This is a genomic window from Fructobacillus broussonetiae (genome assembly GCF_018437275.1).
Classification (GTDB): Bacteria; Bacillota; Bacilli; order Lactobacillales; family Lactobacillaceae; genus Fructobacillus; species Fructobacillus broussonetiae.
This window is the reverse complement of record NZ_JAAMFK010000011.1, coordinates 1-57671: the sequence shown is the minus strand read 5'-3', so window position 1 is coordinate 57671 and position 57671 is coordinate 1. Positions and strand designations below refer to the sequence as shown.

Annotated in this window: 49 protein-coding genes, 1 pseudogene, 1 riboswitch and 1 other annotated feature (1 of these 52 running past the window's edge); of the genes and pseudogenes, 9 read left to right on the top strand and 41 right to left on the bottom strand. The window is 48.1% G+C overall.

The window, feature by feature from the left end:
• The 3 genes and pseudogenes from guaA to guaB all read right to left on the bottom strand — a co-directional run.
• On the bottom strand, nt 1-1227 hold the 5' portion of the coding sequence (gene guaA, locus G6R29_RS06395) for a glutamine-hydrolyzing GMP synthase (RefSeq protein WP_213809512.1). Its footprint begins 315 nt before the window's first position; 1227 of the gene's 1542 nt are visible here — the first part of the coding sequence; the start codon lies at nt 1225-1227; the stop codon falls past the left edge of the window.
• A gap of 1 nt (nt 1228) precedes the next feature.
• Nucleotides 1229-2119 (bottom strand): IMP dehydrogenase, encoded by an 891-nt coding sequence (locus G6R29_RS06565; RefSeq protein WP_274381055.1) that lies wholly within the window; start codon nt 2117-2119, stop codon nt 1229-1231.
• Between the two features lie 57 nt (nt 2120-2176).
• A pseudogene (guaB, locus tag G6R29_RS06560) lies at nt 2177-3253 on the bottom strand (IMP dehydrogenase); the annotation flags it as partial.
• An 86-nt stretch (nt 3254-3339) separates the two neighbouring features.
• A riboswitch (purine riboswitch) is annotated at nt 3340-3436 on the bottom strand.
• Nucleotides 3437-3582: 146 nt separating this feature from the next.
• Here guaB and G6R29_RS06385 point away from each other — a divergent pair.
• Nucleotides 3583-4086 (top strand): GNAT family N-acetyltransferase, encoded by a 504-nt coding sequence (locus G6R29_RS06385; RefSeq protein ID WP_213809510.1) that lies wholly within the window; start codon nt 3583-3585, stop codon nt 4084-4086.
• Between the two features lie 39 nt (nt 4087-4125).
• On the opposite strand, the gene G6R29_RS06380 is transcribed toward G6R29_RS06385, so the two are convergent.
• The 3 genes from G6R29_RS06380 to leuS all read right to left on the bottom strand — a co-directional run bounded on the left by G6R29_RS06380 (nt 4126) and on the right by leuS (nt 10025).
• Nucleotides 4126-5139: a YitT family protein gene (locus G6R29_RS06380; RefSeq protein ID WP_213809509.1), complete on the bottom strand. Its 1014-nt coding sequence runs from the start codon at nt 5137-5139 to the stop codon at nt 4126-4128.
• Between the two features lie 169 nt (nt 5140-5308).
• Entirely contained in the window at nt 5309-7486 is a 2178-nt protein-coding gene (locus tag G6R29_RS06375) for an oligosaccharide flippase family protein (protein WP_213809508.1), read from the bottom strand.
• Between the two features lie 109 nt (nt 7487-7595).
• On the bottom strand, nt 7596-10025 hold the full coding sequence (gene leuS, locus G6R29_RS06370) for a leucine--tRNA ligase (protein ID WP_213809507.1): 2430 nt from the start codon (nt 10023-10025) through the stop codon (nt 7596-7598).
• 494 nt (nt 10026-10519) lie between these two features.
• Between leuS and G6R29_RS06365 the strand changes: the two genes are divergently transcribed.
• Nucleotides 10520-11044, top strand: a complete 525-nt coding sequence (locus G6R29_RS06365; RefSeq protein WP_213809506.1) for a class I SAM-dependent methyltransferase — start codon at nt 10520-10522, stop codon at nt 11042-11044.
• A 55-nt stretch (nt 11045-11099) separates the two neighbouring features.
• Nucleotides 11100-11231 (top strand): hypothetical protein, encoded by a 132-nt coding sequence (locus G6R29_RS06615; protein WP_274381053.1) that lies wholly within the window; start codon nt 11100-11102, stop codon nt 11229-11231.
• Nucleotides 11232-11433: 202 nt separating this feature from the next.
• Here the strand turns inward: G6R29_RS06615 and G6R29_RS06360 are convergent, their stop codons facing one another.
• The 8 genes from G6R29_RS06360 to G6R29_RS06325 form a co-directional block, all read right to left on the bottom strand.
• A complete protein-coding gene (locus G6R29_RS06360; RefSeq protein ID WP_213809505.1) occupies nt 11434-12501 on the bottom strand; it encodes a collagen binding domain-containing protein in 1068 nt (355 codons plus the stop codon).
• 307 nt (nt 12502-12808) lie between these two features.
• Entirely contained in the window at nt 12809-13996 is a 1188-nt protein-coding gene (gene tuf, locus G6R29_RS06355; RefSeq protein ID WP_213809504.1) for an elongation factor Tu, read from the bottom strand.
• A gap of 233 nt (nt 13997-14229) precedes the next feature.
• Nucleotides 14230-15144, bottom strand: coding sequence for a hypothetical protein (locus G6R29_RS06350; RefSeq protein WP_213809503.1), 915 nt, complete (start codon nt 15142-15144; stop codon nt 14230-14232).
• A gap of 89 nt (nt 15145-15233) precedes the next feature.
• Nucleotides 15234-17066, bottom strand: coding sequence for a ribonuclease J (locus G6R29_RS06345; RefSeq protein ID WP_213809502.1), 1833 nt, complete (start codon nt 17064-17066; stop codon nt 15234-15236).
• Nucleotides 17067-17295: 229 nt separating this feature from the next.
• The gene (rplT, locus tag G6R29_RS06340; RefSeq protein WP_213809501.1) at nt 17296-17715 is read right to left on the bottom strand and encodes a 50S ribosomal protein L20; all 420 of its coding nucleotides are present in this window, start codon (nt 17713-17715) and stop codon (nt 17296-17298) included.
• A gap of 43 nt (nt 17716-17758) precedes the next feature.
• Nucleotides 17759-17956 (bottom strand): 50S ribosomal protein L35, encoded by a 198-nt coding sequence (gene rpmI, locus G6R29_RS06335; RefSeq protein WP_213809500.1) that lies wholly within the window; start codon nt 17954-17956, stop codon nt 17759-17761.
• A 51-nt stretch (nt 17957-18007) separates the two neighbouring features.
• Nucleotides 18008-18547, bottom strand: a complete 540-nt coding sequence (gene infC, locus G6R29_RS06330; RefSeq protein WP_213809516.1) for a translation initiation factor IF-3 — start codon at nt 18545-18547, stop codon at nt 18008-18010.
• A gap of 11 nt (nt 18548-18558) precedes the next feature.
• Nucleotides 18559-18682, bottom strand: a sequence feature (ribosomal protein L20 leader region).
• A 60-nt stretch (nt 18683-18742) separates the two neighbouring features.
• Nucleotides 18743-19405, bottom strand: a complete 663-nt coding sequence (locus G6R29_RS06325) for a DUF1361 domain-containing protein (protein WP_238476990.1) — start codon at nt 19403-19405, stop codon at nt 18743-18745.
• Nucleotides 19406-20097: 692 nt separating this feature from the next.
• Between G6R29_RS06325 and G6R29_RS06320 the strand changes: the two genes are divergently transcribed.
• From G6R29_RS06320 to mscL, 4 genes are all read left to right on the top strand, one after another.
• Nucleotides 20098-20586: a YbaK/EbsC family protein gene (locus tag G6R29_RS06320; RefSeq protein ID WP_213809498.1), complete on the top strand. Its 489-nt coding sequence runs from the start codon at nt 20098-20100 to the stop codon at nt 20584-20586.
• Between the two features lie 125 nt (nt 20587-20711).
• A complete protein-coding gene (gene rpmF, locus G6R29_RS06315) occupies nt 20712-20885 on the top strand; it encodes a 50S ribosomal protein L32 (protein WP_091501350.1) in 174 nt (57 codons plus the stop codon).
• A 148-nt stretch (nt 20886-21033) separates the two neighbouring features.
• Nucleotides 21034-22746, top strand: a complete 1713-nt coding sequence (locus G6R29_RS06310; protein ID WP_213809497.1) for an NFACT RNA binding domain-containing protein — start codon at nt 21034-21036, stop codon at nt 22744-22746.
• A gap of 38 nt (nt 22747-22784) precedes the next feature.
• Nucleotides 22785-23171 carry a large-conductance mechanosensitive channel protein MscL gene (gene mscL, locus G6R29_RS06305; protein ID WP_213809515.1) on the top strand — a complete coding sequence of 129 codons (387 nt, stop codon included), beginning with the start codon at nt 22785-22787 and terminating at the stop codon, nt 23169-23171.
• Nucleotides 23172-23254: 83 nt separating this feature from the next.
• On the opposite strand, the gene G6R29_RS06300 is transcribed toward mscL, so the two are convergent.
• From G6R29_RS06300 to gatC, 22 genes are all read right to left on the bottom strand, one after another.
• On the bottom strand, nt 23255-23887 hold the full coding sequence (locus G6R29_RS06300) for a deoxynucleoside kinase (protein WP_213809496.1): 633 nt from the start codon (nt 23885-23887) through the stop codon (nt 23255-23257).
• A 90-nt stretch (nt 23888-23977) separates the two neighbouring features.
• A complete protein-coding gene (gene ruvA, locus G6R29_RS06295) occupies nt 23978-24589 on the bottom strand; it encodes a Holliday junction branch migration protein RuvA (protein ID WP_213809495.1) in 612 nt (203 codons plus the stop codon).
• Nucleotides 24590-24604: 15 nt separating this feature from the next.
• Nucleotides 24605-25375 carry a class A sortase gene (locus G6R29_RS06290; RefSeq protein WP_213809494.1) on the bottom strand — a complete coding sequence of 257 codons (771 nt, stop codon included), beginning with the start codon at nt 25373-25375 and terminating at the stop codon, nt 24605-24607.
• 67 nt (nt 25376-25442) lie between these two features.
• Nucleotides 25443-26249 carry an HAD-IIB family hydrolase gene (locus G6R29_RS06285; protein ID WP_213809493.1) on the bottom strand — a complete coding sequence of 269 codons (807 nt, stop codon included), beginning with the start codon at nt 26247-26249 and terminating at the stop codon, nt 25443-25445.
• Nucleotides 26250-26309: 60 nt separating this feature from the next.
• Entirely contained in the window at nt 26310-27788 is a 1479-nt protein-coding gene (ffh, locus tag G6R29_RS06280) for a signal recognition particle protein (RefSeq protein WP_213809492.1), read from the bottom strand.
• Nucleotides 27789-27824: 36 nt separating this feature from the next.
• Nucleotides 27825-28166 (bottom strand): YlxM family DNA-binding protein, encoded by a 342-nt coding sequence (gene ylxM / locus G6R29_RS06275; protein WP_213809491.1) that lies wholly within the window; start codon nt 28164-28166, stop codon nt 27825-27827.
• Entirely contained in the window at nt 28166-29584 is a 1419-nt protein-coding gene (gene ftsY, locus G6R29_RS06270) for a signal recognition particle-docking protein FtsY (protein ID WP_213809490.1), read from the bottom strand. Before ftsY ends, ylxM begins: the two co-directional genes overlap by 1 nt.
• Before the next feature lie 26 nt (nt 29585-29610).
• Nucleotides 29611-33171 carry a chromosome segregation protein SMC gene (gene smc / locus G6R29_RS06265; RefSeq protein ID WP_213809489.1) on the bottom strand — a complete coding sequence of 1187 codons (3561 nt, stop codon included), beginning with the start codon at nt 33169-33171 and terminating at the stop codon, nt 29611-29613.
• Nucleotides 33172-33189: 18 nt separating this feature from the next.
• Nucleotides 33190-33885: a ribonuclease III gene (gene rnc, locus G6R29_RS06260; RefSeq protein WP_213809488.1), complete on the bottom strand. Its 696-nt coding sequence runs from the start codon at nt 33883-33885 to the stop codon at nt 33190-33192.
• A gap of 123 nt (nt 33886-34008) precedes the next feature.
• Nucleotides 34009-35376 carry a phosphoglucosamine mutase gene (gene glmM, locus G6R29_RS06255; protein ID WP_213809487.1) on the bottom strand — a complete coding sequence of 456 codons (1368 nt, stop codon included), beginning with the start codon at nt 35374-35376 and terminating at the stop codon, nt 34009-34011.
• A 55-nt stretch (nt 35377-35431) separates the two neighbouring features.
• Nucleotides 35432-36379: a CdaR family protein gene (locus G6R29_RS06250; RefSeq protein ID WP_213809486.1), complete on the bottom strand. Its 948-nt coding sequence runs from the start codon at nt 36377-36379 to the stop codon at nt 35432-35434.
• Nucleotides 36379-37203, bottom strand: a complete 825-nt coding sequence (gene cdaA, locus G6R29_RS06245; RefSeq protein ID WP_213809485.1) for a diadenylate cyclase CdaA — start codon at nt 37201-37203, stop codon at nt 36379-36381. The genes G6R29_RS06250 and cdaA overlap by 1 nt, the downstream gene beginning before the upstream one ends.
• Nucleotides 37204-37206: 3 nt before the next feature.
• Nucleotides 37207-39303, bottom strand: a complete 2097-nt coding sequence (locus tag G6R29_RS06240) for a cation:proton antiporter (protein WP_213809484.1) — start codon at nt 39301-39303, stop codon at nt 37207-37209.
• Between the two features lie 4 nt (nt 39304-39307).
• Nucleotides 39308-40186, bottom strand: a complete 879-nt coding sequence (murB, locus tag G6R29_RS06235; protein WP_213809483.1) for a UDP-N-acetylmuramate dehydrogenase — start codon at nt 40184-40186, stop codon at nt 39308-39310.
• Between the two features lie 336 nt (nt 40187-40522).
• On the bottom strand, nt 40523-41011 hold the full coding sequence (locus G6R29_RS06230) for a YehS family protein (protein ID WP_213809514.1): 489 nt from the start codon (nt 41009-41011) through the stop codon (nt 40523-40525).
• Nucleotides 41012-41103: 92 nt separating this feature from the next.
• The gene (gene mutL / locus G6R29_RS06555) at nt 41104-43413 is read right to left on the bottom strand and encodes a DNA mismatch repair endonuclease MutL (RefSeq protein WP_238476963.1); all 2310 of its coding nucleotides are present in this window, start codon (nt 43411-43413) and stop codon (nt 41104-41106) included.
• Nucleotides 43406-46198, bottom strand: coding sequence for a DNA mismatch repair protein MutS (mutS, locus tag G6R29_RS06215; protein ID WP_213809482.1), 2793 nt, complete (start codon nt 46196-46198; stop codon nt 43406-43408). The genes mutL and mutS overlap by 8 nt, the downstream gene beginning before the upstream one ends.
• Before the next feature lie 145 nt (nt 46199-46343).
• Entirely contained in the window at nt 46344-47735 is a 1392-nt protein-coding gene (rlmD, locus tag G6R29_RS06210) for a 23S rRNA (uracil(1939)-C(5))-methyltransferase RlmD (protein ID WP_213809481.1), read from the bottom strand.
• A 125-nt stretch (nt 47736-47860) separates the two neighbouring features.
• Nucleotides 47861-48910: a diacylglycerol kinase family lipid kinase gene (locus G6R29_RS06205; RefSeq protein ID WP_213809480.1), complete on the bottom strand. Its 1050-nt coding sequence runs from the start codon at nt 48908-48910 to the stop codon at nt 47861-47863.
• Nucleotides 48911-49094: 184 nt separating this feature from the next.
• Nucleotides 49095-50552, bottom strand: coding sequence for an Asp-tRNA(Asn)/Glu-tRNA(Gln) amidotransferase subunit GatB (gene gatB, locus G6R29_RS06200; RefSeq protein ID WP_213809479.1), 1458 nt, complete (start codon nt 50550-50552; stop codon nt 49095-49097).
• 12 nt (nt 50553-50564) lie between these two features.
• Nucleotides 50565-52031 carry an Asp-tRNA(Asn)/Glu-tRNA(Gln) amidotransferase subunit GatA gene (gene gatA / locus G6R29_RS06195; protein WP_213809478.1) on the bottom strand — a complete coding sequence of 489 codons (1467 nt, stop codon included), beginning with the start codon at nt 52029-52031 and terminating at the stop codon, nt 50565-50567.
• Nucleotides 52031-52339, bottom strand: a complete 309-nt coding sequence (gatC, locus tag G6R29_RS06190) for an Asp-tRNA(Asn)/Glu-tRNA(Gln) amidotransferase subunit GatC (protein WP_213809477.1) — start codon at nt 52337-52339, stop codon at nt 52031-52033. Before gatC ends, gatA begins: the two co-directional genes overlap by 1 nt.
• Before the next feature lie 223 nt (nt 52340-52562).
• On the opposite strand from gatC, the gene rpsO reads away from it, so the two are divergent.
• Complete coding sequence (gene rpsO, locus G6R29_RS06185; protein WP_213809476.1) at nt 52563-52832, top strand: 30S ribosomal protein S15; 270 nt, start codon at nt 52563-52565, stop codon at nt 52830-52832.
• A 49-nt stretch (nt 52833-52881) separates the two neighbouring features.
• Complete coding sequence (gene rpsT, locus G6R29_RS06180) at nt 52882-53133, top strand: 30S ribosomal protein S20 (RefSeq protein ID WP_213809475.1); 252 nt, start codon at nt 52882-52884, stop codon at nt 53131-53133.
• Between the two features lie 103 nt (nt 53134-53236).
• Here the strand turns inward: rpsT and G6R29_RS06175 are convergent, their stop codons facing one another.
• The 5 genes from G6R29_RS06175 to G6R29_RS06155 form a co-directional block, all read right to left on the bottom strand.
• Nucleotides 53237-53890: a hypothetical protein gene (locus G6R29_RS06175; RefSeq protein ID WP_213809474.1), complete on the bottom strand. Its 654-nt coding sequence runs from the start codon at nt 53888-53890 to the stop codon at nt 53237-53239.
• Between the two features lie 184 nt (nt 53891-54074).
• Complete coding sequence (locus G6R29_RS06170) at nt 54075-54494, bottom strand: GtrA family protein (RefSeq protein WP_213809473.1); 420 nt, start codon at nt 54492-54494, stop codon at nt 54075-54077.
• Nucleotides 54495-54598: 104 nt separating this feature from the next.
• A complete protein-coding gene (locus tag G6R29_RS06165) occupies nt 54599-56137 on the bottom strand; it encodes a glycoside hydrolase family 68 protein (protein WP_213809472.1) in 1539 nt (512 codons plus the stop codon).
• 2 nt (nt 56138-56139) lie between these two features.
• Nucleotides 56140-57402: a hypothetical protein gene (locus G6R29_RS06160; RefSeq protein ID WP_213809471.1), complete on the bottom strand. Its 1263-nt coding sequence runs from the start codon at nt 57400-57402 to the stop codon at nt 56140-56142.
• A 40-nt stretch (nt 57403-57442) separates the two neighbouring features.
• A partial coding sequence (locus G6R29_RS06155) for an integrase core domain-containing protein (RefSeq protein WP_213809470.1) occupies nt 57443-57671 on the bottom strand: 229 nt, incomplete at its 5' end.

Sequence of the window (57671 nt, the reverse complement as noted above, 5' to 3'; positions counted from 1 at the left end):
CAAGCGGTCTTCGGTGATGGCCCCCATCACACGGATTCCAAGACCAGGTCCTGGGAATGGCTGACGCCATACCAATTCGTGGTCCATGTTGAGCTGTTCACCCAACTCACGAACTTCATCCTTGAAGAGTGTGTTCAATGGTTCAATCAACTTGAACTGCATGTCTTCAGGCAACCCACCAACGTTGTGGTGAGACTTAATCGTCTGAGCCGTTTCCGTACCAGATTCGATTACATCTGTATAAAGCGTTCCCTGGGCCAAGTAGTCCATTCCGTCCAACTTCGTGGCTTCGTCGTTGAAGACTTCCACGAATTCGTTACCGATGATCTTACGCTTCTGTTCAGGGTCCGTGATACCGTCCAACTTTGACAAGAAACGGTCCTGGACATCAACCTTGATGATGTTCAAACCGAACTTACCACCAAGCATTTCCATCACTTGAGCTGCTTCGTTCTTACGGAGCAAACCGTGATCAACGAAGATACAAGTAAGCTGGTCACCGATGGCCTTTTGCAAGAGAACACCAACAACGGATGAATCAACACCACCAGACAGACCAAGAAGGACCTTCTTGTCCCCTACTTCCTTACGGATATCAGCAATTTGTTCGTCGATGAATTCGGCCATTGACCATGTTGGCTTTGCGCCAGCAACATTCATCACGAAGTTCTTGATGATTTCCTTACCGTGTTCAGAAAGCGTTGTTTCGGAGTGGAACTGTACACCGTACAATCCTGCTTCATCGTTTGCGATGGCAGCAATTGGTGTCTTTTCAGAACCGGCCGCGACCTTAAAGCCTTCAGGAAAAACCGTTACGTTGTCTGAGTGAGACATCAAAACAATTTGCTTTTCCGGCGTTCCTTCAAATAGTTTTGAAGGAGCCGTTTGCGTAATTTCGGTTTGACCGAATTCTCCGTTTCCTGGGTTGGCTTCGACTTTGCCACCCAAGTGCCGGGCAATTAATTGCATCCCGTAACAAACACCAAGAATCGGGATTCCCAATTCAAAGATTTCAGGGTCAATCTTAAAGGCGTCTTCGTCGTAAACGGACTTCGGACCACCTGACAAGATGATTCCCTTTGGGTTGTATTCCTTCACTTCAGCAGCTGTCATCTTGTTGGACTTCAACTCTGAGTAAACACCCATTTCGCGGACACGGCGCGTGATCAATTGGTTGTACTGTGAACCGTAGTCCAGTACTAAGATTTTGTCATTTGCTTCTACCATATTAGTCTCTTTCTTGTTCGACGTAGTTAGGGGCTTTCTTGGTAATTTCAACATCGTGCGGGTGTGATTCCTTCAAACCATTATCGGTGATTTGAACGAACTGTGCGTCCATGCGGAGCGCTTCCACGTTCTGTGATCCCGTGTAACCCATTCCGGCACGGAGACCACCATCCATCTGGAAGACAGCGTCTTCAACGACGTCTTCCTTCGTCAAGTAGTCAGAAATCATCACAACGTCTGCTCCACCAGCAATGGCCTTCACCACGTCACCGGAGTAGTGGATACCACCCTGGGCGATAACTGCTGTGTCTTGACCAGCCATTGCCTCAACGACCGTCATCACCGTTGTCAAGAATGGGTAGTGCGCATCGTCTTCCCACTTTGAGTTCACGGAGCGGCCAGCAATGACGGCGTCGACACCAACCTCAGCAAGCTTTTCTGCATCCGCAGCTTCTTCGATTGTTCCAACGATCAACGTGGCGTCCACCAAAGCAGCCTTTAGGTCTGAAACGGCCGTCAACGTCATCTCATCCAATGCCTTTGGCAAGTACAAAACGATGGCAGACGCACCTGCCGTTACCAGTTCGGCAACCCGCATTTGGCTGTCTTCTGCCAACCAGACTTCGACGGCGATGGCCCCCTTGTCGTTTGAAGCCTTTGCGGCTTCTTGTACCATTTTAACTTGGTCTTCAATCTTTTCTTGTGCGGGAACGATTCCCAAGGCACCGGCTTCTGCCATGTCCTTAGCCAATTCGGCTTCGCGCTTGTCAGTCAAGTCCGCGGCTGCCAATGGATTGGCCAAAGTCAACTGACCGACCTTGGTTTCCAATGAAACCGTGTGAGGCAAAACGTTTGAGGCAGCAGGTACCAAAAGCGTTTCGTCGTAACCCAAACCGTGTCCCTCGTCTTTGTGTTCGACCAAGGCTGCTTGGTAATCAAAGGCGGGCGTCGTCTTCTTAATGGACTTGCTATGCTTGATGGCTTCAAGAACCGTCTTGGCACCCATTTCCGCAAAACCGTCCTTCAAGTGATCCAAGATTGGCATCAAGACGTCCTTTAATTCACCCTTGTAAGCAACTCGGGCTTCGATTCCTTCCGGAACCATCTTCTTGGCTTCGTTCACTTCACCTTGGAAGTAACGGTCCTTTGAACCGTTTTCCATGGCCGCGATTGAACCCATTCCACGGTAAAACTTAAACTTCTTTCCGTTGTCTTCAAAGACCTCACCTGGCGTTTCCTTCGTTCCGGAGAACATGGAACCAAGCATAACAGCGTTACCGCCCGTTGAGATGGCCTTCAAGATGTCGTCTGGTGTTTTGGCACCACCATCGGCGATGATTGCCTTGCCACGCTTTGAGGCTTCCTTAGCAGCATCGCGAATGGCTGACAACTGTGGCACACCAATTCCGGCAACAACACGGGTCGTACAGATTGAACCAGGTCCGATTCCAATCTTAACGACGTCGGCACCAGCATCGTAAAGGGCTGCTGCACCAGATTCAGTCGCGATGTTTCCGGCGATGATGTTCAACTTAGGAAAGGCCTTTCGAACTTCCGTCACCTTACGCAAAACACCTTCTGAGTGACCGTGTGCTGAATCCAAGATAACAGCGTCAACACCCGCTTCAACCAAAGCGGTTGCGCGGTCAACCGTGTCATTCGTTACCCCGAGCGCTCCAGCAACAATCAACCGTCCTTGGTCGTCCGTTGCAGCGTTTGGCGTCTTTTCCAAATCAACCGGTGTGTTCTTAACCTTTTCAACTTCAGCTGCTTGGTCGGCGATGGTCATGTTCTTGTGGATAACACCCATTCCACCGAATTCAGCAAGCGCCGTTGCAAAGCGAGCTTCCGTCACCGTATCCATGGCGGCAGACAAGAGTGGAATGTTCAATCGAAGTGACGGTGTTAAGACCGTCTTCAATGAAACGTCTGATTTTGAAATGCTTGAAGAGTGGTTCTCCATCGCCATGTCATCAAAGGTCAAGCCCATTGGCACGAACTTGTTTTTCTTTTGAAATGCTGCCATGATTCTCCTTTAAGCAGACACATCGCAAACAAAAAGACACCCTGCAGTCTTCTTACCAGATCCGCAGAGTGTCTTCTAAAAGTCTTTATCAAAAAACACTCACGGATAGTCACGACTTTTGGGGCGCGGTAGAGACTGCTGGCCATTTTCCAGCGATATATCTGTTCGTTTTTACTTGAATTGTTAAATTTAATTATACATATTTACCCCTTACATAGCAAGTGAAAACTTTATCAGGCCGGGCTTTCTTCGCCCTTGCACTTTTTCTCATTTTATTCTAATATTAAATTAACAAAACAGTTTTAAGAGCACCGAATGAGGTAAGCAAAATGAAAACCTTTGATTCGCCTGCCGGCTTGGTTCAAATCAAACCCGTTCAGGTTAAATACGCTGCGCCCCTATTTCAAGCGATTGTGGATAGCCGAAAAGAATTATCTGAATTTCTGCCCTGGGCCAAGGAACAAACCCTCCAGGATACAAAAGACTACTTGTACCAGTGCAAGAGCACCGTCTACAGGAAACAGCCACTAACCTTTGCCATCATCATCGCTGGTCGTCCTTCCGGCATCGTCAACTTGGACGGTGTCGACCCAGACGAATCGAGCGTGGAAATCGGCTACTGGCTCGGATCAGACTTTTATAACCTTGGCATTATGACGCAGGTTGTTGAGCAAATGAAGGACTACGTCTTTTCAAAGCTTGGCCTTGAGTGGATCACGCTGAAGGCAAAACACGAAAATATCGCCAGCCAGCGGGTGGCCGAAAAGACCGGTTTCAAAGAGATTGCGCACGACGACGTCTTCATCACCTACGAATTCGAACAACTCAAATAAAAAAGGATGTCTCCTTTAAGAGGCATCCTTTTCTTTTGCTTATTTATCAGAACCGTCTTTGTTTGTTTCCAAACCAGCGTTGTTTTGCTCTTCCAGCTGGGCGAGCTGCTCTTCCAACTGCTGCTCCGCTTCGAGCTGTGCGTCGATGGTAACCGCCTTTGGTCCCATGGACTTCTTCATCTGCAACTGACGATCCGCATCCCAGAATTCTCCGGCAACAGAAACCGTTGAAAGCAAGTTGATGAAAGCCTTTGGATCAACGGAACGAACCGCTTCTTGCATTTCGAAGAGTTCGAAACGGGACAAAACCGTCATCAAGGTCGTTGATTCACGCTTCGTGTAGGCACCGGATGATGGCAAAATTGTAATTCCACGAATCAAATCACGGTGCAACACGTCGATCACTTCTTCGCCCTTTGACGTGACAATCAAGGCCGTCAACTTACGGTAACCCGTGTAGAGTGCATCAACCACTTGACCGGTCGCATAGATTCCAATCAACGTGAACATGGCGTTTTGCCAACCAATAAAGAATCCGGCGAAGACGACAATCACACCGTTTGCGATGTTCATGAAGGCTCCGATGGACTTACCGGTACGCTTTTGAACAATCATGGCGATGATGTCAAAGCCACCCGTTGAGAATCCGTAACGCATGGCCACACCGATGGCTGCTCCGACGAAGAGACCACCGAACAACGTTGCCAAAAGTGGTTCCGTCGTAAAGGCGTGCGTTGGCAACAGAATCAAGAGGATGGAAACGACCACGGCGTTCAAGAAGGAAAGCACCGTAAATTGACCACCAATCATCTTCCAACCAACAATTCCGATTGGAATGTTGAAGAGCAAGAAGAACACACCGGTCTGAATGTTCAAGTTAAAGAATGCTGCTGAAGACAATGAGAACAACTGGGCGATTCCGTTCAAACCAACAGAGAAGATGTTGTTTGGAATCAAGAAGTAGTTCAATCCCGTCACTTGCAAACCAACTGACATGCAGAAAAAGACGATTGTTAAGGCGACTTTACGCCATTTCTTTTGTGCTTTTCCCATCGTACTTTCCCCCTTTTAATCGTTTTAAATCACTCTTTCAATCATATCACAGACAAGCCCGTCTGAAGAAGCATTACAGCGCATTTCGTTACGATTATTTCATCCGTCGTTTCGAGAACAAATAAAAAGTCACCCTCAGGGGTGACTTAAATAGTTATTTCTTAATCGCTTAACGGCGACGGTTTAGAATTTGTGACAGCAAACCGAAACGCTTGTATAGGTAGAGCAACAAGGCCCCTCCCGCTGCCATTCCAAGGAAGGTGGCCAATCCGGCCCCGAACTTCGTGTTATCTGCGACAAGGAAGTTCGCAGAGAATTCAGACACTAAGAAAGCCACGATGGCCATCGCAGCCGAAGCGAGATACCCGTACAAAAGCGTCTGCTTGATGCTACCAAGCGATACCTTGTACTTGGTCTTCAAGAACCCAAGCATCATGAGCAAGGCCCATCCGAAACCAAAGGCAGAAGCAATGAGCGCCCCCATCCCCTGGAACAAATAAATCATTGGCACCTGGAATACGACCTTCACGAGGATTCCCCAGAAGAAGGCACGCACGACAACCGGTCCGGCTGACAACGCCTGTAAGACGAAGGCCAACAACATGAAGACGGCCATGATGATTGTCAGGATACTTGAGAACTGCAAGAGGTAGATACCTGCTTGCGCCGTTCCATCAATTGGGTAGAAGAACTTGTAGAGCACGTCTGAGATCGCGTACATCCCCAATGCCGATGGCATCAACACCAAGGCCGTCAACTTGAAGGTGTTTTGCACTTGTTCCTGGATTCCCTTGAGAGAACCTTCGGCCTTCTTTGCCGCCAAGATTGGCAGCGCCGTTGCGGCAATTGACGTCGCAAAGGAAATCACGATCATAACGAGCTTGTTTGGGTTCGCAGAAAAGAGCGCGAATTCCACTTGAAGCTGTTCGGCTCCCGTGTGGAAGAAGGCCTTCATCAGCGGGAAGAAGGAGTACTGGTCGACAAACAAGAAGAGGTTCGTCGACGCCCCAATGATGATAAATGGCCATGACTCCTTCAAAATCTCCAAGACCTTTGACTGCGTCTTGTCTGGTTTCAAGAAGGAAAGCACGTTAGCTTTAGCCTTGGCCTTCTTCTTGTAAACGAGTGAACCGCCCTCTTCCACCTCTTCAACGGGGTGTAAGAGATCCTTGTAGTAAACCCATCCCCATGCCAAGACGGCAATGGCGAAGAGTGCCCCGATAAAGGCAGCAAAGGTGGCTTGCACGACGGCGCCCGTCCAGTTTGCTGGGTTAGCACCCAAGACAATCCAGGTCGCAATCAAGAGGTAGATGATTCGTCCAATCTGTTCGACAATCTCAGACAAGGCTGAGATATGCATCAACTGGTGGCCCTGGAAGATTCCACGAACCATGGACATGGCCGGAAAGACCAAGACGGCCGGTGCAAGCGAGTGCAAGACTGGCACCACGTTTGCGTTACCGTTTGATAACAACGGTGCAGCCACGTAAAGCAGAACGGCGAAGATGATTCCCAGCAGTGTTCCGATTTGAAGGGACTGCTTGGTCAAAGACCAGAGGCCATCTTCATCCTCTTTTGCAATCAACTGGGCCATCACCTTTGAGATGGCGGATGGGAATCCGAATGTCGCAACCGACAACAGGATACCGTAAATGTTATATCCCTGTGAGAATAAGGCGTTCGCTTGGTTCGCCGCCGCGCCCAGCATGGCTAACCATGGCAGGATGAAGGCTGCTCCGAGCAAGCGGGAAACGATGTTACCAACGGACAGCCAGAAGGATCCACGCACGAGCGCTTGGCTGTCGTTTTGGTTCTGTCGCTTGTATGCTTTTTTTCCTGGCTTCAGCTTTGAAAGGCCGTTCTTAGCCTTATCCGTCACGTTGCGGATTGACTGTGTCGTCATCGCCTGAGCGGCGTTGGCCGCATCGTGTGCGAAATGCTGGGCTTGACTGGCAAAGTCAGAATGGCGGGAAGACTCAGCGTGATGTTCAGGCTCGGCGTGGCGTTCAACTTGTTGCTGTGGTCGATCCGGGCGCTGAGGTGCCTGCTGTTGTGATGCTTTTTCTGTAGCTTTGGCGGGCGCCTGACTTTTCTGCTGAGTGGCTTGGTGTTGCGTATTCTTCTTTGCACGGCGCTCTTCTGCTTCCGCCTCTTTTCCGAGCTTCTGGAAAAGTTGGTAACGTTCTTCTGGACTGCGGGCAGACAACGCGTTTTCGTCACGCTTCTCGCGGTTCCAAAAGGCCCACTTTGAACTGTGGCTTGGCTGGAGATTCTTCTCAAGCTTAGCTAGCAGCTCATCGGCGCTTAGGTATTCATTTTGATCATTTCGTGGATTATTTTCTGTCATGATCACGTTTCCTTCTTTTGATGCTTAGAAAGCGCCCGAGGCACTAACTTTTAATATGTACCCAGAACCGGACTGGTCCGGTTCTGACTTTGTCATTTTTCAAGAAAAATTACTTAGCAACGATGTTGACGAACTTACCTGGGATCGCGATAACCTTTTTCACGTCAGCGCCTTCCAAGTACTTTTGAATCTTGTCATCCGCCATGGCAGCAGCTTCCATGTCTTCCTTTGAAACGTCTGCAGGAAGCACTTGCTTTGAGCGAACCTTACCGTTCACCTGGAAGATGATTTCCTTTTGGTCATCGACCAAAGCCTTTTCGTCATACGTTGGCCATGCCACGTAGGCGATGGATTCCGTTGCTCCCGTCAACTTTGACCAGAGTTCTTCGGCCAAGTGTGGCGCAAACGGTGCCAACAATTGAACAAATCCTTCCATGTAGTTTTGAGGCAACTTATCCTGCTTGTAGGCTTCGTTTACAAAGACCATCAACTGTGAAATGGCCGTGTTGAAACGGAGTTCTTCCAAGTCTTCCGTCACCTTCTTGACCGTTTCGTTGTAAACCTTCTTCATGGCGTCTTCGCCCTGGTCTGACAACTTGTCTGAAAGGCTGCCATCGTCTTGGACGAGCAAACGCCAAACACGGTCCAACCAACGGCGTGATCCCGTCACACCTTCTTCAGACCATGGCTTGTTTTGCGTCAAAGGTCCCATGAACATTTCGTAAATCCGAAGCGTGTCTGCCCCGTATTCGTTCACGATGTCATCAGGGTTCACGACGTTTCCCTTAGACTTGGACATCTTTTCGTGGTTTTCACCAAGAATCATTCCCTGGTTCACCAACTTGTGGAATGGTTCCTTGTTAGGCACAACCCCGAGGTCGTAGAGCACCTTGTTCCAGAAACGTGCGTAGAGCAAGTGCAAGACAGCGTGTTCGGCCCCTCCAACGTAGAGGTCGACGTTTTGCCAGTAGTCCAACTTGTCCTTTGCCGCCAAAGCGTCTAGGTTTGTTGGATCGATGTAGCGGAGGAAGTACCATGATGAACCAGCCCACTGTGGCATCGTGTTCGTTTCGCGACGACCCTTAACGCCGTCTTCACGGGTTACTTCCAACCAGTCCTTGGCGTTGGCGAGTGGTGATTCACCCGTACCTGATGGCTTCATCTCATCTTGAGACAATTCAGGCAAACGGAGTGGCAATTCTTCTTCTGGGACGAGTGACATCGTGCCGTCTTCCCAGTGAATAACAGGAATTGGTTCACCCCAGTAACGCTGGCGTGAGAAGATCCAGTCACGGAGACGGTAGTTCACCTTCTTCTCCCCGGCCTTGTGTTCTTCCAACCAGTCGATCATCGTCTTGATGGCTTCGTCCTTGTCCATGCCGTCCAAGAAGCCAGAGTTGATGTGCTTACCCTCACCGGCGTAAGCTTCTTCTTCCACGTTTCCACCTTCGATGACGGGTGTAATCGTGAGGTCGAACTTCTTAGCAAAGTCGTAGTCGCGCTGGTCGTGCGCTGGCACGCCCATCACGGCTCCGGTTCCGTATGATGCCAACACGTAGTCCGCAATCCAGATTGGCAACTTTTCGCCGTTAACTGGGTTAATGGCGTAAGCACCAGTGAACACACCGGACTTATCCTTGTTCAAGTCCGTTCGCTCCAAATCAGACTTCAATGAAATCTGCTTCTGGTATTCGGCAACGGCTGCCTTTTGGTCAGGCGTTACGATTTGGTCCACGAGGTCGTGTTCAGGTGCCAAGACGATGTATGAGGCACCGAAGAGCGTGTCGGCACGCGTTGAGAACACTTCGATTTGGTCGTCGTGGTTTTCCACGTTGAAACGGATTGAAGCACCGATTGAGCGACCAATCCAGTTACGTTGCTGTTCCTTGATGGCTTCTGGCCAGTCCAAGTCATCCAAATCATCGATCAAGCGGTCAGCGTAGGCCGTAATCTTCAAGACCCACTGCTTCATTGGCTTACGGTAGACGGGGTAACCACCACGTTCCGTCTTACCATCAACCACTTCTTCGTTTGCGACAACTAATCCACCACCTGGAAAGTCAGGTGCCCAGTTAACCATCATTTCATCTTCGTATGCCAAGCCCTTCTTGTAGAGCTGTTCGAAGATCCATTGGGTCCACTTGTAGTAGTTTGGATCCGTGGTCTTTACTTCACGGTCCCAATCATATGAGAATCCAAGTGATTGCACCTGATTCTTAAAGGTCTGGATGTTTTCATCCGTAAACGTCGCCGGGTTGTTTCCCGTCTTCAATGCGTATTGTTCCGCTGGCAAACCAAAGGCGTCCCAACCCATTGGGTGCAAGACGTTAAAGCCTTGTGCACGCTTGTAGCGAGACACGATATCCGTTGCCGTATACCCTTCTGGGTGACCAACGTGAAGCCCTTGTCCTGATGGATATGGGAACATATCCAAGACGTAGTACTTATCCTTGTCTGAGCCATCAACGGCCTTAAAAGTCTTGTTATCCTGCCAGAAGTGCTGCCACTTCTTTTCAATATTCTGGTGATCGTATCCCATGTTTTTCTCCTTTACCTAACAAAAAAAGCCCTACGTCAGCAGAAAAAAGCCAACGTAGGGCGGTTGAAACCGCGGTCCCACCTACATTTCACTAAGAGATTATTCTCCTAGCCTCAGTACCTTAACGCGGTAAAACGGACTGACTACTCGAAGTTCACCAATCGCGCTTTCAACCGAGTTCGTAGTGTTGGTTGGTAAGCTTCCAGCCCCGCTTACTTTCTGATGCTCCGCTGCTACTACTAGTGTTGAAAAGTAACCTAATTATAACACAAGAAAGGAAAAATTCGCTATACTAGGCAATGGATTGGAAATGAAGGAATGGAATAAATTCTTTTATTTTTATAGCGGAACGTCTTTTAATTGATGTGCGCAAAAATAGGCACGCAACTTTCAATTCAATGAGAGAGGCGCGCCAAAATTTTGAAGCGCCTCCTTTAGCCTGGATGCGCCTAATCTGGATGCGCCGCAAAAAAACTTTTACAAAGGAGGCCACCATGGCATACACCAACCGGCACTTTATCAAAAACTTTTTGGAGCAACACGTTTCAACCGGGCAAATTGTCATCGACGGTTTTGCCAAGGAAGGACAAAACACACGTTTTCTCGCCTCACGCGTTGGAAAAGATGGCCAGGTCCTCTCCTTCCACGATACGAAGGAAGAAGCAAACAAGACGGCCGCCTCATTGTTCATGGTGGGCCTTCAGGACCGTGCCACGATTCTGAATGGTGGTCTGTCCGATGCTTCTCTTAAACAAGAACTGGGACATCTGACAAAGGTCGATCTCATCGTCTTTGACTATATGGACGACACCGTCGATGAAGACACCATTGAGGAGGCTGTGAGCGCTGCCTGGCCTTACTTACGTGCTGGGGGAACCTTGCTGCTCACGGTCGGTGCTGCAAGCAAGGCTGCCGGCTCGGCTGTTGGAGAAGCGTTAGACGGCGTGGGTTCGGAGGCGACTTTTACAGCCGTAGACGGACAATCGGTGTTGCTTGAAAAGGAAGCAAGCGAAGATTAAGCATCGCGCTTACCCGTGGTATAATAACAGCAGTTCATTCATTAAGGAGTACAGTATGGGACGCATTACGAACCAAGAAGAAAAGCTCAACAACCCTTTGGAAGACTTCATCTCCTTCCCTGATCCAATTTCAGAAGAAGAAAAGAAGGACCGTGAAAAGGCTCTCGGTCAAGATAAAAAAGACTAATTAAAGAAAAAGCGCTCGGCTGAACAATACAGTCGGCGCTTTTTGCATGCATAAAGGTATCAGTTATCGATTAATTTTCTTCATGAAGGCAATGGCCGAAACAAAGCTTAACGTTGTTAGCGTAGCTAAGAACAGTAATGTCTTTTTGTTATCAGACACTTTTCCGGTCATTGGTAACATAGGCACTTGCTTTTCATTCGATTCAGCCCCCCTTGTTGTCTACCCCACCCGAGGTGTTTGGTAAGACGAAATCAGGGTGCTTTGGTGCAGGAGTAGGCGTAGGTGTAGGGGTTGGATTAGGTGTTGGGGTTGGGGTTGGATTTACCGGATTTCCACCATCGTGCTTAGGTACGTGTCCACCAGGGCGTTTCTTTCCCATGATGAACTCATATATAAACACTTTATCGGCTGTATGAACATTATAAGCTGTTGCTTTTTTAAATTGAATACCATTTAAGTCAGCATCATTGGTATATTCAGTTCCGTCTGGGGTTGTTTCAGGATCATATTTCGAATAATAAAACACTTCATAACCAGTATTAGAATCAATATCGCCAAAGTGAATTTGAAAATGAGTACTACCATTTGCTGACAAGCCCGGGGTAACTGAAATTCCATTCTTTTCATAGTCACCAGAACTAATGAAAGTACGCTTGTTCATATCCCATCCAGTTGAAAGATCATATTTCCATATTTGAAAACCCTTATTAGGATACAAGGTCTGTCCGTTGCTTAATTGATCATTTAAGACGGCATTATTAATATTCATTTTTCGTGCATTTAAACGAACAGACCAGTAGATATAACCTGCTTCTGTCTTTGGATTCCCATAGTTACCCGACTTGTTAATGATGAAATCATCTTTTCCGACTGGTGTCGCAGGAGTCGGATCAGGGGCGGGTGTCGGACCAACAGTTGGCGTGCTAGGAACGGAATGAGTATTCACGCCCCAATTTATCGGAACAGTACGAGACGTCTTACTATTAACTACATTCCAACCTGCGTAGGCCACAAGTATATTGTCTAATAATCCGTTTTCTTTAAAATACTTCTCAGCATAGTCGTTCCAACTAATTACAACGTATCGATCACCTTCAGTCGACGTAGTTCCTAAAACATTGCCGTCGGCATCAGTAAGTGGTGAAACCTTATCCACACTTTCCATAATATCTGGATTAAACTGAAAGTTTATAGGTAAATAAAACTTTAAATGATCACCAGACTTAATGGGGGAATTTTTAGGTAAGTCGAAATGCCAAGTGATTTTCATTAAGTCATCAACTTGATATTACTTTGCTTGATTACCTTGTGATAAATCGTCTAAGTCAATTGATTTTACGTAGGGATTTAAATTTGGCTGCTCGTCCGCAAATCCAACAATATTAGTAATTCCGGACATAAAAAAATTGATAAAATTATTATCAAACGCTTTAACATAAATACCCTCTCTCAATGCACATCTATTCGATTTGCAATTTCATCATGTTTATTATAGACCAATCATGCCTTTAATAACAAGATTGTATTCTCATAAATAAAAAAAGCCTGCCTAAGCAGACTTTTTTTGAAAGTTGTAATTAACCTTCGATTTCAGTAACCGTTCCGGCACCAACAGTGTGGCCACCTTCACGAACAGTAAACTTCAAACCTTGTTCAATGGCAACTGGGGCGATCAATTCAACGTCGAACGTTACTTGGTCTCCAGGCATAACCATTTCAACACCGGCTGGCAATTCTACGACACCAGTAACATCAGTCGTGTGGAAGTAGAATTGTGGGCGGTAGTTAGTGAAGAATGGAGTGTGACGTCCTCCTTCTTCCTTAGTCAAGACATAAACTTCGGCCTTGAACTTCTTGTGAGTCTTGATTGAGCCAGGGGCTGCCAAAACTTGTCCACGTTCGATTTGGTCACGGTCAACACCACGGAGCAATGCACCGATGTTGTCACCAGCTTGTGCTTCGTCCAAAGTACGACGGAACATTTCGATACCAGTAACAGTAGTCTTTTGAACTTCGTCCTTCAAACCAACGATTTCAACTTCAGTACCAGTAGTCAAAACACCACGGTCAACACGACCAGAAGCAACAGTACCACGACCAGTGATCGTAAATACGTCTTCGACAGGCATCAAGAATGGCTTGTCAGCTTCACGGTCTGGAGTTGGGATGTATGAGTCAACTGCATCCATCAATTCCATGATAACCTTAGCTTGTTCTTCATCACCTTCAAGGGCCTTCAAAGCTGATCCCTTGATTACAGGAATGTCATCGCCTGGGAAGTCATATTCTGACAACAATTCGCGAACTTCCATTTCAACCAAGTCAACCAATTCTTCGTCGTCAACAAGGTCAGTCTTGTTCAAGAAGACAACCAAGTATTCAACACCAACCTGGCGGGCAAGCAAGATGTGTTCACGCGTCTGTGGCATAGGACCATCAGTAGCGGCAACAACCAAGATAGCACCGTCCATTTGTGCGGCACCAGTGATCATGTTCTTAACGTAATCCGCGTGACCAGGGGCATCGATGTGGGCGTAGTGACGAGCTTCCGTTTCGTATTCGATGTGGGAAGTGTTGATCGTGATTCCACGATCCTTTTCTTCAGGCGCGTTATCGATTTCGGCGAAATCAGTAGCAGTCTTACCTTCCTTTTCAGCCAATACCTTTGAGATAGCGGCAGTCAAAGTAGTCTTTCCGTGATCGACGTGCCCAATCGTTCCAATGTTAACGTGGGGCTTGTTACGTACATATGTTTCTTTAGCCAATGTAGTTTCCTCCAAATTTTATTTTCTCAGTTTATCCAAGAAAAATCGTATGTTTACATTTTACAACGATTACCCGATAAAAACAACCGGATGAACCGTTTTTCTGGCCTATGAGCCGGAATTAATTATACTAATATATAATTTTTTTGTAAACAATTTTTTCACTTCTTTTTAGTCTAGCAAAAAAGGCCTCGCAAGGCCTTTTTTAGCGTTTTCATTCAAATAACAGTTTTTTATGATGCACCCATCTCTTCCAAGGAACGGTGAACCAAAAGATGTAAGTTCTTTTGTTCTTCACTCTCCTCTTCAAAGCTTTGATCATCACGGTCGTTGAAAAGGGTCATGTCACTCTGAACCCAGGCAATTGGATTCTCAATCCGGTCAATCTGCGGGAAGAGCACATGCATCTCCAACTTCAACTGTTCCATTAACATTTCAAAGGCCACCGGATCTTCTTGCCCCACCGTTTCGATGAGGTAATTTCTGGCTGCCTCAAAATTTGGATCGCGGAGTGGGCGAGGATGTTCACAAAAAACCGTTGTGTACTCTTTTCCATCAAGGAAGCAGTAGGTGAAGTTCTGGTGCAAAATCAGGCACTGAATATCCGACAAGATGCTTGCCTGAACCAAAGGCAACGTGTAAGGATCCTTCAAAATAGTGCGAGCCGCATCGACGTAGTCTTCAATTGGAAGCGACATTGCATCTTGATAAATTTGCTGTTGTTCCAAGGCGTCGTAACCCGAGATATGGTGAAAACGTCGAGCAATTTTCTTCAAGGCATCGCCGTGTTCTTCCTTCGCCTTTTTCTCAGCTTCTTCCACTTCCTTTATCCGACGGTTTTTGTCTCTTTCTTCAATTGACTCCATCGCCATTCGACGGGCCATGATGAAGTATGAGGCGTTCAAACAAAGATCAAAATAGAACTGGTAGTCCTTTTTTTGCCCTAGGTATTCGCCGACATACTCCTTTGCGACCGTCAACGCCGCCTGGGGTTGTCCACTTCGTGACAGCGCACGAGCAAACAGTTGATTATTTTCAAAGGTTCGGTCACTGTCATACAAATCTGACCACTTTTGCACGGCCAGTTCGTAGTCCCCATTATCAAAGGCTTCTTGCCCTTCTTGTCGTAAGTTGTTTACCGGAGTCATGTACTCTCCTCTTTGTTGCTTCTTCAAAAGTCAAACCCGTACGTGATTGCAAAAAGCGAAAAAGACCCGAGGGGGTCTTTTTTTCATCACTATTCAGCGTTCTTTGAAGCGTTTTGCTTGTTTGCTGGCTTCTTTGCTGACTGGTTTTGCTTCTTGCCCTTAGCAGAATTCTTTTGCTTTTTACCGTTAGCAGGCTTCTTGCCCTTCTTGTCGCCTTCTTGTCCCTTGTGGTGCGGGCGGCGGTTTTGGTTAACTTCCATCACAACCGGCATCACCATTGGGCGACGACGCGTTTCGTTAAAGAGGAAGCGGGCTAACTTTTCGCGAACACCGTTCTTGAGTTCGTTCCAGTCGAACGCCTTGGCGTTCTTCAAATAGTCTTCGATGGCCTCAATGGTAATCTTTCCAGCTTCCTTCATGAGGTCCCGGTTCGCCTTCACATAGACAAAACCGCGAGACGTCATCTTAGGCTTTGAGACAACCTTGCGCTTCTTTCGATCAATCGTCACGACCGTCACGAAGACACCGTCTTCTGACAAAATGCGACGATCACGCAAGACAACGTTTCCGATATCCTTCAATGAATCACCGTCGATCATCGTTTCAGCGATTGAAACGGCACCAGTCTTTACAAAGCCTTCGTCAGTGAGCGTAATCTGATCACCGCGCTTAGCAAGAATGATGTTTTCAGGATTCATACCGATTTCTTCGGCTGCTTCCTTCGCTGTCACCATCACGCGGAATTCCGCTGAAACTGGCATCAACATTTGTGGCTTAAAGATGTTCATCAACAATTGCAAGTCACCCTTTGAGGCGTGACCTGAAGAACGCAAATCAGCAGAAATCTGCTTAACGTTTGCGCCCTTCTTAAAAAGCATGTTACGCGTTTGGGCAACGTATGATTCAACAGCAAATGCTGGTGTCGTGGTAATGAAGACGAAGTCGTTTGAACCAATCGTCACATCAGGGTCTTCACCCTTTACCATCTTGTGCAAGGACTTAACGGGTTCACCAGTTTGACCGGTTTCCAAGACAACCGTAGCTGAATCAGGCAAGTTGTCCAAGTCTTTCAAGTCCGCGAAGAGCTCTTCTTGTGGCAATGGTAAGTCCAAAGCCTTTTGTTTCAAAGCGGTTGAAACAACCTTTTCCACGTCGTTTCCAGCAAGAACGATTCGACGGTGCGTCTTAGCAGTGGCGTCGATTACTTGTTGAATGCGTTGGATGTTTGAAGAAACGGCAGCGACGATAATTCGCTTCCCTTTTGCTTCAACAAAAGCCTCTTCGATGTAATCGTGAATCTGGCTTTCAGAAGCAGCGGGCTTTCCCGTTTCTTCTGTTCCAGCTGCATCGGCCAACAAAGCCAAAACTGGCTTAGATCCAATTTCAGCTAAACGTTGGTAATTCGTCGCAAAGGTTTCCTTCACCGTTTGGTCAAACTTAAAGTGACCGGTGTAAACGATTTGACCTTCGTCCAAAGTCATTACAATTCCCAATGCTTCAGGAATCGTGTGGGTTGTGTTGAAGAAAGAAATCTTGACTGTACCGAAGTCGATTTCGGTCTTTTCATTTACGACATGGTAGTCGTCAAAGCTACGGTTTGCTTCTTCTTTATTGATGGCAAGTTTTGCCAACTCAATCGTCATTTCAGACCCAAAGATTGGCGCTTGCACTTGTTGCAACAAGTATGGCAGTGCACCGATGGCATCCGTGTGTCCGTGTGACAGAAAGATACCAGCAATCTTGTCTTGGTTTTCAATCAAGTATTCAAAGTCAGGAATGACAACGTCAATTCCAAGTTGTTCAGTTTCGGGATACTTTAAACCAGCGTCCAAGATAAAAATCTCGTCGTTAACGTTGACGGCGTACATGTTCTTTCCATTTTCGCGTACGCCCCCAAAGGGAATAATATTCAAATCTGTCATTTTGTTTCCTTTTGTATCGTGTAATTTAATTATCACTTGAATAACTTCGCGTTGGAAGCTACTCTTGTCTCGATTTCAATTACTTCTATCTTAACATATTCTATACAAACTTTGCCGAAACAATCCCTTCTTCTTACAAACAATCTTGTACGGTTTTGACTTTTTCGTCTTATAAAAATACAAAATAAAAAAGCCGATCCAGAAGATCGGCTCTTTATATAAATAAATATTAACGGTTAACGTTAACAGTCTTGTCAGTCGTTGCAGCAGTGCGTTCCTTGTTCAAGACGTTTTCCTTCTTCAAGGCTTCCTTTGCTTGGTCAGCAACCTTTGAGAAAGTGTCAAAGTCTGAAACTGCCAAGTCGGCCAACATCTTGCGGTTCAATTGAACGCCGGCCAAAGTAAGACCGTGCATCAACTTTGAGTATGACATACCGTTCATACGGGCTGCAGCGTTGATACGTGCAATCCACAACTTACGGAAGTCGCGCTTGCGGTTCTTACGATCGCGGTAAGCGTACAAGTATGACTTGTAAACTTGTTGCTTAGCAACCTTGTAATTGATACGGCGTTGACCACGGTATCCCTTGGCCAACTTGATAAACTTCTTACGACGTGCGCGTGAAACTGTTCCACCCTTTACTCGCATGGGAATTTCCTCCTAGAAATAGTTACTTATAAAAACCCTGAAATTAGAGGGTTGACAACATCTTTGCGTACTTCTTAATCGTTGTCTTGTTCATCATGCGTGTTCCACGCAATTGACGACGTTGCTTCTTCGTCTTACCGTGGAAACGGTGTGACGTGAAGGCTGAGGCTGACTTAAAGCCACCCTTTGCTGTCTTCTTGAAACGCTTTGCTGAAGCGCGGTGAGTCTTCATCTTGGGCATGTGTCCATTCTCCTATCGTATTCCAGTATCTTTAGTCAGTTAAGTCTTGGCTTAGCCCTTCTTAGGTGCCAATACCAAGAACATTTGCCGACCGTCCATCTTAGCGCGTTGCTCAACCTTGGCAATGTCATCCAATTCGTTGGCCATGCGTTCCAAGACTTCCCGTCCAATATCTTGGTGGGTGATCATTCGACCACGGAAGCGTAAGTTCAACTTCACCTTGTTTCCCTTTGAAAGGAACTTGATGGCTGCCTTCTTACGAGTTTCGAAATCACCAGAATCAATAACTGGTGACATCCGAACTTCCTTGACCTGAATGACCTTCTGGTTTTTGCGCTGTTCTTTCTGACGCTTTTGCGCCTCGAACTTTGCCTTACCCCAGTCCATGATCTTAGCTACAGGCGGTTGTGCGTTTGCCTGAACCAAAACCAAGTCTTGGCCCATATCGTCCGCTTTGCTTTGCGCATCGCGAGTCGACATTTCTTCTTGCTTGCCGTCATGAATTAACAAAACGCGGCTGGCACGGATATTATCGTTGACTAAGTCAACTTGTCGTGGTTGACGTGCTATGGTTCGATACCTCCAAAATATTTTTGTGTGAACAACGAAGAAAAAAGTGGACGAACCGAAGTTCGCCCACTCTTACCTTACTGTACTGAAGTACAACGTGTATCTGCCTAGCAACGCGAGTCACGAGGCGAGAAGCGGGCGCTTCTACTTGTTCAACGTCATTAAGTATAGACGATGCATCCCCACGTGTCAACGGATATTTGGCAATTTATTGAATTAATTTTCGCTTATTTCTGAACCTTGGTCATTTGCGGCTCGGTTAGCTTCTTCCTGCTCTTGTTGAGCCAAGTGTACCAACAAGCGGCCACCATAATGGTAGGCCACGAGGATAGCAAACTGCGCCAAGGCGAAGAGACCAACGAAGGCAAACATGTGTCGTGAAATCGACGTCTTCATATAGTAAACAACCATATCGAAGTTCGTAAACACATCCCAGGAATTTAGACGCAAGAAGCGACCAAGGTAAATGCCAAAGGAAGATAGCCAAGAAACGATTCCAAGCGTAATCAGTGAAGGCCATGGCCCCTTCTTTTTCAAGAAGCGGTGCATCATGAGCTCCAGTGAAAGAATCCCCAAGAACACGCCGATAAAGATACCAGCCGCCAGCACTGAGTAGTTAAAGTACTGGTAACGGACGTCCAATGCCGTTGAGATGTACTGCAAATGAATGAAATCCGTGATCATGTACATCGTGTTCGGGAAGAAAAGCAACCAGAGAATGGAGAAGGAAAGCTGCGTCACCTTCAAGCGAGAAGAAATCGCAATCAAAGCAAAGTCCAATGGAAGCAAAGCTAAAAAGACATTCCACATCAAAAATTCGAAGTGGGTTGGTGTCAAGTAGACAAAGGCAATGAAAAGCCCGACGACTAGATGAACCATAATTATGCTATTGATATTCTTCTTAAATAGCGACATATTCTTCCCCTTAACGCACAATCTTACCTGATGAAAACTGGTAAGAGATAACGTTCCTATTTTAACAGTTTTTAGAATAGTAGTTAAGCTTTTCAACGGTATTTTTTCGCTTTTTTCAATACCGGTAAAGCCCTGTCATGGCAGTAATGATTCGCAAGACCCCACATCGCTTTTCTTCTATTTGAAACGTGCTATAATGAATGCATAGAAAAAGGAGCTGCTGAAACAGCTCCTTTGGCAGAAACCGCAGCGCGGTGGCTAGCCTCATCAAAGTTACAAAGAAATAACCTTACAAGGCCGCTCAAAGCATCGTAAGGTTATTTTCTTTAACGGTCAATTACGTTAATGTTCACTTCGATGGTGATGTGAATCACCTTCGAAGTGACAAAAGTAATCACAGCTAAGACGATATCTTTTAAAGACATCTGGCTTCACCTTTCAATCAATGTAAGGTGAAGCCTTTTGTTTTTTCAACATAAGCATCACCCCCGTTTCGGGCTAGCCACCTTCGTGCTTTTTCTGTCGCTGTCATTATAACAGGAAATCCTGACAAACGTTGACAGGTCAAGCTTTGTCGCTTATTCTTTACTAAACAAATTGAGCTTTTTATTCTATTAATTAAGCACACGTTTTTTGATCATAAAAAGGAGGCCAACATGACCAAAGCAACCGAGCAAGCAGCCTTAGACCTACTAGCTAAGGCAAATGCCAAGTACGAATACGTCGAGCATCCCCCACTTCATCATTTAGATGACGATACAGCTCCGGCCGGAATGCCTAAAATGAAGAACCTATTATTCAAGACGAAACGGGACGAAAATTTTTTCCTGTACATGACCAAACAGGACAGAATCGACATAAAACACCTTGCTGAAGAATTAGGCACCAGCAAAAGTCAACTCCGCTTCGCGTCGCCTGAGGACTTACTTGCCTTGCTCGGCCTCACCCCGGGAACGGTCAACCCGCTTGCGCTTGCTTTAGACAGTGAGAATCGCATCGAATTTCTGGTCGATCAAGAAATCGTAAATGATAACAAGATGTCTTGCCACCCGAACCAAAACGAAGCCTCCGTCACTATGAGTTGGTCCGAATTCAACAAAGTACTAAATTTTGTTCATCATAAGGCTCACATCATTTCAGAATAAGTTAACCTAATCTGTTTAGAAAAATCGCATAATTTCTAATGACTTTGCTCCCTACTTATTGACAACATCGTAAAACTTAGATAAACTTAAAAAGTTGATAAATTGAACCGAAAGGAGGTGCCGGAATGGCTACCCCATCAAACAAGAATTCTAAGTCTCACAAGCGTAACCGCCGCGGACACATCGGTTTGAACGTGCCAAACATTACTTTGGACAAGACCACTGGTGAATACCGTGTTGCTCACCGCGTTTCTCCTTCTGGAATGTACAACGGTAAGCAAGTTACTGAAAAGAAGTAATTTAAATAAAAGAGTTCCTCGTACTTCGGTACGGGGATTTTTTTATGCCCTTTTTTCTTTTAAGACTCTTCAAAAGTCAGGCCCGAACCCTTTATTTCAGGCTTGCATGCTTTATAATGGATGGTAAGGATAAAAAAAGGAGAAGCTCATGCCCCTTGATGGTCTCTTCGTGCACGCTCTTGCGCACGAACTAAACGAAAAACTGGCCGGTGGACGCATTACAAAGGTGCACCAGCCCTACCAAAACGAAATCATTTTAGTCGTTCGTAATAACCAGACGAACTACCCTGTTCTTCTCTCTGCTCACCCAGCTTACGCCCGGGCTCAGATTACAGGCATTCCATACCAGAACCCAAAGACGCCAACGAACTTTGCCATGTTCTTGCGTCGTAACTTGGAAGGTGCTCGTTTGGATTCGGTTACTCAAGTGGAAAACGACCGAATCTTGCACTTTGCCGTGAAAACACACGATGATTTGGGCGACGAACAAACTTTGCTCTTAACCCTTGAAATGATGGGACGGCATTCTAACCTCTTCTTGGTTCGTGAAAAAGACCAACGAATCTTAGAGTTGGTTAAGCACGTGCCAGCCGATCAAAACCGTGTTCGTTCACTAATGCCTGGGGCAACTTACACGTTGCCACCAAAGCAGAACAAAGAGAACCCATTTGATTCAAATCTTGGTTCATTAGCAAAAATCTTGCTCGACCAGGATAAGGACAGTTGGGTCAAAAGTATTCAACAAAGTTTCCAAGGTTTCTCGACGCAATCAGCACAAGCGCTCGCCAAGGAGTTGACCGAAGCATCTGATGCTTTGGCCACAACGAAAGCTTGGTTGGATTACTTTAACCAGCCAAAGCCAACGCTCTTCCGTGCAGAAAACGGAAAGCTTTCATACGCTGCATTCCCATGGAAGCAAGACGGTGAACAGACTACCTTTGACTCGCTAGGTCAGTTGCTCGATGCCTACTTTGCAGGTCAGGCCGAAGCGGATCGTGTGAACCAACAGGCCGCGACGCTTGTTCGACTCGTTAAAAACGAACTGAAGAAGAACGAGACGAAGGAAAAGAAACTCAACCAAACCCTGGTTGATTCCGAAAACGCTGACAGCTTTAAGGTGAAGGGTGACTTACTCATCACCTACCCTCACTTAGTCCACAAGGGTATGAAGGAAGTTGAAATCGAGAACTACTACGATAACAACAACCTGTTAAAGATTGCTTTGGACCCACGCTTTGATGGATTACAAAACGCGAACCGCTACTTCAATAAGTACCGCAAACTACGTTCCGCAAAAGACTACGTGTTGAAGCAACTCGAAGTTACTAAGGCAGAGATTGAATACTTTGCCTCCATTCAGACCCAACTGGCCGTCGCTTCACCAAAGGATGTCGCCGACATCCGGGTTGAGCTTGTGGAACAGGGCTACCTGAAGGAAAAGACAAAGGTCAAAACCAAGGGTAAGCAAACGAAAAAGCCAAAGCACGTCATGGGACAACCGGATAAGTTTGAAGCGACCGATGGAACACTTATCGAAGTTGGTAAGAACAACCTTCAAAACGACCAACTCTCGTTGAAAAAGCAAAACCGCCAAAAGATTTGGCTCCACGTTCAAAAGATGCCCGGCTCTCACGTTCTGATTGATTCAGAGAATCCATCGGAACAGACTTTGACAGAGGCCGCGATGTTAGCCGCCTACTTCTCAAAGGCCCGCGAATCCGCGAACGTCCCCGTGGACTACTTGCCAGCCGGTAAGCTCCGCAAGCCAAACGGTGCAAAGCCGGGATTCGTGATTTTTGAAGGACAACAAACCCTCTACGTCACGCCAACGGCAGAACTTGTACAAAAGCTTCGAAAATAACGCATAAAAAAGCAGTAAAAATAGGAGGAATCATGAAAATCTTACACGAATTCAAACAGTTTATTAACCGTGGAAACATCGTTGACATGGCCGTCGGTGTTATTATTGGTGGTGCGTTCACAACGTTGGTTAAGTCCTTTACGACGAACTTGATCAACCCTCTCTTGGGACTCTTTACTGGTTCCGACCATCCACTAACGGAATTACAATTACGCGTTTCTTCTCGTTTGACCTTCACCTACGGTGAATTCTTAAACGATGTTCTCTCCTTCTTGATTACGGCCTTTGTCGTCTTCTTAATCATCAAGTTCTTAAACAAGATTTTCTTGAAAAAGAAGCAAGAAGCACCAAAGGCTCCGTCCGACGAATTGGTTACTTTGCGGGAAATCAAGGACTTGCTTGCTGAACAAAATAAGCAAAAATAATTCAATAAGAGTGCATACAAAAAGAGCTTCGTTATCTAAAACGAAGCTCTTTTTATTATGCCCAATTTAGCAATCAGGTCCTCTTAGCGAATCTCAGCCAAGGCGTTTTCGATTTGCTTCAAGACGATTTCTTGGTTCTTTGGGTCTTCTAAGTCATACTTCTGCAAGTCCACGCGAAGCTTTGGTGATTCGTCGTATTCTTCATACCATTGACGGTAAGCAGACCAAATCTTGTGGTAGTAGTTGTACAAATCGTCGTTTTCTTCGAACTGTTCATAGTCACGACCGCGCTTGCGGATACGGTGCAGGATGGTGTCAAAGTCAGCGTCGGCATAGACCATGAGGTCCGGTGCCTTCTTTGGCAATTCATGCAACTCCCCCATCATACGGGTGAGCAAGTTATGGTAAACATCCATTTCCATATCGCTGATGTTTCCATCCTTGTGGTTTTCCTTCGTGAAGAGTTCATCCTCGTAGATGGAACGGTCCAAGACGTTGTTGTCATCGGCCAAGGCCTTCTTAATCATGGAAAACCGACGGTTCAAGAAGAAAATTTGCAACAAGAAACCGTATTGCTTTGGATCCTTATAGTAAAGCGGCAAAACCGGGTTGTCACCAACTGGTTCGTAAAAGGCTTGGGTGCCAAAGTGCTTTGCTACTAATTCTGTTAAGGTTGTCTTTCCGACACCAATCATCCCCGCTGTAATTATCACCATAGATACTCCATTTCCATCTGATTGTGGCTTTGCCCGTTGTCATCAGTCTTCCAACTGAAAAGCAAAGCAAGTAAAGCTGGCTAAAAACGCTTAGCCTGTCACCAAGAGCGTTAGGCCCTTGGAGACGAGGTCAGAGGTTGACCCCCCCTGACCCAACAAGGACTTTTCGACCTTCTTGATATCCTTTGGACCATAACCCAAAGCCTCCAAAGCAGCCAAGGCATCCTCCAAATTGGAAGATGACTGAGCGCTTGCAACCGTTGAATCCGCAAAACTTTCGGACGATTGCTCTGCCAGGCTGGCGAAGTCGTTCATCTTTCCAGACAAATCCAAAACGATTTGCTGGGCGGTCTTCTTTCCAACACCTGGAAACTGCGTCAGGTAGTCAACCTGGCTCTGTTCGATGGCCGATACAAGATCGGCTGGCTTAGCACCTGCAAGAATGGCCAAAGCGGACTTCGGACCAATTCCTGAAACGTTCAGCAACTTATTGAAGAGTTGCTTTTCCGTTATGGTAGCAAATCCATAGAGGCTCATTTCGTTTTCGCGAACAATCTGTTCAACAAAGACTTGGGCCTCCTGGTTCACTTCAAAGTGATAGGGATTTGCTGGATAAATTTTGTAGCCGACCCCGTCCTTGGTTTCAAGCACAATCGTGCCTGGTGAAACCTGGGTGATCAGCCCCTTTAAGTATTCGTACATGAATCAACCTCGTGCTTATGGTAAAACGTTGGTTTTTTGTTTCTTCAGATCAAACAACATCACTTCACTGGACTTGGCTGTCTCCCAAGGACTGTAGTCCTTGTACTCAGCACTTGTGATAATGCGCTTTGTCGTGTCTGGGAAAAGGCAGGTCACAATGGTGAGCTTGGCCTTGTTGTCAATCCGTTCGTCTGGACCGAGCACCCGACCGTCGTCTTGGTCACAAGTGCTTTGTCCCACTATCTTGTACCGGTAAATACCGTTTCGATTAGCGAGGTAAACGTACTCCCCATTCAACCAAGAAGACGTACCGAAGTTACCGGATGAATCTTCGTAAGGCATGTTTTGTTTGAGCTTTTCTTGCAAGGCTGAGAAACCAGTGTAACCGTTATCCCAGTTGTGAGCAGCCAAGGTGTAGTTTCCCTGTCCCATCACCGGAACAGCAGCGCCCTTTGCCTGGGAAGTATTCGCACCCTTATCAAGAGCGGCCTTTGAATAGGCATTGTCATAAATTGGCATCAGAATGGACAGCTTTGGCATGGCAACATAACCTTGCTTGTTAATGCCAAGCCCCTTTTGATCCTCTTTTGAAACGGCGTCCGCAATTTCTTGCCGTTGCTTCTTTGAATAGGTCCCAGGCTTTTGGGTGAAGACTTTCTTAGGCGCCGTTTTGAACCATGAGGTTGCTGGTTGTCCAGAAACCCACTGGTAGCAAAGCAACACTAAGAAGAAAATGGTCAAAAATCCAAAGAACCGGTGTAAATATTTACGTAGGCGATCCGACACACTGGCCTCCCTCACAAAGCATTTCACTCTCAAGTGTACACCTCAAACTTTTCAGAAAGACGACATTCTATAACAATTTTTGTAAAATCGTCTTCAAAACACCGTCATGGCTATTATCGGCAAGCGCTTCTTTAAAGCCGCGTCCAAATAATTGAGGATCGGCGTTTGGCATGATGTATGGGTGTCCGACAAGATTGAGCATTTCAAGATCGTTCAAGCCGTCCCCAAAGGCAGCCATTTCACTTGGTTCAATGCCCATGCGCTTACCAATATCAGTTAACGCCACACCCTTGTTCACGTTGGGTGCCACAAAGTCGATGGCCCCGTAGCCAGAAGTAGTCACGTGGACGGGAAGTTTCAACTCCTGAACCTGTTCGATGAATGGCATCTCGTAATTTGGGATGTTGACCGTCATCTTCAATATTGGCTCGTCGATTTCGGACAAATCGTCAATCATTGTCAAAGACTTAAAGTAGGTTTTCGCCTTCTTAGTCCCAATTCCAAGTTCTGCTTGGGACTTCAACATATAAGCCTTATCGGTACCAGTGAAAACCAAGCCCATTTCAACTTTGTCCGAGATGGTCGCCATGATTTTAACGACTGGTTCAAAGGCAGCCTTATCGATGGCATAAGTGGCCACGACTTCGCCTTGATAGACAACTTCGGCGCCATTGTTTGCGATCAACGTGTAGTCCTGGTTCACCCCATTAAAGTACTGAGCGACTTTGTCGGGGTGGTTTCCAGTTGCGACCACAAAGGTCGCCCCAACTTCTTTTGCCTTGGCGACCATTTCTTCGTAAAGTTTATGGTCAAAGCCCTTCAAATTGTTTAAGAAAGTAGCATCTAAGTCCGTTGCAATTAATTTGACTGTCATGGTTTTACCCCATCTATCAATTGATTAATCTAAAAAGCAATCGTGAATCGATAGCGCGTCTTACTTTTTACCGCGCTTCTTCTTCATCTTCTTCATCTTACGAGCAGCTTGCTTCATGGCGAAGTTCTGCACCTTTTGACCGAAGTTACCACTAGGCATACCAGGCATTCCCTGGCCACCCATCATGGAGGACATGTCCATACCGGCACCACCCATCATTTGATCCATGCCGGAGAAGTTTCCCTTCGTGGCTTGGTTCATCATCTTCTTCATTTGGTCAAACTGCTTGATCATCTTGTTGACTTCGACAACGGGACGACCAGCACCAGCTGCCAAACGGCGGCGACGTGATGGGTTCAGCAAATCTGGATTTTCACGTTCCTTTGGCGTCATAGAAGAAACGATGGCTTCCATGTGCGTGAACGTCTTAGGGTCAATGGACATATTCTTCAAGGCAGGGTTGTTGGCCATACCAGGAATCATCTTAACCAAGTCTTCCATTGGTCCCATGTTTTGAACTTGCTTCAATTGGTCAACGAAGTCGTTGAAGTCGAAGGTGTTTTGACGCATCTTCTCCAATTGTTCGGCCTGCTTCTTTTCATCGACTTCTTTTTGAGCCTTTTCGATGAAAGTAAGCATGTCTCCCATCCCAAGGATACGAGAAGCCATACGGTCTGGGTAAAAGACATCCAAATCAGTTGGCTTTTCCCCTTGTCCGACGAACTTAATTGGCTTACCCGTCACATCGCGGATTGAAAGAGCGGCACCACCACGGGTGTCACCATCCAACTTGGTCAAAACAACACCGGTCAAGTCCAAGCAATCAGCGAATCCCAGGGCCGTTTCCGTCGCGTTTTGTCCAGTCATGGCATCAACCGTCAGCAAGATTTCATCCGGCTTAGCGATGTTTGCGATGTCTGAGAGTTCAGTCATCAAGTCTTCGTCGATTTGCAAGCGTCCGGCCGTATCGATGAAGACGTAGTCGTTGTTCTTTTCCTTGGCCTGGGCCAACCCGTGCTTTACGATCTCGCGTGGGTCAACGTCGGTTCCTTCAGAAAAGACAGGAACGTCCAAGTCCTTACCAAGGATTTCCAACTGGTCGATGGCGGCTGGACGGTAAACGTCGGCTGCAATCATCAATGGACGGGCGTTTTGTTCCTTCTTCAGCTTGTAGGCAAGCTTGGCAACCGTCGTGGTCTTACCAGCACCTTGAAGACCGGCCATCATGATGATGGTTGGAATCTTTTCTGATTGGTTCAGCGGTGCGGCTTCTTCACCCATCAAAGCTGTCAATTCGTCGTTAACGATCTTCACAACTTGTTGTGGGGCGTTCAATCCTTCGAGGATTTCGGCACCCTTCGCCTTCTCTTTGATGTTGGCGATGAACTTCTTTACCGTTGGGTAGGAAACGTCGGCTTCAAGTAAGGCCAGGCGAATTTCTCTAAGGGAAGCCTGAAGGTCTTCTTCTTTAATCTTCCCTTTTCCGGTTAAGTTTTTAAGCGCCTTATTCAGGCGGTCCGTCAAGTTTTCAAAAGCCATAGTCTGCTCACTGGGATGGCCCAGCTTGCCTCCTTTTTAGTTGATTTCTTCATTGACCATGCGGTCGATAATATCTTTCAAATGTTGGTCTTGTCCGTAGTGTTCTTCGACATAGTCCAACAGGTTTTGCTCTTCTTCTTGGCGAGCAAGAGAGTCGTGGTAGAGAGACAAAACGTCTTCATAATGTTCCAAAACGTCGACACCCTTTTTGAGATTATCGGAGACCGCTTGTCTTGAAACGGTCTCTTCTTCGGCAATCTCAATGATGGAGAAGTCGTCTTCGTAGTAGTAACGCAGGTAAGTCTGTTGCTTCTTGGCAAGTAATTCACCGTAGAAGGCTAACAGGGCACAAACCCGGTTCTTCTTTTCGATGTCCATTATTCCACCAAGTCCTTAAACATGCCGTAAACGAAGTCCTCTGCGGAGAACGTGCGCAAGTCGGATACTTTTTCCCCAAAGCCGACCCATTTAACGGGAAGGTGGAGCTGGTCGCGGATGGCAAAGACGATGCCACCCTTGGCGGTACCGTCCATCTTGGTCAAGACGAGTCCGGTAACTTCGGAGGAGTCTTGGAAGAGCTTAGCCTGTTGCAAGGCGTTTTGACCGGTCGTGGCGTCTAGGACGAGAAGTACTTCTTGGGGTGCTTCGGGTAAGACCTTTTGGATGACACGGTTCATTTTGGCGAGCTCTTGCATGAGGTTGACGTTGTTTTGTAGGCGTCCAGCGGTGTCCACGAACAAAACGTCGGCCGCTTCGGCTTTCGCCTTCTCGACCGCCTCATAGACGACCGATGCAGGATCGGCCTTCTCAGCCCCAGCAACCACCGGCACTGCCACTCGAGTTCCCCACTCCTGTAGCTGCTTAACAGCACCGGCGCGAAATGTGTCGGCGGCGACCATCATGACCTTCTTGCCTTCATCTTTATAGCGCTGGGCCATTTTACCGACCGTTGTTGTCTTTCCGACACCATTCACACCAACAAACAAGATAACCGTTGGCTCTCCCTTTGGTGCAAAGTGCATGCTTTGATCTTCGTCTTGGCCCTGCTCTTCGTACTGCTCAACCATCAAACGGATGATCAAATCACGAATGTCTTTCTTGTCCTTGATGTTTTCAAGCTTAACCGCTTCACGAACCTGGTTTGAGATAGAAATTGCTAAATCAAAACCAAGGTCTGAACCAATCAAGGTGTCTTCGAGTTCTTCAAAGAAGTCCTCATCGACCGAACGGAAGTTAGCCAAGAACTTGTTAAAGCGAGCAGAAAAGCCCTGACGGGATTTCGTCAGGCCCTTTTCATAGACCTGACTTTCGCTTTCTTCGGCCTGCTCGTCCGATTCAGAATCATCACCGGCTTCTTCACCAGCATCAGTCTCAGCATCACCATCTTCTGAATCCGCTTTTTCAGCGCCCTTTTCGGCCGCTTCCTTGGCATCTTCATCGGCATCAACTGGTGATTCAATCACGGCATCGGTGTCCGCTTTTCTGTTAACCTCAGCTTGGACATCATCACGTGACTGCAAGTTATCCGCGATGGCACGGGTTTGACTTGGACCGGCTTCATCGGCATCATCGGAGGATTCGTCGTCCTCTTCTGCTGAAGAGTCGGCCTCATCATCTTCCAAAGAAGCCCCAGACTTATCATCCGCTTCTGCTTCTTCAACGCCAAGCACGGCTTCTTCGGCTTCGGGGTTGTCGTCCGTCTGGAATTCTTCAGCGACTTCGGATTCCTCCTGCTTCACGTTTTCTTCTTGGTTGTCTACTGCTTGTTTCTTTTTGAAAATATCAAAGAGTCCCATGAAAGACCTCCATTTCTCGGCATTTGTTATTCAGCGAGTTTTTGTTCGGCCTGGTCAATGTTAACCGCGACCATCTTTGAAACCCCAGCTTCCTGCATCGTGACTCCGTAGAGCACGGCTGCGGCCACCATCGTTCCCTTCCGGTGCGTAATGGTGATGAACTGGGTTGAACCACCAAAGTTCTTCAAGTAGGCGGCGAAGCGATCAACGTTGGCTTCATCCAACGCGGCTTCGGCCTCATCCAGTACGGCGAATGGCACTGGCCGAACTTGCAGGATGGCAAAGAGCAAGGAAATGGCGGTCAAGGCCTTTTCCCCACCGGAAAGCAAGGACATCTGCTGGAACTTCTTGCCAGGTGGCTGAGCCTTGATGTCGATTCCAGTGGTGAGCAAGTGCTCCGGATCCGTCAGTTCGATTTCAGCCTGCCCACCGGCAAACATCTTCGTGAAGACGTCTTTGAAGTGTTCGGCCACTTGGTCGAAGGTTTCCTTGAAGCGAACCTTCACTTCCTGGTCCATTTCGTCGATCGTGGCTTGCAGTGTCGCCTTTGCGCGGTGCAAGTCCTCGGCCTGTTGGCTCAAGAAGGTGTGGCGTTCTTTAATTTCATCGTATTCTTGGATGGCGGCAATGTTGACCGGTCCAAGGGCGTCCAAGGCACGCTTGGTCTCACTCAACTGCTTGTCCACTTCACCGTCAGACAAATCGGATTCTGGTAGGTCTTCTTCAGATTCTACCGTCAAACCATAGGTCTGTTGCAAGGATGACACTTGCTTAGCAAGCTTTTCCTGTGCTGCTTGCAAGCGGTGGGCGGCGTTGGCCTGGTCGACCAAGGCCTTGTTCACCTCTTCTTGTTCGACAGACAAGCTTTCTTCCAACTCGTTGACCTGGTTGGTCAAGTCGGTGAAGGATTGCGTGAGCTCGTCGGTCTGCGTTGACGCAGCGGTCAGCTCTTCCTCCAAAGCGACAAGCTGTTCGGAGAGTGCTGGACCGTTTGCGGCTTGTTCAAGGCGTTCCTTGATTTCAGCCTGGCGGGCCTGCAATTCGTTTTGTTGGGTTTGCAGTTCATTCAGCAAGGTCTGCAAGCGGTGCTTGTTTTCCATCGCTGCTTCCTGCTTGGCTGAGACCGTTGCCTCTTCGGCTTGGAACTGGGCCTTTTCTTCTTGGTAGGCGGCTTGTTCTTCTTCCACCTGGGCCAAGCGGTCCGTCAGTTCCTTGGTCTTGGCTTCAGCTTCCCCCTGAACCTTTTCCTTTGCTGCCAAATCCTGCTTAGATTCAGCTTGGGCAGCTAAGGCATCCTCTTCTTCGACCTTCAAGTCGGACAAATCGAGGGTCAGGGTTTGAACCTTCGTCTCTTCTTGTGCGACGGCATCCTTCAAGGCGGTCAACTGGTAGTCGACCTGGTTACCTTGGTTTTCAAAGTCGTAGTAGGCCGCCTGCAATTCCTGTACTTGGTCGGAGAGCTTATTCACCGTTTCCTGCTTTTGGTTGCGGGCTGCAGCCAGTTTTTCAACGGCCTTTTCCTGCTTGTCCAAGGCCTCTTGTTTTTCCTTCAGGTCCGCTTGACGGGACAAGACGGAAGGACCCTGACGGTGGTTAGCACCACCGGTAATGGATCCACCGGCGTTAACCAGTTGTCCATCCAAGGAAACCACACGCATGCGGTTTTGGACGGCTTTGGCGACGCGCGTTGCCGCGTCCAAGTCGGAAACGACCAAGGTCGTTCCGAGGAGGTTGGACAAGATGTTGTCCATTCCTCGAGGCATGGAAACCAAATCGGCAGCGACACCGATGAAACCGCGTTCGCTTTCGGCACGGTAAATATCACGGGCCTGACGTGGCTTAATGCTTTCTTCTGGCAACAAGGTCACACGTCCGCGACGGTTCTTGGTCATGTAGGAAACGATGGACTTGGCCGTCTTGGTGTTGTCCACCACGACGTTTTGCAAGGCACCACCGAGGACCGTTTCGATGGCCTTCGTGTAGTCCTTTGGCACGTTCACAAGTTCGGCCACAACACCCCGGATTCCAGGGAAGTTGCGCTTCACTTGAGGGGCCATCAGGTTTTGAACCCCCTGGTAGAAGCCGGCGTAATCATCCAATGATGATTCGGCCTGAAAGATGGATTGGGCCTTGTCTAACTTGTAGGCGGCCTGTTGCCATTCTTCTTGCGCGGCTTGCGCGGCCTTCTTGGCCTGGCCTAAGTCGTCCTTTGCTTGGACCAACTTCGCGTCGTAAGGATTTTCCCCCGTTGTCTTGTCAGGGTGTTCCTTTTCATAGGCAGCGAGTTTCTTCTTAGCATCATCCAAGGCTTGTTGGGCAACTTGCAAGGCTTCTTCCTTGCGGGCCTGCTGGTCCTTGGCTTGTTCCAAAGCGCGGTCTTCAAAGGTCACCTTGTTCTTCAAGGCGGCTAATTCTTGCATGACCGAAACATAGGCTTGGCGGTTTTCTTCCAACTCAGCCTTAATGCTTTCGACCTGGGCCTGGCCGTGTTCTTCTTCAATCTGACGAATCGTTGACTTCAAAGAAATTTTCTTTTCGGTCAAGATCTTGACCTTTTCGTCGGCTTCAGCCAAATCAGAAGCAGCCTTTTCACCCTGGCTCTTCAAGTTTTCTTCTGAAGATGCCAAAGTCGATTGCTCATGCTTCAAGCTTTCTGCCTCTTGAGACGCCAACTTTTGATTTCCGATGAGCTGTTCTTTTTGCTGGGTTTTTTCCAGGATGTCTTGGTTCAACTGATCCTTGTCTTCTTGGACTTGGGTCAATTGGTTGCGGGCTTCCGTCAACTTTTGCTTGCGGGTCGCAAGCTCCGCCTGCTTCTTTTCGACGTCCTGCTTCAATTCTTGTAAGGAACCGTCTTGGTTCACGACTTGTCCTTGCAAAGACAAGATCGAACGGGTCAAACGAACCTTGTCCAACTTTTCAAAACTTTCACGCTTTTCCAAGTAGGTCTTGGCGGTTTTCGCCTGGTTTTCCAATGGTGCCAAACGCCCTTCAACTTCGGAGATGATGTCTTGAACACGGTCCAAGTTGTCATCCGTAACGGCGAGGTCGCGTTCGGCCTGCGTCTTGTTTTGCTTGTACTTGTAGACACCGGCCACTTCTTCGATGATGCCACGGCGGTCTTCGGGTTTAGCAGAAAAGATCTTTTCAACCTGTCCCTGGGAGATGATGGAGAAACCATCCTTACCCAAACCAGTGTCCATGAAGATTTCGTGGATGTCTTTCAAACGGCATTCCGCCCCGTTCAACTGGTAAGAAGACTCACCAGAGCGGTACAAACGGCGGGTGATGCGAAGTTCTGAGAAGTCAGACTGGATGTAGTGGTCCGAATTATCAAAGGTGATGGAAACCTCAGCGCGGTTTAAGGGCTTACGATTTTTTGTTCCAGCAAAAATAACGTCCGCCATTTTGTTACCACGGAGGTCCTTTGCGGACTGCTCCCCCATAACCCAGCGGATCGCTTCAATGATATTTGATTTTCCAGAACCGTTTGGTCCAACGATTCCGGTCATCCCCTTTTGAAAGTCAATGACGGTCTTATTCGCAAAGGACTTAAAACCGATGATTTCCAGTGTCTTTAATTTCATACTTCTCTACTCAGATACTTACTTTAAATCGTTAAGGGCCTTTTGTGCGGCGGCCTTTTCGGCGTCCTTGATGGATGAGCCCTGACCGTGCGCCAAAATCTTACCGTCCAATGAAACGGATACGGTGAAGACCTGGCTGTTGTCTTCATTGCGTTGTTCGTCTTCAATCTGATAAGAGATGTCGACGGTACCCTTGGCCTGCAACTTTTCTTGCAAACGGGACTTGAAGTCGATGAATTGGTCGAAGAAGTTTTCATCCACCGCCGCAAAGACCGTCTGGTTCAACAAGATTGTCACGGCCTGTTGCCCTTGATCCAAGAACAAGGCACCGATGAAGGCTTCCCAGATATCTTCAAGCAAAGAAGGGCGCTGGCGGGCACCATTCATCTCTTCACCCTTACCCAAACGGATGGCTTCGTTCAAGTGAATGAGTGAAGCAAAGTGGGCAAAGGACTTCGTTTGGACCATGGTGATGCGCATTTCAGTCAGTTGACCTTCGTCCCAGTCTGGGTAGCGCTTAAAAAGATATTCTGTCACGGACGCCTGCATAATGGCATCCCCTAAAAACTCGAGTCGTTGGTAGTCACGACCTGTTTCTTTAGGGTTTTCATTTAAATAATTACGCTGCGTGAGCGCCTCTTTCAAGAGGTCCAAATCAGTGAAGTTGATCTGGTAGTTTTCTTTCAAATAGTCTTTAAACTCAATAGGTGACAATTTCAATTCCTCTCTTGGTTCAGTTACTACCCATTATAGCAGATTTTGCCCTCAAACTCGGGGCAGAAAAGACGAAAAAAGCTAAGAAAGTCGAATGCGCTTCCTTAGCTTTTTTATTCACTCTTATTTTGCGATGCTTTGAACCGTTTGGACCAAATCATCGACGTAGGCATCAACCAATTCCTTGGTCTTGGCTTCGGCCATGACGCGAACGATTGATTCCGTTCCTGAAGGGCGAACGAGCACGCGACCGTCACCGGCCATTTGCTTTTCAACCTCTTCCATCTTTTGCTTCAAGGCAGGTTCTGCCATCACGGCGTTCTTGTCTGAAACCGCCACGTTGACCAACTTCTGTGGGTAAATCGTAACGGGTGCAGCCAATTCTTGCAGTGATTGGCCGGTTTCCTTCATGACGTTCAACAATTGAAGCGCCGTGAGCAAACCATCCCCAGTCTTGGCCCAGTCCTTAAAGATGATGTGTCCGGACTGTTCCCCACCGAGGTTGTCGTCTTCTTCCAACATCTTTTCCATGACGTAGCGATCACCGACCTTGGTCTTAACAGAAGACATGCCTTCTGCTTCCAAAGCCTTGTAGAAACCGATGTTAGACATCACCGTTGAAACCACCGTCTGGTGCTTCAAACGGCCTTGGTTGTTCATGTGCTTAGCAGTGATGAACATGATCTTGTCACCGTCAACGATGTTTCCTTCGCTATCGACGGCAATCAAGCGATCACCATCCCCGTCGAAGGCCAAGCCGGCGTCGAATTCGCCTTCTTGAACCATTTGAACGAGCTTTTCAGGATGGGTTGAACCAACGTGGTCGTTGATGTTCAAACCGTCTGGTTCCGTTCCCATGGTCTCAAAGTCCAAGCCCATGTCGGCGAACAAGCGTGGAAGCAAGTCAGCCGTTGCACCGTTGGCGCCATCCAAGGCAATCTTGAAGCCAGACAGTTCGGAAGGAACCGTCTTTTGCAAGAAGGCCATGTACTTTTGGGCACCTTCTTGGTAGTGGTTCACAACACCGATTCCTTCGGCTGAAGGACGTGGTAATTGATCCCCGTCTTTGCCATCCAAGATGGCTTCAATTTCAGCTTCCAATTCGTCTGAAAGCTTGAAACCGTCTTGACCAAAGAACTTAATTCCGTTGTCCTTGGCCGGGTTGTGTGATGCTGTAATTTGAATACCAGCGTCCGCTTCCAGGGTTTCAACCAAGTAAGCAACGGCTGGCGTTGTGATAACGCCTAATTTCAAGACGTCAACACCGACTGAGAGAAGTCCTGAAATCAAGGCTTCTTGGAGCATTTCTGAAGAAATCCGAGTGTCTTGTCCAACGACAACCACCGGCTTTTTATCCGGGTTATCATTGTGACGAGTAAGGATGGCCCCACCCGCACGTCCAAGGGACAAAGCGAGTTCCGGCGTTAATCCTTCGTTAGCAACTCCGCGAACCCCATCGGTTCCGAAGTACTTTAACTTTGTTTCTGTCATTGTTTTTTATCTCCACATTTGGTTCATGTCATCAAATGAAAGTGTTCAAAGCCACTTAGGACTTTGGACTAATGGTTACCTTCACCGTTTGATCAGATAAACGGTCGACTCCGTTAGGCTTATCAAGGGTAACAGTCTTTGTTGTTTGGTCCTTAATACCGCTCAAATCAAGCGGAACGACCAAAGAGTCGATGTTATCCAGTGTATCATTTGACCCTTCGATTGTCACGGAAGATGGATCAAAGGACACGTTGTAGTTATCCAAAGAACCGGATGATGCTTGCGCCTTCAAGTTCACCTTCTTGCTGTTGGTGGAAGAAGCAACCGTCAACTTCACCTGAGCCTTTGACTGTGACAACGTGACTTGAACGGGTTCGCCGTTCTTGTCATAAGCGGTCAACTTAGCTGACTGGTTCACGCTACTCTTCGTGTTCTTGTCCAAGGTAACGTCGGCACCAATGTAGTCAACGGCATCAACGTTTGCCTTCGGACCAGTAACCGCCACGCTCTTTGGATCAACAGATGTGTCCGTCACGTGGTAACCACTAGCCAACTTGTCTGAGTCGTATTGGACCTTAACGTCCTTTTTAGCCGAATTCTTTTCAGCCAGCGTGACCGAAACGGTTTGCGGACTAGCCGTCGCCGTCAAGGACTTATTAATGCCAAGGACCTCAACGTTTACGGAGTGCTGCCCGGCACCGAGACCGCGCATGTCGGCCGTTGCGACCAACGTGTTCCCATTCTTTGCGGCCGTGACCAAGGCTGATGAACCTTCGAGTGAAACGGAGACAGAGCTTGGTGCTGAAACGACCACGTAGTCGTCTTCATTACACTGCAACTTCAATGGGACGGTGATGCTTTCCTTCTTTTGAGGAACAAGCGAGTATGAGTTGCTTTGATTACCGTTAAAGTTCTTGAGGGACAAGACGTAAGCGGCGAGCAAGATCGCTAACAACAGTGAAAAGACAATGTTAATCGTTTTTGATGAAGCAAACTTTTTCATTATTGCTTACCTCCCTTCCAGAAGAACTGCAACCAATTGTTTTTCTTCCCCTTTGTATCCTCTGTAAGCCATTGCTTTTCAAAGAAGTTCAAGTAAGATTCTTGGTCCATGTTTCGAAGTAAGTCACCACGCTGCGTGATGGAAATCTCACCCGTTTCTTCAGAAACAACCACCGTCACGGCGTCCGTTGCTTCTGAGATACCAACGGCGGCACGGTGACGCGTACCCAATTCCTTTGGAATTCGCGTTGATTCAGAAAGTGGCAAGTAAGAAGCGGCCGTTGCGATTTGATCGTCGCTGATAATCACAGCACCGTCGTGCAATGGCGTGTTTGGAATGAAAATGTTAATCAACAATTGACCGGTGATGGTGGCGTTCAAAGGAATACCCGTTTTGATGTATTCTTCCAACGTGTCCTTACCATTGATGGTAATCAAGGCACCGATACGACGCTTTGACATGTACTGCAAAGCCATGTCCAAGGCCTTAATCAAGTCACGGACCTGCTCGTTATCGAGGTGGCGCTTTCGAACCGTCATACGGCGTCCCAGGCTTTCCAGTCCACGACGAATTTCTTGTTGGAAGATAACCACCAAGGCGATTGGCGCCCAGGTAATCACTTGGTCCATCAACCAGGACAAGACAACCAACCCGAGTGACCAGGCGATTACCTTGACCAAGACGATGGCCCCAACACCAAACATAATTTGGAGGGCACGTGTCCCTTCCACAAACGTAATGACCTTATAGAGTAAGAACCAAATAATCAAGATATCAATGATGTGTACCAAGTTATTTGAGGTCATGTATGCCCAAATTCCCATTTTTTACTCCTCGTTGCGGCCAACCAAAGCCCGGGTCTCCGCATAATTAATGTACTGTCTTAAGTTAATGCTTGTCTGTCTTGTGATGCGCTTTTGGTCGTAGAGCTGTTGGACCATGTCACGCTCGGCAGATAAGGCTTTTAGTTCGAGCTCCAGGCGAAGCCGGTCGTCTTTTTCCTGCTGGTCGAAGGAAGCAACATGCTTGTGTTCTTCAATCTTGTAGCGGTAAACAACGATCAAGTTATAGGCGGTCTGGCGCAAAATACGGTGTGTGACCGTATCCCCGACCTGGGATTCAACATAGTCGGATAAGGCCTTAATGGCGGCTTTGGCCATTTCAATGTGGGCAAAGTCGGCCTCTTCATATACCTTATCAGAGTCTTGGTCAGATAGCCAAATACGGTAGTTGGCGCGAATTCGACGCCAAGTCCAACGAAGGTGGCTAAGACCGGCCAAGTTCAGGTCGGACCCGAGGTCGGCTTCGAACTGGTCGAGGCGCTTGGCCTGCAGGCTGTAGGTCAAAGGCGCGATTTTTTCGTCCACCAGCAATTTCTGGAGGGCGTCTCGTTGGGCCTTCAAGGCTACTTCTTGCAGTTCCAATTCCTTTTCGGCCGCAAAATCCGACTGGTCCAAATCGTCGTGCAACGCGTGACGCAGGACACGGGCCGTCTTTTGACGACGTGAAATCAATTCGAAGATCACGCGACGGTTTTCTTCTTGCTGCAAGTCACGCAACTGTTGGATACCGACACGAGTGATCCAAAGCCGGGCTCTCTTTTCAGAGATGTCCGCTTTGGGGCGCTCGACTTTGTCCTCTTGAGCAACCGCTGATTCCGGCTGGGTAAAGTCATGGGTAGACGCTTCCTTTGTCACCAGTGGCAACATGATGGAAGCAACGACCAAAGACAAGACCACAACGATGGCGGCGATAAAAATCACCAGGTCACGGCCAACAAAGGGCAAGCCTTTGTCAGTCACCGTTGGAATCGTCAAGACGGCGGCCATCGTGACGGCCCCGCGAACACCAGTCAAACCAGAAACAATGGCTGAACGGAAGCTTGGAATCGTGAAGCGATGGTGCACGTGCTGCCCCAACTGAATGGCGTAGGCCCAGAGCACTCGGAGTGCAAAGACGATGAACCAAACGGCAACTCCGTATAAGAAGGCCTGCCAGTTGGCGATGGCCGTATTCTTCAGGATGTTGTTCAAAGCGTTTGGCAAGGTGATGCCGAGCAAGACGAAGATGAGGCCGTTTAAGACGTAGACGACCACTTCCCAGGAGTGCACGGAAACGATGGTTGCTTCGGCCGACAGCAGGTTGGAACGATTGTCCGAGATAAGCTTGGCGGTAATACCACCCGTCACAACGGCAATCAAACCTGAGGCTTCAAGTGGTCCTTCGGCGATCCAGAAGATGATGAAGGGCATGAGCAGCGTGAAGATCGTGTAGAATACGACGTCGGCCAAGCCGAACTGGGAAATCCAGTTACGAATGACAATCATGCTGGCTCCGAGAACGATCCCGGCAATAATCCCGACAACCGTCATCCAGGCGAAGTTCAAAAGCGCATCGCCTAACACGAAGGTGCCGGCAACTGTCGCTTTGACTGCGGTGTTAAAGGAAACCAAACCGGTCGCATCGTTAACCAGGCTCTCCCCCGCCACAACGTGCAGCAGATTTTCTGGTAGTTTCACTCGCTTGGCAATCGCTTGAACGGCCACGGGGTCGGTCGGTGAGAGCACGGCAGCCAAGGCCAGTGAGACTGGCAGTGACAGCTGTGGAATCATCCAGTGGATGGCAAAACCACCCACGATGGTTGTCACCAGCACGAGCAAAATGGCGTTCAAGAGAATTGGAGCGCGCAGCTCCCAGAGTTCTCGCTTTGGAAAGCGCCAGGAGTCGTTAAACAAAATGGGCGCAACGAACAGCATCATGAACCAGTGGGAATCCACTTCGATGAAGATGTGACCCCCGAGGGCTAAGATGAAGCCGATGGCGATTTGAAATAGTGAAATGGGGATGGCCGGGACAAAGTGGGAGATGATGCTGGACAGCGCCACCCCCGTCACTAAGACGACCATTAACTCGATTAAAGTCATGGTTTTAGCGGTCTCCTATAATCCGTACTTCCGGTTCTAGTTGTACTTGGTAGTTCTTAAACACTTCCTTTTGAACAAGGTGAATCAGGTCCTCGTAGTCGTTTCCAGTGCCGTGGTCGACATTCACCATGAAGCCGGCGTGCTTGGTGGAAACCATCACACCGCCGACAGACGTACCTTGAAGGCCGGAGTCCATGATGAGCTTCCCGGCGAAGTGCCCTTCGGGACGCTTGAAAACGGACCCGTTAGACGGCCAGGAAAGCGGTTGCTTCAGGGCGCGGGCGTAGTTGTTTTCGTCCATCTTGGCTTGAATCTTAGACTTGTCCTTTCTTTCAAGGGCGAAGGTGGCTTCGACGATTACGCCGCCGTTTTCTTGAAAGACGCTGTGTCGGTAGCCAAAGTCAATCTCGGACCTGTCAAATTTCTTCAAGGTCTTGTCCGGCATCAAAGCCGTCACCGAGTCGACGACCATGTCCGCCTGGCCCCCGTAGGCACCGGCGTTCATGAAGACGGCACCACCGACGGAGCCTGGAATCCCCGCAGCCCATTCGAGCCCGGACAAGCCCTTATCTTGAGCGATTGCTGCCAGCCAAATGATGTCACATCCGGCTTGCGCCGTCAACTCGGTTCCAACAGCAGAGACCGCCTTCAACTCAGTCATCAGGATGACAAGGCCGCGGAGCCCGCCAGACCGGACGACGAGATTAGAGAGGCGACCAAAAACGTGGACGGGAAGGTCTTTTGCCTTGGCCCAGTCCAAAAGTGATTGGAGCTCATCTAAAGACTTCGGGATCGCCAAAAAATCGGCCCGGCCACCGGCTTGGGTGTAGGCGTAGGGCGCAATATCGGTGTTTTCAAGTAGGGCGAGGTCGGTCTTTTGCATGAGAGTCTCCAGAAGTGTTCTATCTCTTCTATCATAACAAATTTTCTACTTTATATATGAAAAAAGACGGCCATTTAGGCCGTCTTAAAGAAAAAATAGCTTGATTGCACGGGCATTCGCCCGGTTTTTATGAGTAATGGGCGCCGCTTTGAAGGCGAGAACCGTACCGGTCCGCCCCTTCAAATCCAGGACGCCTTTTATCTCTGAAGTCAAAACGGCAAGCAAAACGGGTCGGATCCGCCCCCTGACTTTGCTAGGAGCCAGCTCCTCGTCAACTTATACAAGTAACAAAGTTTTGTCCACTTTTACATGGAGCAGCTCCTCACCCGCCGCCTCTTAACCGCGGTACTTCTTACCCATCCCCGCCAACATCTTGCGGACGTAGCGGTCACCGGCCTCGCGGTAGTTGCGGTGGTCGGGTCGACGGAGGATGGCGGAGAGCTCACCGTTTGAGATGGAATCCCCTGCCAACTTCATCAACTCTTGGATGTCGTCGGACGTGTAGGACATGGCAATCTTGATCTTCTTGATTGTCACGTTGTTGACCAACTTGGGATTTTTGATATCAAAAGTTGGTGGAACGATGTTGCCGTCCTTGTCCTTGCGGTGGCCACGCTTGTCGATAACCAAGCCGTTCAAGAAGGCCTCGAGCTCGTGGCTCGACAATGAGGCATCGAATTTCTCTTCCTTGTCCTGACGGGTCAAAATGCGGTCCATGTCGCTGTCTGTGACCGTCACGCCACCGAGTTGAAAGATGGCTTCGATCTGTTGGTTCGTCAAACTCAATGCATAGCGCAATCGAATAATGACGTCGTTGTTGTTCATCATATACAAATACCTTCTTAGTGTCTGATAAATCTGGGCGCTCACGAGACCTCACGAGCGTTCAAAGCAAGCGCACAAATGCCCGCCATCCCCTAGAACGGGTGGTTATCGTAGTTCTGCCATGACTCGTGGGAGTCCTGGATTCGCTTGAACATCCGCTCCATTTCGGTCAGCGTGAAGGCCGTCAAAACGGGACGGCCGTGCGGACAGTTGTAGGGGTTCTCGGCCTTGGCCAAATCGGACAAGAGCGTTCGCGCCTCGTCGGCTGAGATGTGCCAGTTGGCCTTGATGGCCCGCTTACAGGACATCATGATGGCGGCCTTCTCACGAAAGGCGGCGACGGTCAAATCCCCGGAGGCAAGCACCCAGTCGATCATTTCCTTCACGGTCGATTCGACTTGGTCGGGCTTGATCCACGTTGGGTGCTCGTACAAAGCGAGCGTGTTTGGACCGAATTCCTCAACGGAGAGCCCAACGGCCTCCAAAGTGTCCTTCTTGTCCAAAATCTTCAACACGTCGGCCGTCGAATAGGTCAAGGTCAGCGGTTGCAAGAGCACCTGCTGGTTGTCCGAAACCTCGCCGACCTGCTTGCGGTAGAACTCGTAGTTCAAACGCTCCTGGGCCGCGTGCTGGTCGATCAGATACAGCTTGTCCTTGTCCTGCGCAAACAGGAAGGTCCCGTGCATCTGTCCGATGTAATCGAGGTTCGGGAAGCCCTGCGCCTCTTGATTATCGACGTCCAAATCCAGGTTGACCGGCTTTTGCTTCTTTTCAGGCTTTGGGCTCTGGCTAAAGTCAAACCCGTGCGGGTCACCTTTTTCTTCCGCCCCACCAACAGCAGGGTTGCCCCCCGCCACGTTAGTGTCAGTTCCAGTTCGAGTCTGGGTCGACGCAGCCTTCCAAGTGTCAGCACCAGCAGCAGAGCCTGCAGCACCTTCCGGCACCACGTCCACGGAGCCGTCGTCCTCTTTCACTTCATACTCTGGTACAGGCTGGGCAATCTGGCCCACCGCACCGTCGTTAGTATTGGAGGACTTTGACCCTTTCGCCTCTTCAAAGATTTCCACGAAGCCTTCCTTGGCGTAGCGGTTGGCAAAGGCCAGCACCGCTTGGTCGTCCAAGAAGACCTTGTCGGAAATTTGAATGATGTGGTTTTGGTCAATTTCAATTGGAGGCAAAGCCGCCAACTTCACCGCACGAACGGCGGGTGGCATCTCCTGGCCGAGGCGTGGAATGCCCGTGTAATCGCGCCCCGCATCAACGCCAGCAGCGCTTCTTGAAGCCGCGCCAGAACCCGTCCCAGCATTAGCAGCACTCGAGCGATCAGCCTGGTCCGCTTCTGACTTTTCCATCCCCGGATGCTTCAGCTCCTCAGCCGTCTGGCCAAGGTTCTCCAAAGCGTCTGGGATCAAGTTCTCGGCGGACAAACGGTCGCGAACGACCTCCGTCAGCAAGTCCGTCAGCTCACCCTGTTCGGACAGGCGGATTTCCGCCTTCTGCGGGTGAACGTTCACGTCGACTAACAGTGGGTCGAGCTCGATGGAGACCGCACCGATTGGGAAGCGGCCGACCATCAGCTTGGAGCCGTAGCCCTTGATGATGGCGTTGGAAACGGAGAAGTTCTTAACGAAACGGTGGTTGACCAACACCGCCAAATAGGAACGCGAAGCACGCGTCTGCTCGGGCAAAGTTAAGTAGCCGGACACCTTGAAGTGTTCGGAGGCTCCGGAAAAACCAACCATCTTTTCGGCCGTCTTGCGGTCGTAGATGGCGGCCAAAACCTGGCGGAGATCGCCGGAACCGGTGGTCTTCACAAGGGTCTTGCCGTTGTGGGTCACCGTCAGCGCCTTCTCGGGGTGAGCCAACGCTAAGTGGTTGACGACGTCGACGATCAAGGAAAGTTCAGTCTGTGGCTTTTTAAGATACTTTAAGCGCGCAGGTGTATTAAAAAAAAGGTTGCGAACGGAAACGATAGTTCCTAAACGACCGGCTGCGGGCGTTTGTTGAACAACTTGTCCACCTTTGACTTGATAAGTGAAGCCGTCGTCTGCCTCACGAGTCTTCGTTTGCAGCGTGACGTCGGCCACAGAAGCAATCGAAGGCAGCGCTTCACCACGGAATCCTAACGTCAAGACGTTAAACAGATCGTGGCGGTTTTGTATTTTAGAGGTGGCGTGGCGAACGAAGGCCAAAGGGACTTGTTCGCTTGGGATACCATCCCCGTTGTCGATGACTTTGATGAGGTCGAGGCCGGCGTTGTCGACGACGACCTGAACTTGGTCGGCGTTGGCGTCGATGGCGTTTTCGACGAGTTCTTTGACGACAGAAGCGGGCCGCTCGATGACTTCACCGGCAGCAATCTGGTTGGCGAGAAGGTCGGATAGCTCGTGAATTTCAGCCATGGTGGGCCTCCATGTCTTGAAGCTTGTAGAGAAGGTTCAACGCGTCCAAAGGCGTGAGCTTGTTCAAGTTGGCTTTTTTAAGCTCTTGCAAAACGGCCTGTTCGGCCTTTGACGTCTTGCTTGCAGCCGAAACATCCTCTGATTTCTTATCCGCGATTTCAAACAGCGGCAATTCTTGGGACAGCTTGTCGGCAGCCATTGGATCAGCCGCAGGTGTCGCCACTGTTGCAGCCGTCACTGTGGCTTCCGCCTTTTCCGCCGCGTTCTTTGCAGCAGCATTAGCAGACCCATCAGCATCCCCCACCTTATTCTTATCCACTTCCACCTGTCCGGCACCCTGTGCTTCCAGGGCGGACAAGATGGCTTCGGCGTTTTGCAAAAGTGGCTTAGGCAGGCCAGCCAGAGCGGCGACCTGAATACCGTAAGAACGGTCGGCGGCACCCTGCTGAATCTGGTGAAGGAAGTGCAATTTACCGTCGTCGGAGAGCTTGGCCCCGACGTGCACGTTTTCAATGGCTGGGTATGAATCAGCCAGCGCGGTCAATTCGTGGTAGTGGGTCGCAAAGACCGTCGTGGCGTGCAAGTTGTCGGCCAGGAATTCGATGATGGCTTGGGCCAAAGCCATACCATCATAGGTGGCCGTTCCACGTCCCAGTTCGTCAAAGAGAATCAGGGACTGGGAAGTGGCTTCCTGCAAGGCCAGGTTGGCTTCGGCCATTTCGACCATGAAGGTGGATTGACCGGCAACGAGATCATCATTGGCACCAATACGGGTAAAGATTTGGTCAAAGATGGGCAGAGTGGCGGCATCGGCCGGAACGAAGGATCCCATCTGGGCCATCAAAACGATGATGGCGATTTGACGCATGTAAGTTGATTTACCGGCCATGTTGGGTCCGGTAACGAGTTGAATGTACTTATCCTGTGGGAAAGTGACGTCGTTTGCGACGTATTCCCCTGCCCCGAGTAGTGATTCCACAACGGGGTGGCGGCCCTGCGTAATATCAACACTGCGAGAACCGTCCTCGTGGAAGTCCGGCTTCACGAAATGCTTTTCTTCGGCGACTTCGGCCAAGGCGGCCAAGACGTCGATGCGAGCGAGGTCGTGGGCCAGGTTCTGCAAACGGTGCATTTCTTCTTTGACCTTGGTGCGAATTTCTAAGAAGAGGTCGTATTCGCGGTCAAAGCGCTTGGTTTGGGCGGCGAAGATGAGATCTTCGTGTTCCTTTAACTCGGGTGTGGTGAAGCGTTCGGCGTTGGTCAGCGTCTGCTTGCGGGTGTAGCGCCCTTCTTCCAGCTTGCTCAAGTTGGCCTTCGTCACCTCGATGAAGTAACCGAAGTTCTTGTTGTACTTCACCTTAAGCGTTGGAATGCCAGTGGCCTCGCGTTCCTGTTCCTGGTAGGAAGCAAGCCACCCCTGGTTCTCGGCCAAGGCCTTCTTGTAGGAGTCCACGAGTTCGTCGTAGCCGGGCTTAATCAAGTCCCCGTCGCGAACGGAAACGGGTGGATCATCAACCAGGGCGGCTTCGACGAGGTCGGCCAAGTCCCCTACTGGATCCAAGTTGGCGCCAAGGGCGTTCAAGACACCGGCAGAACCGTCCTCCGAAACCGAAGCCGTTCCCGTCAGCGCGTTCTGCAAAGCCGGCACGGCATGCAGAGACTTCTTCAACTGCACCATATCCTTGGCGTTCAAGGTACCAAGGGCGGCCTTTGCGGCCAGGCGCTCCAAATCGTAGACGTACTTCAATTGGTCTTGGACGGTGCCACGGGTGAAGAAGTCCGCGTTGAAGGCGGCCAAAACTTCTTGGCGGGCCTTGATGTCGGGGAGCTTCTTCAGGGGCTTGATGAGCCATTGCTTGAGCAAACGGCCACCCATGGCGGTCTTGGTCTCATCCAAGAGCGCGAACAAAGAACCCGCCTTCTGCTTGGTACGGGCGTTTTGAACCAAGTCCAGGTTGACTCGAGTGACTTGGTTGAAGACCAAATAAGCCTGACGTTCGTAGGATTGAACGGGCATGATGTGGTCCAAAGAACGCTTTTGCGTGTCAAACAAATACTGAAGCAAAAGTCCAGTAACCGCCTGGCCGAGGCTATCCTTCAAATCCTTCGTTAAATAAGTAATCGTTGATGATGGCTCAACGGCACCCTGGAAGGACACAACGAGGCCCTTTTCACCGACGGCGCGGGCGACATCGTCGGCCTTTAAGCCGTCTTCTTTGGCGAGGACGACTTCTTTAACTTCCAAAGCGCCGAGTTCGTCGATGGCTTCGTCGAGAGACTCCAGGCGGGTGGCCTTCAATTCACCGGTGGAAAGATCGATGTAGGCAAGGGCGTAAGGACGAGCGGTTTCGCCGACGTGGCGGGTAGCGATGCCATCATTGTCGTGGACGACGGCGGCGAGGAAGTTGTTGGTCTTGCCGTCGCCGTTTTGGCTGGCGAGTTTGGTACCGGGTGTGATGAGTTGAACGACGTCGCGCTTGACCATGCCTTTGGCGGTGGCGGGGTCTTCCATCTGTTCGACGATGGCGACTTTGTGGCCGGCGTCGACTAGGATGTCGATGTAGTTGGAGGCGGCGTGGTAGGGAATGCCGGCCATGGGAACGGGATTCACGGAGTTCTTGTTGCGTGAGGTTAAAGTGAGCTCGAGAATCTTGGCGCCGACGATGGCGTCGTCTTCGAAGAGTTCGTAAAAATCGCCGAGGCGGTAGAACAAGAAGGCGTCGGGGTAGAGGTCCTTGATTTTGTGGTATTGGACCATCATGGGGGTGTCAGCGGGTTTGGCCATGGAAATCGTCCTCCTGAATGAGATGTGTTGCTTTATGTACAAAAGTCGGCCCGCCCGACTGGGCGGCCCATCCGATAACGCCATGGCGCAGGGGCATCACAACCCCTGCGCCCGAGAAATCGGCGACTTTCTTGAAAATGATGAATTACTTCTTTAAGACCAACTTCACCACGGCTTCGACGTGCATCGTCTGTGGGAACTGGTCGACGGGCTGGATACGTCCGTCAATTTCATAGCCGTGTTCGAGCAAATCGGAAACGTCACGGGCCAGAGTGGCTGGATTACATGAGACATAGACCAGGCGCTCTGGCTTCATGGTACCGACGGCTTCGATGAAGTCTTGGGTTAGACCCTTGCGGGGTGGATCAACGAAGATGACGTCGGCCGTCTTGCCTTGACTCGCCCACTCACGCATTTGCTCAGGGGCGTCAGCGGCGATGAAGTCGGCGTTCCAGATGCCGTTTTCACGGGCGTTTTGCTTGGCGTCTTCGATGGCTGGTTCGACCACTTCGACACCAATCACCTTCTTCACGTCGTCTGCGACAGTCAAGGCAATCGTACCGATACCACAGTAGGCATCGATGACGGTGTCGGTCTTCTTCAAGTCCGCCATGTCCTTAGCCAGTGCGTACAACTTAGCGGTCGTGACCGGGTTGACCTGGTAGAAGGAATTAGGGCCGATGATGTAAGACTTGCCTAACAAGATGTCCTTAATTTCTTCTTGTCCCCACAAGAGGTGGTTTTCGGACCCCATAATGACGTTCGAGTGGGCCTTGTTGACATTTTGGACAAGGGAAACGAGCTTTGGCAAACGGTCCTTAATCTTTTCGACCAAGGCTTCCTTTTTCGGAAGCTTGTCGCCGTTTGTGACCAAGACGACCATGAGTTCGCCGGTCGCTTTTCCGTAGCGAGCCATGACGTGACGGATGGTTCCCTTGCGGGTTTCTTCGTCGTAGGCGGTGATCCCCTCTTCCTGCAATACATCACGCGTCACGCGGATGGCTTCGTCGACGTTTTCGTCTTGGATGTAGAAGGAATCCGTTGGGATGAGCTTGTGGGAGCCACGGCGGTAGAAGCCAGTTTCTAAACGGCCGTTGACCATTTGGGCGGGAATTTGGGCCTTGTTGCGGTAGTGCGTGGGGTCTTCCATGCCAATCGTAGGCGCAACCGAAGCTTGAATCTGCGCTTTCTTGAAGAGTTCGCGGACTTGGCGTTGCTTCCAGGCGAGTTGGGCCGTGTAGGAAAGGTTCGCCATTGGAGCAATACCAGTCGTCAAGGCCAGCTTGTCTTCTAGCTCGACACGGTCGGGTGAAGGCTTGATGAGCTTTTTGATGGTGGCAAAACCGTAGTTCTTCAAGACTTTGGTGATAATCATGTCGACGCGTTCGCCGGGGAGGCCGTTGGCGACAAAGACGGGAAAGCCGTCGAGTTTGGCGACACCCATGCCTTGGTAGGTGAGGTCGATGATGTCGGCGGTGACGAGGTCGTTTTTGACGACGGGCGCCTTCTTTTTGATTGTGCGATTGGCTTTGGCCATGCGAGAAATCCTTTTTCTGTGTCTTGTTTTCTTGGGAAAACGGCGCTCACTGCCCTATCGGTCAGCGGGCGCCTTAGCGCCTCGAAGGCGGCAGCTAACGCTGGCCTGCGAGGCTTGTGCCATGCTTACTTGGAAACGTCTTCTGGATCAGAAGGCATCTCCATCTCCTCTGCTCCGGTCTTCTCCAAGTGTTCAACTTGTTCAACGAAGCGTTCTTGAATCTTTTCGGTGACGGCGTCGTTGCTCATGTCTTCGAGGTTGGCAACAAATTCGATGTGTTGCTTCAAGTTGTCGAAGACCATTGGGGCATCCCCACCATATTCCCCATCCAAGTTAACCTTGATTGGGTCGTCATCCAAAGGCTCGATCTCAACGCGGGAGGTCTTCTTGTAGATGAGCTTGGGGTTTTTGATGTGGTTTCCACCCTGCAGGACTTGGGAGACCAACTGGGCGATTTGCCACATGTTGGCCTTCTTAACAATCAGCAAGGTGAACTTCCCGTCGTCCAACTTGGCGTCTGGGACGAGGCTTTCAAAACCGGCAACGGAGTTGGTTAAGGCGAGGAAGATCATGGAGATGTCCCCGTCGTATTCGCCGTCATCGAAGGTGACCTTGGCCTTCACGGGCTTCAAGCGCGTGAGCAGTTCGGCCCCCTTAACCAAGTAAGCGAGGTAGCCGTACAAGGACTTCATGGCAGAAGGAACGGCGTAGGTCAGCTCGGATAAGGTACCGAGGGCGGCGATGTTCATGTAGTAGTGAGGCGCGGCCCCTTCGTCGTTTGTGGCTTGAATCTTACCGATGTCCATCTTGATGGTTTGCTTCTTCAAGATGACCTTGGCGGCCTCAAGAGGATCATCGCGAGAGACCTTCAGGGCGCGTGCGTAATCGTTGGTGGTACCGGCGGGGATGATGGCCATCATGGGGCGCTTTTCAAGGGGTGCGATACCGTTGACGACTTCGTTGATGGTTCCATCACCACCGGCGGCAACAATCAAATCAAAACCGGCTTTGGCAGCACGTTCCGCTTCGTGTTGGGCGGAGAGAGGTTCGGGGGTCGTGGCGAAGGTAGAGGTTTCGTAACCGGCTTCTTCGTAGACGTTAAGAATGGAAAGCATATCGCGCTTAACCATTTCGCGACCAGAACTTGGGTTGTAAATAATACGTGCACGTTTCATAAAACTAACTGAGGGGATATGGCCCCTTCTTCCTCCATTTTTATGTACGAAGGGGCTGGAAAAACGCCCGTTCCGGGCTTCCAACGCCTTCCTTCTAGCCTCCTGCATAAAAGGCTATTTTAAGCACAAAGAGCGAACCCAAAAATCGGTCCGCTTTTGTTCGCGCCATCAGCTAAAAAGCTCATTAACGCTTGTTCAATTCTTCTAACAAAATCTTGTTTAAGATACCAGGGTTGGCCTGTCCCTTGGACTTCTTCATCAACTGTCCGATCAAGAAGCCAGTGGCACGGTCTTTTCCACCCTTGAAGTCTTCAATTGACTGAGGGTTAGCATCCAAGATTTCAGTAACCCATGGCGTCAAAACGGCTGGGTCAGAAATCTGAACCAAACCTTGTGCCTTGGCGTAGGCTTCAGGTTCTTCCCCTTCCATGATGGCGGTGAAGACCTTCTTGGCCTGCTTGGTAGAAATCGTACCGTCTTCAATAATCTTAACCATGTTGGCCAAGTTTTCAGGCGTCAACTTCGTTTCCGCAAGTTCCACTTGGTTCTTGTTCAAGTAGGCGTTCACGTCACCAATCATGATGTTGGCCACACGCTTAGCCGCTGACTTGTCCGTTGAATCAGGCAAGGCGGCAATCGTGGCGTCGAAGAAGTTTGACATGGCCAACGTCTGCGTCAAGACACCGGCATCGTATGGTTCCAAGCCAAGGTCTTCCACGTATGACTTTTGACGGTCAGTTGCGGACTTAGGCAATTCCGCGCGAACACGTTCGATCCAGGCGTCATCAATGTGGATTGGTGACAGGTCTGGTTCTGGGAAGTAGCGGTAATCGTCTGCTTGTTCCTTCGTACGCATCAAGATGGTTGACTTCGTTGGTTCGTCGTAACGACGCGTTTCCTGGCGGAGCTTGCCACCAGAACGGATGACCTTTGCTTGACGCTTTTCTTCGAATTCAAGCGCAGATTGCACGTAGTGGAATGAGTTGACGTTCTTCATTTCGGCACGGGTTCCAAACTTATCAGAACCGTGTGGCTTCAATGAAACGTTCACGTCGGCACGCATCTGCCCTTCCTGCATCTTGGCTTCTGAAACACCGGTAAAGAGGATCACGCGGCGCAATTGTTCCAAGTAAGCGTAAGCTTCTTCGGGAGAAGCGATGTCAGGCTTTGATACGATTTCGACAAGTGGTGTTCCCTGACGGTTCAAATCGACGTATGAGTAGCCGTCTGTTCCGTGGGTGTTCTTACCAGCGTCTTCTTCGACGTGCAATTCTTCGATTCCGATGCGCTTAACGTTGCCGTCAGGCATCGTGACGTCCAAGTAACCGTTTGTACCAAGTGGCGTGTGCAACTGGGTCGTCTGGTATGACTTAGGGTTGTCGGGGTAAACGTAGTTCTTACGGTCCCAACGGATGTCGCGGGTGATGTCACAGTGCAGGGCCATGGCCACGCGCATCCCGTAATCGATGGCACCCTTGTTTACAACGGGCAATACACCAGGGTAAGCCCAGTCGATGACGTTAGTGTTTTCGTTTGGCGCATCTCCGTAGTGAACGGGAGATGGTGACAAAAGCTTTGAGTTTGTTTGCATTTCCACGTGAACTTCGAGTCCAATTGTGGTGTCAAAATTTTCAATTCCCATCATTGGCCTCCTTTAGTAGTTCGACCCGATTGCGGGGGTGTTTTCGTGAAAGTCATTGCCTTGTTCAAAGGCGTAAGCCAACTGGTAAATGCTTTGTTCGTCGAACGGACGACCAATGATTTGCAAACCGATTGGCAAACCAGCGTTGAAGCCGGCGTTAACAGACATGGCAGGCAAACCAGCCAAGTTGACTGGAATGGTCAAGGCGTCACCCAAGTACATCGTCTTAGGGTCACCCAATTCTTCACCCATGCCGTAAGGTTGCGTTGGTGTTGTAGGACCAACGATCAAATCGTAGTCTTCAAAGACCTTGTTGAAGTCTTGGATGATCAACGTACGGATTTGAGCGGCCTTCTTGAAGAAGGCGTCGTAGGCACCGGCTGAAAGGGAGTAAGTTCCCAACATGATTCGGCGCTTAACTTCGTTTCCGAATCCTTCGGAACGCGTCTTCTTGTAAACTTCTTCCAGTTCCTTGGCGTCCTTGGCACGGTGTCCGTAACGGATACCGTCGTAACGCTGCAAGTTCGATGAACCTTCTGATGACATCAAGATGTAGTAGGCAGCAACACCAAAGTGGGTGTGTGGCAGTGACACTTCGGTCACTTCGGCCCCCATCGTCTTCATCTGTTCGATGGCTGCACGAACTTGCAAAGCCACTTCGTTAGACAAACCTTCTTGGAAGTATTCCTTTGGAACGGCAATCTTCATGCCCTTGATGGATTCACCGAGCTTTTCGGTGAAGTCAGGAACAGCACGTTCAGATGAGGTTGAATCGTTTTGGTCGAAACCAGAGATGGCGTTCAAAACCAAGGCGTTGTCGCGAACCGTACGCGTCAAAGGACCGATTTGATCCAATGATGAGGCCATGGCAAAGAGTCCGAAACGAGAAACACGACCATAGGTTGGCTTCATACCAGCGATACCGTTAAAAGCGGCTGGCTGACGGATGGATCCACCGGTATCAGAACCGAGGGCGTAAGCTACTTGACCAGCAGCAACCGCTGCCGCAGAACCACCGGATGAGCCGCCGGGCACCTTGTCTTGGTCCCAGGCGTTCTTCGTTTGCTTATAAGCAGACGTTTCGGAGGAACCACCCATGGCGAATTCGTCCATGTTGGCCTTACCGATGATGACAGCGCCGTCGTCCTTCAACTTCTTGGTAACCGTTGCGTCGTAGACAGGCTTGAAGTCCGCCAAAATCTTAGAAGCAGCAGTCGTTTCCAATCCCTTGGTGGCGATGTTGTCCTTCATGGCCATTGGAATACCGGCCAAAACGTTTGAGAAGTCACCCTTCTCGTCGGCAGCGGCAGCTTCGGCCAAGGCCGTTTCTTCGTGTAAGCGCACAAAGGCTTGAATCTTGTCGTCGGTCTTCTTGATGTTATCAAGGGTGTCCTTCGTCAATTGAACGGCGGTCAAATCCCCGTTCTTCAACGCCTTGTTAATGTCTTCAAGTGAGTGTTCGAAGTAGTTGTACGTCATTAGGCTTCGTCCTCCCCGTGCAAAATAGCAGGAACCTTGATGAGGTCAGCGGCTTCGTCTGGGGCCTCTGCCAACAATTCCTTCTTTTGGTGCCAGTTGTCGGCCTTGTCTTCACGTAAGTGGTTGACGTTTTCGGTGACTGAAAACGTCGGTTCAACACCATCCGTGTCGACTTGCGCCATTTCATCACAAAGCGTCACAATCTCCTGGAGTTGGCTGGTAAAGTGGTCCAGTTCCGCATCCGTAAAGCTCAGCTTGGCAAGATCGGCAACGTGGGCGATCTCTTCTTTTGAAATTGATGCTGCCATGTTTTCACCTGCATGGCTCGCCTAAGGCGATACCATGGCTATCCTTTCAATATAAATTACTGTTCTATTCTACCATTAAACGGCTCTTTCTGCCCCTTGATTTTATCCTAAAAGTCCGTATAATTAAGACTGTTGTCAAAACAACTGTCCAGATTCTTAGATTAACGTCTCACCGTCGTTTTTCTCAGAACTTTGGAGACATTTAGGAAAGGTGGAAATGATTATGGCCCTTACACAAGAACGTAAGAACGAAATCATGAAAGAATATGCTCGCCACGAAGGCGATACTGGTTCAGTGGAAGTTCAAGTTGCAGTTTTGACTGCAGACATTGCAGAATTGAACGAACACATGGGAGCGCACAAGCATGATTTCCATTCACAACGTGGTCTTTTGAAGAAGATCGGTCGTCGTCGTAACTTGCTCCGTTACCTCCGTGGTAAGGACGTTACGCGTTACCGTGAATTGATCAAGCGCTTAGGTTTGCGCCGTTAAGCAAAATTTGCTTTTCAAAAACCAGCATCAAATTTAAGGAGACAGACATATGCCGATTATTGAATCATCTATTCAACGTGTACGCTTGACTAAGAAGCAACACGATCGCAACGAACCACAACGTTCAGCTTACCGTACTGCTGTAAAGCGTTTCGTTAAGGCTGCTAAGAACGGTTCAGCAGATACTGCAGAATTGTACAAGCAAGTTTCTTCAGCAATCGATCGCGCCCACTCAAAGGGCTTGATCAAGAAGAACAAGGCTTCACGTCAAAAGTCACGTTTGGCTAAGTACGTAAAGTAATATTCTTTAAAGAAGCTCACTTCGGTGAGCTTCTTTTTTTATCCCTTCTTTAATCCAAAGGTAAAAAAAGACCACTACTCTCGTAGTGGTCTTTTTGTTTGATTTAATTAACGAGTTTAAAGCTCATCTTTTGAACAGCAGCACGTCCACCATTGTCATTGGCATAAGCCAGGACATCCGCAATCGTTGCCCGATATGCCGAATCATCATTTTGGCTAAATGACAGTGGCCGAGATTGCGACTGGTTATCAGAAGATGTCATCACGTAACGGTAATAGGCTTTCACAGAAGTCCCTGCGTTCGCCTTAACGGTAAAGACAGGTGTGTCGGCCTGCTGACGCGTCATCGTGATACCAGAAGTCGCAGAGCGCTTTAACTGTTGCCAGTTCGCATCACCCTTCCCTAAGCCGTAAAAGGCAATCAGGCGGTAGGCCATTTCGTCACTGGAGCGAAAATCATCCATCGTGATGGTGTTGCTCTGTGCATTCCCAGCGTACTTTGAGTCGTTGCTCCCCTGCGTCTGTCCGGCGTCAGATCGTTCAGGAGAACTGCTGGCGTCATCTTGAACAATCGCCCCTTCAGAGCGTGCCTTCTTCGTCCAAGATGTGTCAGCTGTCTTTGGCAAAGTCGAAGCCTGCCTTGCCCGTTCGCGTTGTGCCGCTGAAGTCCTCAAGTCCTTCATCATAATGCTCATGGCTGCAACCGCTAAAATCGCGATTCCCATCACCATTGCAAGTACTTTATGTTGCTTAATCACACTGTTCTATCTCCACTCTAAATGTGATTTCCATTCAAGATTTTCTCGAATATAATCCATTTCATATATTATAATCATTACATCAAGATTGCAACGATATTTTGCAAATTAAGCGAATAAATTCAAAAATGTAAATTAGAACATATAAAAAGACCATCAGCAAAACGCTGACGGCCTTTTTTTACTATTCTTCAATCTTCTTAAAGATGATCATCTTTGACAAAACATAGTTTGAAATAATCACGAAAATGTTTTGAATACCGTTCCAGATCAAATCGTTTTGACCAAGAATACGAACACCGAAGGCTAAGATGAGCCATCCGATGATTCCTGTCACGACACGAGCAAGATAGAACTGCCAAACTTCACGAAGTAAACCAGCGAAGTCAGTCACCTGAGACTTAAATACCCAGATACGGTTCGTGATGTATGCAAACAGCACAGCCAAGAACCATGAGACAATGTATGAAACCGTATATTCCCAATGCCAAACGGCTGAGAACAAAGAATAGCTAACAACGGAAACAACAAAAGTTGCTCCCCCAAAGAAGAGATACAAAATGCTCTCTTCATACTTTTTATATAAATTAATCAATTTCTGCATGATGTTCTCCAATTAAAATTAGTACATTAGGAAGAATACAGGATTTAATGATTTAAAACAATAAAACACTCAGTTTCAACCGAGTGTTATACCATAAATAAATATTAATTGTTTAATACCTGTGGCTCGGCATCATAATATTTCCCATTATCGACCAAAGCTCCTTGATCTAGCACACGATCTGTAATGATATGAGTTTCTCTACCCTTTAATTGCATTAAGAAACTTGGAGCAAATGTATGGGAATCTTCAAATGACGTTACAACCATTTTATCATTCTTCTGATCTTTATTAGGTATTACTAAATGAGCATAAGTAAAGTCAGGACCACCGGTATTCGAAATCATAACCATACCGTTACCATTTAGTTTCTTGTAATCTCCGTTAATTCCATTTTCCGAAACATACCCCATCATGAAAACTTTATTTTCATAATTCTTATCTGTCGAAGCAAACTTAGCTCCCCAAGAAGTTGCAAACAAATACCACTTCCCCTGGAATTGGAAGAGGTTAACACGTTCAATTTCATCATCAACCATATTTGCAACAACCATTGGTTTCATGACCTTTTTTACAGAGAAATCCTTATTCAACTGAATTTTACCAATGGCAGCATTAGCATAGTAAGCTTTTCCATAAGATATACTGTCCTTATTCATAGCAAACTTATTCTTCATATAGCGATATGTATTCCAATCACCGTAGTTCGAATAATTCGTAAAGTTACGCTCACCCTGAATATTGTACTTTGAACCGGTATTCCCTTCAAAAATCAAATAATATTGATCCCCATCCTGCACGAAGTGAGGATCACGCATTGTCAATTCTTCGCTAGCTTTAGCTGCATGACCAGGATTTTGGGAAGGAATTTGGTAATACTCGCCATCACCAGTAAATACTGTTTTATGGTCCTTTGCCTTGTCGTGATTAATTACAAGACCCGAATTCCAGTCAGAACCATTTTGTGGATCTAAAGTAATTTCAGCAGTGGTTAATGCCTGACCAGCATCGTCAAGCATTGCATTTGCGTAGAATAAACGTATTGATGAATCTTTGCTATTCATCATCACTGTTGATCCGGACCACTCTCCATACTTTTTACTCAAATACTTGTCAGGCTTACCATTGGGTGCACCTTCATAAGGTGTATTAAATGCATCACCAAGATACTTCCAAGTTGAGATATCGTTCGAATTATCTGAAATCTTTTGAGCATAAATTCCAATTTTGGCTTCCCCATCATTTCGTGCATTTTTTGAGGTTAAGCCCAATACCAAACGATATCCATGGAAATCAGCAACTGTACCGTCTGGATTTTGAACAGGCCACGAATCCCAAACAGCTACAGGTACCATTTTACCTGTTTTACTATCATAAGTTTTAGAGGATGGTACATTAGCCAATAAAGATTCCTGATGAAATTTTGGCATGCGTTTATCATCACTTCTTGCAGTTTCCATAAATGAATCCATATCGGCCCAATTGATATGAGTCACTCCATCACCCAAGAAATGGTAATGCTTTTGAATTCGGTATCCACCGTAAAGCCCAGTTACAAGAACAATTACGAATGGAATGGCAAACTTAGGTTTTTTTAATAAGGAAATTGATTTTTTAAATGTTTTTTTTATGGATTTCTTCATAGTTAACGTACTTCTCTCTTTTTAAAATTAACTTTTTTCATAACATAGAAACCAATTAACACAGAAATGCTTATCACAGTAATCAAGAAAGGAACTATTTCCCAATAAGGTATTTTTTGAATAACCTTAATTTTATCTTTTTGGCTTACATGTTTGTTAATAGCAATTTGGCCATCAATAATTCTGTAATTAATTTTTTCGCCATTAAGTGTAACTAATATATTTGTTGAATTGTAACCTAACACAGGGAGTTTCAATGTCCCGAAATTAATATCTTCATTCGGGCTAAATTCAACAAAATTAGAATTGGTTTTAAGATTTTTAATCTGAACTTCTTGTTTATCATCAACAGTTATTAAGTTCTTCCCGATTGACTGTGCCTTCTTATCAAAGAGTAAGAACTGTGATTTAGGATTATCAAAAATCTCTTGCGGCGCATAATCAGCATAGTTCATCAAACTCCAAAATTCAGATAATTTAGTATCATTTCCACTAAAAGCTCCTAATTGATTCAAATGATAGCCATCGTCGTTTCTATTATAACTAGTTTTTATACTTTCTTCCGAGGCAACATTCAATTGGCCATTTTCATTGACTGTAGGAAAAACTAATTTATTGAAATTGGTACTTAGTGTCATTACACTAAAGCACACGGCCATAATTAGGAACTTCTCCTTGTTCGATTTTATGGGGTTCTCAGCAATACTGAATATTGAAAAGACAACTCCCATGAAAATTCCCCAATTAAACAATCTATACGGGAATTGTATTACATGGAGAGGTGTTGCTTGTAAGAAATAGGGCCAACAAATAGCACCTGATCCGATAATCAATATTACAAATGATATCCACTGACCGATCGTTATCTTTTTTGTAAGATAAAAGGACATACAAATTAAAAATACTGAAAAGAAATATATCGGTTTCAGCAATGAATCAAAATCACCAACTAAATTAACAAAACTATTACCCGGCTGCGATGGCGTACCAATATGATTAGAAGTCATCACAGTCAATATAGGAACAATGACTGGAAGACTTGTTATTACGCAACCACCCAGAATTTTTAAAGCATTTTCAATAATCTTATTTCGATCATCACTGAAGAATAGCGATGTTATGAAATAAATAAAAGTGAAAGCAATGAGAAATAACGTACTAAGGATATGAGTATATAAAGCTAACGTTATACCCGATACAACATATAAGTAGGAATTTTTCTTATTTATTTTGATTAAGCCAAAAGCTACTAAAGGAAATGACAATTTTGCTAGTGCTCGTATGTCAATAAGTTAGACACTTTTTTTACATCACTAGGTTCGATTCATAGGTATGAATCCCTTCATGATTATATCGATGGATATAGCGTGATATTCGCGTAACCAGCTCAAATTTACTCTTAAACTGGTTCGGATAAATAAGTTCTCTTTTTAAAATTGAATGAAAGGCTTCAATTCTCGCATTATCATAGGGGTGACCCTTCTTGGAATATGAATGACGGATATGATTGGTCGCCAATAGATTTTCAAATACA

Coding starts and splice junctions, on each gene's coding strand:
- G6R29_RS06385 (WP_213809510.1), top strand. CDS start 3,583: ATGAAAACCTTTGATTCGCCTGCCGGCTTGGTTCAAATCAAACCCGTT.
- G6R29_RS06380 (WP_213809509.1), bottom strand. CDS start 5,139: ATGGGAAAAGCACAAAAGAAATGGCGTAAAGTCGCCTTAACAATCGTC.
- G6R29_RS06375 (WP_213809508.1), bottom strand. CDS start 7,486: ATGACAGAAAATAATCCACGAAATGATCAAAATGAATACCTAAGCGCC.
- leuS (WP_213809507.1), bottom strand. CDS start 10,025: ATGGGATACGATCACCAGAATATTGAAAAGAAGTGGCAGCACTTCTGG.
- G6R29_RS06365 (WP_213809506.1), top strand. CDS start 10,520: ATGGCATACACCAACCGGCACTTTATCAAAAACTTTTTGGAGCAACAC.
- G6R29_RS06615 (WP_274381053.1), top strand. CDS start 11,100: ATGGGACGCATTACGAACCAAGAAGAAAAGCTCAACAACCCTTTGGAA.
- G6R29_RS06360 (WP_213809505.1), bottom strand. CDS start 12,501: ATGAAAATCACTTGGCATTTCGACTTACCTAAAAATTCCCCCATTAAG.
- G6R29_RS06350 (WP_213809503.1), bottom strand. CDS start 15,144: ATGACTCCGGTAAACAACTTACGACAAGAAGGGCAAGAAGCCTTTGAT.
- G6R29_RS06345 (WP_213809502.1), bottom strand. CDS start 17,066: ATGACAGATTTGAATATTATTCCCTTTGGGGGCGTACGCGAAAATGGA.
- rplT (WP_213809501.1), bottom strand. CDS start 17,715: ATGCGAGTAAAGGGTGGAACAGTTTCACGCGCACGTCGTAAGAAGTTT.
- rpmI (WP_213809500.1), bottom strand. CDS start 17,956: ATGCCCAAGATGAAGACTCACCGCGCTTCAGCAAAGCGTTTCAAGAAG.
- G6R29_RS06325 (WP_238476990.1), bottom strand. CDS start 19,405: ATGGTTCATCTAGTCGTCGGGCTTTTCATTGCCTTTGTCTACTTGACA.
- G6R29_RS06320 (WP_213809498.1), top strand. CDS start 20,098: ATGACCAAAGCAACCGAGCAAGCAGCCTTAGACCTACTAGCTAAGGCA.
- rpmF (WP_091501350.1), top strand. CDS start 20,712: ATGGCTACCCCATCAAACAAGAATTCTAAGTCTCACAAGCGTAACCGC.
- G6R29_RS06310 (WP_213809497.1), top strand. CDS start 21,034: ATGCCCCTTGATGGTCTCTTCGTGCACGCTCTTGCGCACGAACTAAAC.
- G6R29_RS06300 (WP_213809496.1), bottom strand. CDS start 23,887: ATGGTGATAATTACAGCGGGGATGATTGGTGTCGGAAAGACAACCTTA.
- ruvA (WP_213809495.1), bottom strand. CDS start 24,589: ATGTACGAATACTTAAAGGGGCTGATCACCCAGGTTTCACCAGGCACG.
- G6R29_RS06285 (WP_213809493.1), bottom strand. CDS start 26,249: ATGACAGTCAAATTAATTGCAACGGACTTAGATGCTACTTTCTTAAAC.
- ffh (WP_213809492.1), bottom strand. CDS start 27,788: ATGGCTTTTGAAAACTTGACGGACCGCCTGAATAAGGCGCTTAAAAAC.
- ylxM (WP_213809491.1), bottom strand. CDS start 28,166: ATGGACATCGAAAAGAAGAACCGGGTTTGTGCCCTGTTAGCCTTCTAC.
- ftsY (WP_213809490.1), bottom strand. CDS start 29,584: ATGGGACTCTTTGATATTTTCAAAAAGAAACAAGCAGTAGACAACCAA.
- smc (WP_213809489.1), bottom strand. CDS start 33,171: ATGAAATTAAAGACACTGGAAATCATCGGTTTTAAGTCCTTTGCGAAT.
- glmM (WP_213809487.1), bottom strand. CDS start 35,376: ATGACAGAAACAAAGTTAAAGTACTTCGGAACCGATGGGGTTCGCGGA.
- G6R29_RS06250 (WP_213809486.1), bottom strand. CDS start 36,379: ATGAAAAAGTTTGCTTCATCAAAAACGATTAACATTGTCTTTTCACTG.
- cdaA (WP_213809485.1), bottom strand. CDS start 37,203: ATGGGAATTTGGGCATACATGACCTCAAATAACTTGGTACACATCATT.
- G6R29_RS06240 (WP_213809484.1), bottom strand. CDS start 39,303: ATGACTTTAATCGAGTTAATGGTCGTCTTAGTGACGGGGGTGGCGCTG.
- murB (WP_213809483.1), bottom strand. CDS start 40,186: ATGCAAAAGACCGACCTCGCCCTACTTGAAAACACCGATATTGCGCCC.
- G6R29_RS06230 (WP_213809514.1), bottom strand. CDS start 41,011: ATGAACAACAACGACGTCATTATTCGATTGCGCTATGCATTGAGTTTG.
- mutL (WP_238476963.1), bottom strand. CDS start 43,413: ATGGCTGAAATTCACGAGCTATCCGACCTTCTCGCCAACCAGATTGCT.
- mutS (WP_213809482.1), bottom strand. CDS start 46,198: ATGGCCAAACCCGCTGACACCCCCATGATGGTCCAATACCACAAAATC.
- rlmD (WP_213809481.1), bottom strand. CDS start 47,735: ATGGCCAAAGCCAATCGCACAATCAAAAAGAAGGCGCCCGTCGTCAAA.
- G6R29_RS06205 (WP_213809480.1), bottom strand. CDS start 48,910: ATGAAACGTGCACGTATTATTTACAACCCAAGTTCTGGTCGCGAAATG.
- gatB (WP_213809479.1), bottom strand. CDS start 50,552: ATGGGAATTGAAAATTTTGACACCACAATTGGACTCGAAGTTCACGTG.
- gatA (WP_213809478.1), bottom strand. CDS start 52,031: ATGACGTACAACTACTTCGAACACTCACTTGAAGACATTAACAAGGCG.
- gatC (WP_213809477.1), bottom strand. CDS start 52,339: ATGGCAGCATCAATTTCAAAAGAAGAGATCGCCCACGTTGCCGATCTT.
- rpsO (WP_213809476.1), top strand. CDS start 52,563: ATGGCCCTTACACAAGAACGTAAGAACGAAATCATGAAAGAATATGCT.
- rpsT (WP_213809475.1), top strand. CDS start 52,882: ATGCCGATTATTGAATCATCTATTCAACGTGTACGCTTGACTAAGAAG.
- G6R29_RS06170 (WP_213809473.1), bottom strand. CDS start 54,494: ATGCAGAAATTGATTAATTTATATAAAAAGTATGAAGAGAGCATTTTG.
- G6R29_RS06165 (WP_213809472.1), bottom strand. CDS start 56,137: ATGAAGAAATCCATAAAAAAAACATTTAAAAAATCAATTTCCTTATTA.